This is a genomic window from Streptomyces toxytricini (genome assembly GCF_014649915.1).
Classification (GTDB): domain Bacteria; phylum Actinomycetota; class Actinomycetes; order Streptomycetales; family Streptomycetaceae; genus Streptomyces; species Streptomyces toxytricini.
Genome location: NZ_BMTY01000023.1, coordinates 1 through 57,671 on the forward strand (window position 1 = coordinate 1; position 57,671 = coordinate 57,671).

Sequence of the window (57,671 nt, forward strand, 5' to 3'; positions counted from 1 at the left end):
CTTTTCGGCGGTCGGGAGGCTGTGGCCGCACGAAAGGACGACCAGAGCATCATCCGGAGACGGAAGCGCCCCAGATCGCTACGTGGCCCGGGTTTGCTCGGCGTCTGGTGGCCGTCCGGGGCCGGGCGGCGCGTCAGATCGCTACAGGGGCGCCGCCGGTTCGGCGGCTGACCGCCGGGTTGCAGGTGTGGGCAGCGCTGACGCTGCCTGGCTGCTTGCCGTCTGTAGCCGAGATGGTAGGAGAGGGCAGCAAGGTGGGGCGCTTCGCGCCCCGACGGCCTTGAGCCGCCGAAAGCAACGATTCAAGCAGCGAGTGGGCGCTTCGCGGCCCACCACCGCGGCGGTCAGGCGCCGAGACGTGACGAGCACGGGGCAAACCGGGGCGCTTCGCCGCCTTTGCCGGCGGTCGGGCTCGGAGCAGACCGGCAGATGTTGCAGTCTGACGCGCCTGCTCGCCCCGGATGGCGACGGGTCGCCGAGAGGACCGACGCGCGCGGCAATCCCACGTGCGTCCTCGCTCGGGACGGCGGCCAGGCGCCGAGCAGGTCGGCTTGTGTAGCGGTCTGACGCGCCTTTCCGCCCGGACGGCGGTCAGGCGCCGGCCAGGCCCGCATATGTAGCGATCTGACGCGCCCCCGCCACTGGCGGCCGCCAGGCGCCGGCCGAGGTCAGGCACGAAGCGATCTGGGGCGGGGTGTCTTCGGATGATGGTCTGGGCGGCGGTTGGTGCTGCCACGGCTGGCCGGATACGGATTGCAGCCTCGCTGTGGCCTTGGGGGACAGGGCGGGCGGGATGGGTCGGCGCGGCTCTGGCGGGGGTCTGGGCATCGAGGTCCCCCCTGCCATTCCCCCTGGGGCTTCCCGGCAGTCTTTCGGCATTCCGGGGTGGGTCGTTCTGTCAAGGGTGGCCGTCAGGCCATCGCGAAGCGACGCGACCGCAGGGAGCGCCCTTGACAGGGCGGCCCGCACCGGAAGGACGATGGGACTGACGGGCAGCCCCAGGGCCACGTCCCGACCCCGGCTCCGGTCCTCCCGCTCGCCGTATTCCGATGTTGCAATCCGTCCCGGCTGCGGGCTCCCGCCGCCCCGCCGCCCCGCCGCCCCGCCGCCCCGACGCCGTGGCCGGTCCCGCCCCCGGGCCTCCCGCCCACCCCGCCGCCTCGCGCCTTACCCCGCCCCGTCGCCCTCCGCCGCCCCCGGCCGCGGTTCTGCCAGGCGGGTCACCGCGTCCACCACCGCCGCGCGGTGGGCCGGGGTGGGGGGTTCGGTTGCCGTGGTGAACCAGGCCTGGGCCAGGGCGATGACCAGAGTCAGGATGTCCGATGCATCGTGCGTGGGGTCCACGCGGCCCGACCGCTGGGCCTCCTTCAGGGCCGTGTTCTTGCGTGCGTACGCCTCGGCTTCCGGGGGCGTCGCCGTGGGGCGCTCCAGGCGCTTCCACATCACCAGGCGCATCAGGCGGGGGTCCGCCGTGAGGTGGTCGAAGACCGCCCCGGCGTAGGCGGGCAGGTTCTCCGGGTCGAAGGGGACGGATTCCGCGCCCTGCTCCATGGCCTCCTGCAGGACCTGGTCGAAGAGCTGCTCTTTGTTGCCGTAGTAGACGTAGATCATCCGCTTGTTCGCCCCGGCCGTGTCGGCGATGCGGTCGACCCGGGCGCCGGCGATACCGTACTCGGCGAACTCGTCGAAGGCGGCCGCGAGGATGCGGGCCTTCGTTGCGCTGGAATCACGTGCCATGACGTCCAGGCTAGCAAGTAACTATCCAGTTATTGACAACCACTGGAACGGCCGTGCATGGTGAGTAGGTAACTGGTTAGTTATGCATGGCCCCCCGCCCCACCCCCTCAGGAGCACCCCATGGAAATGCGCGCACTCGGAACCCAGGGCCTTCGTGTCGGAGCCGAAGGCCTCGGCTGTATGGGCATGAGCGCCTACTACGGCGCCACGGACGAGGCCGAGTCCCTCGCCACCATCCACCGAGCCCTCGAACTCGGCGTCACCATGCTCGACACCGCCGAGACGTACGGCCCCTTCATCAACGAGCAGCTCCTCGCCAAGGCCGTCGCCGGCCGCCGCGAGCAGGTCGTCATCGCCACCAAGACCGGCATCGAGATCGCCGATGACGGCACCCGCGGCGGCCACAACGGCGGACGCGAGTACATCCACCGCGCTGCCGAGCGGTCCCTGCGCCACCTCGGCACCGACTACATCGACCTGTACTACCTGCACCGCGTCGACCCCGCCGTCCCGATCGAGGAGAGCATCGGCGCCATGGCGGAGCTCGTCACCGCCGGCAAGGTCCGCTACCTCGGCATCAGCGAGGCCGCGGCGGCCACCATCCGCCGCGCGCACGCCGTCCACCCGCTGACCGCCGTGCAGACCGAGTACTCGCTCTTCGAGCGCGGCCTGGAGGAGAACGGCGTACGGGACGCCCTCGACGAGCTCGGCATCGGCCTCGTCGCCTACTCCCCGCTCGGCCGCGGCTTCCTCTCCGGCGCGATCACCAGCCCCGACGACTTCGCCGAGGACGACTTCCGCCGTACCGACCCGCGCTTCCAGGGCGAGAACTTCCGCCGCAACCTCGCCGTCGTCGAGGAGGTGAAGCGACTGGCCGACGCCAAGTCGGTCACCCCGTCCCAGCTGGCCCTGGCATGGGTCCTCAGGCAGGGCGCGGTGCCGATCCCCGGGACGAAGCGCCGCCGCTACCTGGAGGAGAACATCGCCGCGACCGGCGTGACCATCACGGACGAGGACATCGCGGCCATCGAGGCAGTCGCACCCCGGGGCATCGCCTCCGGCGACCGGTACGCGCCGGAGCTGATGGCCAACCTGGACGGCTGACCCGCCGGGAGCAGGAGCACCCGTGGACCATGGCGGAATTAAATCGGGTGCCCCGCCCCCTGCCGCTCCCTAGACTCGCACCGCGCGCCGCATTCGAACAACCCGGCGCATCCGCCGCCGTGTTGGCGGTTCGCACGTCGCCGAGCAGAGAAGGGGAACAGACCATGTGCCGTCGGCGCACCGTCGTTTTCGTTCTCCCGTCCCGGTACGACGTGATCCCGGTGTCCCGGGCCGCGCGGTGTCCGCTGCGCGGCCGACACCGCACGTCCTGACGCACTTCCGGTCCGGCGGGGCCGCCAGGCCCGCCGGGCCGGGGCCCAGCCCCGGCCCGGTCCGCCCTCCGCCCCACCCCACCCTGCCCCGCCCCGCTGCGGCGCGGCCGTTCGCGGCTCGGCGGGTGTGTCGCCTGAGTGGAGCCGGAATCGGAAGCGGAACCGGATGCCGATCGGCATCCGGAGCCGCATCCCGCCATGCGTCAGGGAATCGCGCAGCCCAAGCAGCCGCACCATCCGAAAGGCCGGGCCATGCGCACCAGCCGGCGTTCCCTCGCCACCACCACCGCCACCACCCGCACCGCCACCGCCCGTCCCGCCCTTGCCGCCGTCCGCAACATCGGCATCCTCGCCCACGTCGACGCGGGCAAGACGACGGTCACCGAGCGGATCCTGTTCGCCACCGGCGCCGTCCACAAGCGCGGCGAGGTGCACCAGGGCACCACCGTCACCGATTACGACGCGCAGGAGCGCGACCGCGGGATCACCATCTTCGCCGCGGCCGTCAGCTGCTCCTGGGCGGGCCACCGCATCAACCTCATCGACACGCCCGGCCACGTCGACTTCGCCGACGAGGTCGAGCGCTCCCTGCGCGTCCTCGACGGGGCGGTCGCCGTCTTCGACGCCGTCGCCGGCGTCGAGCCGCAGAGCGAGTCGGTGTGGCGCCAGGCGGACCGGCACGGCGTCCCGCGGATCGCGTTCGTCAACAAGATGGACCGGGCGGGCGCCGACCTCGACACGGCGGCACGGTCGCTGCGCGACCGGCTCGGCGCCGTCCCGCTCGTGGCGCAGCTGCCGATCGGGCGGGAGGACGGCTTCGCCGGCATCGTCGACCTGGTCCGCATGCGCGCCCTGCTCTGGCCCCCCGGCTCCGACACCTGCCGGACGCTCGCGGAGGCCGAGTGGGACGCCGAGGGCGGGCCCGGCCTGCGCGCCGAGGCCCTCCGCCGCCGGCGTCTGCTGGAGGAGGCCGTTGCGGAACTCGATCCGGAAGCCCTGGAGGAGTTCTGCGCCACCGGCACCCTGAGCGACGGGGCCCTCGCCCGGGCCCTGCGGACGGCGACCCTCGACGGCTCCGGCACGGTCGTCCTGTGCGGGTCCGCCTACCGCAACCGCGGGGTGGAGCCGCTCCTCGACGCCGTCGCCGCCTACCTGCCGTCGCCCGACGACATGCCGCCCGTGCGGGGCACCGCCGCGGACGGCGCCGACCAGGAGCGCCACCCCGACGCCGGCGGGCCGGTCGCCGCGCTCGCCTTCAAGGTCTCGGTGACCGCCACCGGCCGCCTCACCTTCGTACGCATCTACTCCGGCACCCTGAGGAAGGGGGACACCGTGCTGGACACGAGTACCGGCCGCACCGAGCGCGTCGCGCGCATCCTGCGCGTCCAGGCCGACCGGCACACGGAGTTGGACGAGGCGCGCGCCGGCGACATCGTCGCCGTCGTCGGGCCGAAGGCCGCCCGCGCCGGCACCACGCTGTGCGCGCCGCAGGCACCGCTGCTCCTCGAACCTCCCGTCGTCGCCGACCCGGTGGTGTCCGTCGCCGTCGAGGCGCGCCGCAGCACCGACACCGGCCGCCTGGCGGCCGCGCTGGCCCGGCTGGCGGAGGAGGACCCGTCGCTGCGCGTGCGCAGCGACGCCGAGACCGGCCAGACCGTGCTGTCCGGGATGGGCGAACTCCACCTGGAGGTCGCGGTGGAGAAGATCCGCCGCGACCACGGTCTCGACCCCGCCGTGGGCCGGCCGCAGGTGTCGTACCGGGAGACCGTCCTGAGCGGCGTGACGGGCCTCGTGCACCGGCACGTCAAACAGGACGGCGGGGCGGGCCAGTTCGCGCACCTCGTCATCGACGTCGAGCCGCTGGACGGTGCGGCCGCCGGACCCGAGACGGCCTTCGAGTTCCGCTCGACGGTCGTCGGCGGGCGGGTGCCGCAGGAGTACGTGCGCGCCGTCGAGGCCGGCTGCCGGGACGCGCTCGCCGACGGGCCGCTGGGCGGCCACCCGGTGACGGGCCTGCGGGTAACCCTCACCGACGGGGCGACGCACTCCAAGGACTCCTCGGAGATGGCGTTCCGCACCGCCGGGCGGGCCGCGCTGCGGGCGGCGCTGCGGCAGTGCGCGATGGGGCTGCTGGAACCGGTGGCCGAGGTCGTGGCCACCGTCCCGGACGAGGCCGTCGGCACGGTCCTCGGCGACCTCGCATCGCGCCGCGGCCGGGTGTCCGGATCCGAGAGCCGGTCCGGGACCACGGCGGTCACGGCCGTGGTGCCGCTGGCGGAGCTGTTCGGGTACGCGTCCCGGCTGCGCGGGCGGACCCAGGGCCGCGGCACCTTCACGACCCGGCCGGCCGGGCTCGCCCCGGTGCCGGAGACGGTCGCGGCTCAGGTCCTGGCCGGCTGACGGGCCGCTTCTCGGCCCCCGCCGCCGTGCACGGGCGCGGCGGCGGGGAGCCGCGGGCCGGGGGGCCGAGGGCGGGGAGCCGCGGGCCGGCGCCGAGGGTCCGGGCCGGGGCCAGGTGCCGAGGTCCGGGCCGGGGGCCGGGGGCCCAAGCCGGGGCCGGTGCTCGGGGTACCGCGCAGCCCCCGCGGCGGCGTCCCCGCAGCCGGGGCGCGGCGTGCCGTTCCGGTGGGGGTACGTGATCCTGGTGGCATGGGCTCCGCCGGTGTCCCCCGCAAGCGGATCGCCGCGCGCTACGCCGCGGCCGCCCGCAGGTCGGGCCGGGTCACCCTCGCCGCCGGGGCCGGCTTCTACCTGTTCCTGTACGGCTTCGAAGCGACGGTGGCGGCCACGTACGCCCTGTTCGCGGCGGTGTCGATGGCCGGGCTGTCCCGGATCCCGGGCACGGGGCGGCAGCGTGCCGCGGTGCTGGTGCGGCTGGTGCCGGCGTGCTGGCTGCTGGTGGCCGTCGGCACGTACCTGGCGGTGCGTACGTGGACCGCCGTGGCCGGCATGCTCGTCATCGGCTTCGCGCTCGCCTTCGTCGCGGCCGGCGGCCCCCGCGCCGCGGGCGCGGCGCCGGGCCTGCAGCTGCTGTACATCCTGCCGTCGTTCCCGCCCTACGATCCGGGCTCGCTCGACGAGCGGCTCGTCGGCACCACCGCCGGCCTGCTGCTCCTGATCCTCGCCGAGGCGTGCCTCTTCCCCGATCCGCCGACCGTCCCCTACCGGGAGCTCGCCGCCCGCGCCGCCGACACCGCGCAGGCGTGCCTCCGCGAGCTCGCCGCCCCGCCCTGGCGGCTCACGGAGCAGCGCGCGCGGGACGCGGAGGCGGCGATCGGCTCGCTGCGGCCCATGAACGTCGCGGAGGCCGACCGGCCCGCCGGGCCTGGCGTCCACGAGCGGGCCCTGTCGCAGACCGGGCTGTCGGCGCGGACCCTGCTCGCCCGGCTCGTCCGGCTGCCCGAGCCGCCGGGCGGGACGGGGCCGGCGCAGCCCGGCCGGGAGATGCTGGAGGCCGTGCGGCGGACCGCCGAGGAGACCGCGGCGTGCCTGCGGGGCGCCGCGCCGGCGACCGGCGCCCGGGAGGGGCTGGCGCGGGCCCGCGCCGCGCTGGTGGACACGCACCCCGAACCGGCCGCGGCCGGTCCGGCACCGGGGGCCCCGCACCCGCCGGAGCGGGTGGCGGTGCTGCGCTGGTACGCGGGCCTCATCGAGGCGGCCGACGCCGCGCTTGCCATGTCCACGGCCGCCGCGATCTCCGTACGCGGCCGGGCCGCCGCCCCCGACCCGCCGCCGATGCGCTTCTGGTACGCCCGCATGCGAGCTCCCCGGCTGTGGTGGATGCGGCTGGAGGGTCACGCGGGGCGCCGCTCGGTGTTCTTCCAGAACGCGGTCCGGATCAGCCTCGCCCTGGCCGCCGCCCGCACGGTCGCCGGACTGGACACCCTCCCGCACGGCTTCTGGGCCACCCTCGCGGCCCTGACGCTGACCCGGACGACGGTCCGCGAGACCCGGACGACGGTCCGGCTCGCCCTGACCGGCACGCTCGCGGGGGCGCTCCTGGCCGCCGTGCTGCTGGCCGCCGTCGGGACCGACACCACCGTGTACGCGATCGCCCTGGCGCCCGTCATGCTGCTGACCTTCACACTCGGGCCGGTCAAGGGCGTCGGGTGGGCGCAGGCGATGTTCACGGTGACCATCGCCCTGGTGTTCGCGCAGCTCGCCCCGGCTACCTGGCAGCTCGCGGAGCTGCGGCTGGTGGACGTGCTGATCGGCAGCGCGATCGGCGCGGTGTTCGGGCTGCTCGCGTGGCCGCGCGGCGCGCACGAGGAGCTCCAGCGCTCGGCGGCCGTGCTGATGCGCGGGGCGGCGGAGATCGTCGTGGCGACGACTGCCGCGGTCGCCGGGGGCGGCGTACGTGAGGTGCAGCCGGCGGTGCCGGGGCACCGCTCGCTGCGGCACTCGCTGATTCTCGCCGAATCGGCGTTCGCCCAGTACCAGAGCGAGCCGGAGGGGTCGTACGGGCACCGGGGCCACGCCGGGCAGCCGGGCGGGGCGGGCCGGTCCGGCCCCGTACCGGAGCCGGACTGGCAGGCCACCGTCATGGCCGGGCACCACACCCTGTGGGGGTCGGACCGGCTGATGGAGCCCCCGCAGCCGCAGCCCGGGCCGGTCACCGTGCCCCCGCTCGGCCCCGATGCGGCCGCGGCCGTGACCCGGCTGGGCGACCGGGTCGCCGGCCGCATGCTGCTGGTGTCGGCGGCGCTCGACCCGGGCGGCGACACCCCGGCCGCACCGGTCGCACTGCGGGATCCGGCGTTCGACGGCTTCGCCGCCCAGCCGGACGGAGCGCCGCGCCTCTACTACATGACGGTGTTCTGGCTGGACTCCCTGATCACCGACCTCGAACACATCACGGGAACCGCCCGGAACTGACCCGCCCGGGGCGCGGGCGTGCGGTGGGCCGGGCGATACTTCGCTCCTCGACCTCCCCCGAAAGGCGGCGCCCGCATGCCGGACCCGACCGACCCGACCGACCCGGCCGTGCCGACCGACCTGACCGACCCGACCGTGCCGACCGGCCCGAACACCCCGCCCCCCAGCCCGCCGGCCGCTCCCCGGGAGGCGGCCGCCGAGCGGCCGCTGCCGCCGGAGGCACTGCGGGGCGCGTTCCGGCCGATCACCGAGGTGGGCGCCGACATCCTGCACCGGCGGTGCGCCGACGTCACCGGGTTCGGAACGCCGGAGCTGTCCCGGCTCGTCGACGACATGTTCTTCACCATGCACGCCGCCCGCGGCGTCGGCCTCGCCGCCAACCAGATCGGCGTGAACCTGCGGGTGTTCGTGTACGACTGCCCCGACGACGACGGCGTCCGCCACATCGGCCACGTGTGCAACCCGGTCCTCGACCCGCTCCCGGACACGGCCGGCGGCGGTACGGATCCCGCCGCCCCGGCCGTCGTCCGGGCGGAAGGGTGCCTCTCGGTGCCCGGCGCCCGCCACGAGCTGGCCCGCGCCGGCCGCGCCGTCGTCCGGGGCAGCGACAAGGACGGCAACCCGGTCGTCGTGGAGGGCACCGGGTTCTTCGCCCGCTGCCTCCAGCACGAGACCGACCACCTCGACGGCACCCTGTACACCGACCGCCTGACCCCCGACCAGCGCGCCCGCTGCCTGGCGGACATGGCCGAGAACGCCGAAACGGTCCGCGCAGCCCGCCTGACCCGCGCCCAACTCCTGGGCCGCTGAAGGCCCGGCGGGGCGGGGTTTGGCGGGAGTCGGCCGGTCGGGTCGGGAGCGCGGCGGCTGGTGCGGGATGGCGGGAGCCGATGGGTCGGGGTCGGAGGCGTGGCGGCGCGGGGTGGGGTTTGGCGGGAGTCGGCCGGTCGGGTCGGGAGCGCGGCGGCGGGGGTGGGGGCGGCGGGAGCCGATCGGCCGGGGTCGGAAGGGCGACTGGGGGAGTCCCCGGCAGTTGATGGTGTCCGGGGCGGGCCGGTCCCTCAAGGGCGCTCCTCCTTCGTCGTCGCGTCGCTGCGCGATGGCCCTTGCGGGCCACCCTTGACCGACCGACCCGCCCCGGAGGCATTTTTTCTGCCGGGACGCCCCCAGGGGAATGACCTGGAGGGATCATGAGGCATACGGGCGCATCAGGGAGCCTTCTCTCCCGCCCCGGCAGGCACATTTCGTCCCACCGGCATCCGCAGTCGTGTCGGCAGGAGCCCGGAGAAGCTCTGACGCAGGGAAACGACGTCCAGAGCATCATCCGGAGACAGGAGCGCGACAGATCGCTACATGGGCGCCCTCGGCTCAGCGTCCGGCGGCCGTCCCGGGCTGGGAGGCGCATCAGCTCGATACACCCTGCCGTCTGCTCGGCGTCTGGCCCCCGCCTTGCGCCCGCCCGCCGCCTGGGGCGGAGAAGCACCCCAGCTCCCTGCACGCTTCCGCCGTTTCGGCGGCGGCGGCCGTCTTGGGCCGCGAAGCGCCCGACCTCGCTGCCTGCGACTGCCTCCGGCGGCCGGCCGCCGGCAAAGGGCGGCCCTGTAGCGTTCCGGTGGCGCTTCGCCGCCCAGGACGGGCGTCGGCCGCCGACGAACAGAGCATCCGCAGCGATCAGGGGCGCTTCGCGGCCCTGCTGGAGGCATGGATCGGGACGGGGTCGCTGCGCGCCCAGGGCAGCCCCAAGCCGCCGAAAAGGCAGAAGCGCGCAGTGATCCTGGGCGCTTCGCAGCCCACGCACGTAGCCACCCGCCAAACGAGCAAACGCCGCCGGCGAACGATTTGATCTGCCCCGCCCCTCACGGCCGCCGAACGCTACGCCGACGGCGCCCACGCACTGCTTTGTCGCGCTACCCGGCCGTTGACGGCCGTCGGACGTCGAAGAAGCCGGGCCGTGTGGCGTTCTGTCGGGCTGCCCGGCCGTTGACGGCCGTCGGACGTCGAACAAACGCCGTCCTCGAGCGATCTGGCGTGCCCCGCCCCTGACGGCCGCCGGACGCCGAAAGACCGGGCTGTGTAGCGATCTGACGCGCCGCCCATCCGTCGACGGCCGGCGGACGCCGAAGGAACCCGGCTCTGTAGCGATCTGACCGCGCCTCCTTGCCCATGACGGCCGCCGGACGCTGAGCAAAGGACGCCCGCGTAGCGATCTGGGGCGCTTCTGTCTCCGGATGATGCTCTGGTCATCGTTTCCCGACGTCAGAGCCCCCGGGCTCCCGTCGGCGCATCGGTTGATGCCGGTGGGTCGAAAGGGGGCTCTGGGGCGGGAGAGAAAGCGCTGTGATGCGCCCGTATGCCTCACCCTCCCCCCTGGCCGTTCCCCTGGGGGCGTCCCGGCAGAAAAAATGCCTCCGGGGCGGGTCGGTCGGTCAAGGGTGGCCCGCAAGGGCCATCGCGCAGCGACGCGACCGAAAGGGAGCGCCCTTGAGGGACCGGCACGCCCCGGACACCATCAACTGCCGGGGACACCCCCAGAACCACCCCTGATGCCGGCTGATCGGCTACCCCAACCCTCACCCCCGCCGCCGCACCCCCGACCCCGATCGATCGGCTCCGGATCACCCCGGGTTCCGCCGTCGCTTCCGCCCCCGACCGGCCGGCTCCCGCCATCCCGCGTCCCCTGTCTCTCCCGTTCCCGACCGGCCGGCTTCCGCCCCCGGGCCCCGCCGCCTGCCCGCCGGCCCCGAGTTGTCGGCTCTTGTCCCCACCACCCCGTTCCGCGAGGCCGCCCGCGCTACGCGCCGTCCGTGTGCCCGGCCGCCGCCGCGGTGAGGAGGGGGGCCGCCCAGGCGGGGAGTGCGGAGGCGGGCGGGAAGGGTGACGGCGGGTCGGTGGTGATGCCGATGCCGCCCGCGGGGTCGCCGTACGTGAAGCTCGCGGACCACCACAGCCAGGAGCCGACGAACCCGTTCGCGCTTCCGGCCAGGGCCAGTCCGCCCCGCAGGGCGGGGGTTTCGTACCAGTAGCCGGCCAGGACGCCCGCCCGGGCCGCGGCTTCGTCGGTGTCCGCAGGCCGTGAGTCCGAGGCGAGGCCCGCGGCGACGATCGGGGCCGAGAAGCGGTGGTGGGCGACGAGCCGGCCGGCGTCGCGGACGACTGCGTCCAGCAGGAGGGGCGGCAGCCCGAGGGCGGCCGCCTCCAGGCGTTCCACGAGGGCGGGCGCGTCGGGGTGGGCCGCGGTCTCCGGGCCGGGCACGACGCGCACGCCCTCCAGGAGCCGGGCGTCCGCGGCCCCGGCGGCGAGGGTGCGTACGTACGCCAGCACCCGCACCGTCTGCCAGTGGCACAGGGTGTCGAGCAGGGCGAGACGCGAGCTGCGGAACGCCGGGCGGGCCGGCCAGTCCACCGCACGGACGGGATCCCCGAGCACGCGCAGCGCGGCCGGCACGGGGGCGGGGAACACCAGGCGCTGCCCGGGGGCGACGCCCCGGTCGGGCGCCGAGCGGAAGCCCGGCCAGGCGGGCGGGGTCGTTCTTCCCGGTTCCTCGTTGTCGCTGGTCATGCCGTCATGCCCTTCCGCCTCGGCTCTCACGGGCCCCGGCGGTCCTGCCGTTCCCGCAGCAACCACGCGGCACGCACCGAAGCGGTTCCCACGCGTCACGGGCGCCACTCGGGCTCAGGAGCCGCTTGCCGGTGCGGGGGCCGCACCCAGGGGGCGAAGCGCTGATCCGGGCCGGCGTCCTCGCGCCAGTACCGCAGGACGGATTCCTCGACGATATCGAGCCGTTCAGCGGCGATCAGGCACGAGACGGGTTCCTGCCCGCCCGCGTCGGCCTCGAAGGCGACCACGACGGGCGGCGTCTCGCCGAACTGGCGCGTGGCCCTGTGGAGTTCGTCCGCCGTAGGTGCACGGAAGGTCGGGTCGTAGAACGCCGACGGGCAGCAGACGAAGAACGGAGAGCCGAATATCAGCTCCAGGCCGTGGTGGTAGGCCAGGTCGTGACCGGCGGCGAGCCTGAGCTGCGCACCGTCCCAGGCGATCACGTCCCAGTCCCACCAGTTCCCCTCGGGGAGCCGGATCGCTGCATGCGTTCCTTCGATGTCCATCCGCGTCCCCCGGGCTCGTTCGAACAGGTCGACAGGCTACACAGCGGCGTCGGGGCCTTGAGGTGTCTGCGCTGCCGGCTCGGGCTCCGATGCCGCCCCGAGCGCGGCGCTCAGGTAGCGGTGGACGACGTCGAGCTCGCCGGTGGTGAAGCCGGCGGCCGCGTCGACCAGGCGGCCGATGAGCGGGCCGAAGAAGGACCATCCCAGGTCCACCGCCTTGGGCTCCACCGACAGCAGTACGCGCCGGCGGTCCCGGTCGTCGCGGCTGCGGCGGACCAGCCCCTGCCGCTCCAGGCGGTCGACGAGCGAGGTCACGCCGGCCGAGTTCAGCCGCAGGGCCGCGCCGAGCCGGCCCGAGGTGGCGCGGGTACCGGCGCGATCGGCGTCCAGCAGGAAGATCAGCGCGCGCAGGTCGGTCGGGTGCAGGCCGTGGCCCGCGGCGAACTCGGCGCCGCGCAGGTCGAACTCCACGGTGACCGCGCGCAGCAGGTGGACCAGCTGCATCTCGCGGCCGTCGGGCAGAGGCGTCGGGGAATCGCTCACTTGGCTATTATCTCGCTCAGCGAGAGAATTGGTCAATCGTCGTCGCCCGTCGGGAGGCAGCCGTGTCCGACCCCCTGCCCTTGTCCGTGCCGTCACCCCCGGGCGCCTCCGCCGGTGCGCGGTTCTCCGCCGCGTACGACGCGCTGCTCGCCCGCTGGCCGGCGGGAACCGAGGAGCTGGACGTCCCCACGCCCTTCGGCGCCACCCGCGTGCACGCCCACGGACCGGCCGACGCCCCGCCCGTGCTGCTGCTGCCCGGGGGCGGCGCCACCGGCGCCGTCTGGTTCCACACCGCCGCCGCGCTCGGCGCGCGCCACCGCGTGCTGGCCGCGGACATCCTCGGCGACGCCGGGCGCAGCGTCCCGCAGGGGCGGCCCCTGCGCACCCCCGACGACCTGACGGCCTGGCTGGACGCGCTCCTGGACGGCCTCGGTGCCCGCCGTACTCACCTGGTGGGGCACTCGTACGGGGCGTGGATCGCCCTGACCCACGCCCTGCGGCGCCCCGAACGCGTGGACCGGCTGGTGCTGCTCGACCCGACGCAGTGCTTCGCCGGCTTCCGCCCGGGGTTCCTGCTGCGGTCGCTGCCCGTGCTGGTGCGGCCGACCGCCGCCCGGGCGCTCGCGTACGTGGACCGGGAAACGGCCGGTACGGCCGCCGACCCGGACTGCAAGCGCCTGTTCGCGTACGCGGCCGAGGCCTTCGCCGGTCGGCGGCCGGTGACGGGCCGCCGCCCGGACCCCTCCGCCCTGCGGGCGCCGCTGCTGGTCCTGATGGCGGAGCGCAGTGCAGCCCACCGGGCCGAGGCCGTCGCGGCCCGGGCCCGCGCGGCCGTCCCGCACGCCCGGGTCGAGACGCTCCCCGGGCTGACGCACTTCGCGCTGCCGACGGGGCTGCCGCCCGAGGCGTTGGCGCGGATCGGCGCCTTCCTCGACGGCCCTGCCTGAACGGGCGGCGGCGGCGGCCCGCCCGGCGGGTGCCGGGCGGGCCGACCCGTCAGCCCTTCCCGAGGAGCTTCTGCATGTGGGCGATCTCGGCGGTCTGCGAGGTGATGATCGCCTGGGCCATCGCCTTCGCCTCGGCGAAGGCGCCCTGGGACTGCTCGGTCCGGGCCATCGCCACGGCGCCCTCGTGGTGCTTCACCATCAGTTCCATGAAGGCGGTGTCGAAGGCCTTCCCGGACGCCGACTTCAGGCCTTCCATTTCCTGGGCGGTCATCATGCCGGCCGCGCCGCCGCCGTGGCCGCCGTGGCCGGAGTGGTCCGCGGTGCCCTCGGCGGGCGGCTGCTCGCCCCACGAGGTGAGCCAGCCGGACAGGGTCCGGATCTCCGGGTCCTGGGCCTTCTTGATCTCCTCGGCCAGCTTCTTCACCTCCGGTGACGCGGCGCGCGAGGGGGCCAGGTCGGCCATCTCGATCGCCTGCCGGTGGTGGGGGATCATCCCCTTGGCGAAGGCGACGTCGGCCGCGTTGTGCCCGGCCGCGGAGGCGGGCGCCGACGGGGCGGCGGACGGCGAGGAGGCGGGGCCGTGCCCGTTGTGCCCGGCCGCGGAAGCGTCGCCGTCGGCGGTGCCGCTGCCGCATGCGGTCAGGGCGAGGGCGGCCGCTCCGGCCGCGAGGACGGCCGCGGTGCGGCGGGCGAGGGAACGCTTGCTGCTCATGGTGCAACTCCTTGCTGCGCAGCCCGAGGCGGGGGAGCGGCCCGAGAGGGCGCCCGTACGCGGGGACTGCGCGGGAAACGGATGGCGAGGGGCCGGAGCGCGGTGCGGCCGCCGCCGACGGCTGTCGGGGCAGGGGCGCCGCGCGGGCCGCTCTAGATCCGCAGGAGTTGGAGTTCCGCCAGGTCGGGCGGGGCCCGGCCGGCCGTGCCGTCGTCCGGCGCGACCCCGGAGGGCGGCGGCGGGGGCGGGGCGCCGGCGAGCGCGGCGGTCAGGGCGGGGGGCGCGTAGGCGGAAGCCGTGCCGGCCGCCGCGCAGGTCGCGTCGGCGTGCGCCAGGTGGCCGGAGCCGTCGGCCGAGTGCGAGCAGTCGGCCGACGCCGGGCCCGGTTCCGCCGGGCCGGTCGCCGGCGTGTGCCCGCCGTGCCGGTCCGCCGTCTGCACGGCGGCGGTGTGCGGCGCGGCCGCGGCCGGGTTCGGCGGCAGGGCGTGCATCCCGAGCACGCCGGCCAGGACCAGCAGCACCAGCAGCACGAAGGCACGCCCCGCGGGGCGGGGGCCGAGCGGCTGTCCGGTCCTGGTCACGGGGTCATCGTACGGGCAGGGCCGCGGGCCGGGCGTGAGGCCCCCGCGCCGTACCTCCGCCGGCCCGCGCCCGCCCGGATCAGGCTCGTACCGGCGGGCGGGCGCCGGGGCCGTCAGCGGGCCGTGTCGGCCAGCGGGGAGGGGGACGTCTCGCGCTGGTGGGGGACCGCGGCGTGCAGCGGCGCCGCGTGGGGGTCGTCGCCGCGGACGGAGACCGTGCGGGTGGGGGCGGGGATGGAGATGCCCTCGGACCGGAAGCGCCGGTGCAGCCGCTTCACGAACTCGTGCTTGATCCGGTACTGGTCGCTGAACTCGCCGACGCCCAGGATCACGGTGAAGTTCACCCGCGAGTCGGCGAACGTGTGGAAGCGGACGGCGCCCTCGTGCTCGGGGAGGGCGCCGCCCACCTCGGCCATGACCTCGTCGACGACCTCCAGCGTGACCCGCTCCACCCGGTCCAGGTCGTTCTCGTAGCCGACGCCGGCCTGGACGAGGATCGTGAGCGGCTGCTCCGGCTGCGTGAAGTTGGTCATGTTCGTGCGGGCGAGTCGCTGGTTCGGGATGATGACCAGGTTGTTCGAGAGGTTGCGGACCACCGTGTTGCGCCAGTTGATGTCGACGACGTAGCCCTCCTCACCGCTGCTGAGGCGGATGTAGTCGCCCGGCTGCACCGTCTTCGACGCCAGGATGTGCACGCCCGCGAACAGGTTCGCGAGGGTGTCCTGCAGGGCCAGGGCGACCGCCAGGCCGCCGACGCCGAGCGCGGTCAGCAGCGGTGCGATGGACACGCCCATCGTCTGGAGGGCGACCAGGAAGCCCATCACCAGCACCACGACGCGCGTGATGTTCACGAAGATGCTCGCCGACCCGGCGACGCCGGTCCGCGACGACGCCACCGACTGCACCAGGCCCGCGATCACCCGGGCCGCGCTGAGCGTGGCGATGAGGACCAGCAGCGCCGTCAGCGAGTCGTTGACCAGGCCGGAGAACCGGGCGGTCAGCGGCAGCGTCGAACAGGCCACCGCGGCGCCCGCGATCAGCGCCGCACCCGGCGCGACGGGGCGCAGGGCATCGACGATGACGTCGTCGCCCGCCCATCTGGTCTTGGCGGCGTGCTTCGCCAGCCGCTTGAGGACGGCCCGCAGCAGGAGCGCGGCCACGGCGCCCGCCGCGAGCGCGATGCCGGCCGCGAGCCAGTCGCCCAGGACGAGACCCCGGGTCAACGGACACCCCCCGCTGCCGCCGGAAGCCGCGCCGGGAAATGAGTCGTCGTCACCTTGCCACCTGTCAGTTCGTCGTCCGTACAGCAGAGTTCGTCGCATGCGTGTGCGCATCCGGAACGAACGGCCATCCTGCCGTATCCCGGCAACGGCGACGCAGGTGGGCCGCCGGTGTGGTGGCGGGCCCCAACGCGAGGGGCCCGCCACCGCTCCCGGTCAGTCGCGGGCCGGGCTCCCGCCCGCCGGGACCAGGCCGTCCTCGACCAGGCCGGCCAGCACCGCCTCGCCCAGCGCGTGGACCGCGGACTGCGGCCTGACCATGACGGTGAACTCCTTGATCCGGCCGTCCTCGGCGAAGTGCAGCAGGTCGATGCCGTGGATCTCGCGACCGTTCACGGTGGTGCGGAACAACAGCACTTCCGACGCCGTCTCGGCCCCGTCGGTGCTGGTCCGGGAGCTGCCGTCGAAGCGCCCCACGTAACGGAAGTCCTCGAAGATGCGCAGCAGGACCCCGAACAGGCCCAGGACCATGGCGCGCCCCTCGAACGGGGTGAACTTCACCGGGCTGTAGAAGCGGACGTCCTCGGTGAACAGCTCCTTCAGTGCGGCGTGGTCGCGGCTTTCGACGGCGGCTCGGAAACGGTCTGCTGTGTTCAAGGCCCCTCCAGGTGCATCCACGGCCGTCGGCCCACGGTCATCGGGCGATCGGCCCTCGGTCGTACTCAAGGAAGTGAGTAGTCAGATTCTTGAGTACCATGGAGGCGGCGTCCCTGCCCAGAGCGCGGGCGGAGGAAGGGCGCCGCGACCCCCGGGAGGCACCCCATGGCGCTGCGCCACGCCGTGCTGGCGGCCCTGCTCGACGCCGAGCTGAGCGGCTACCAGCTGGCCAAGTCCTTCGGCATGGGCGTGGCCAACTTCTGGCACGCCCTGCCCCAGCAGCTCTACGCCGAACTCGCCCGCCTGGAGAAGGACGGCCTGGTCGCCGGCCGGGAGGTCGTCCAGGACTCCCGCCCGAACAAGCGCCTGTTCACCGTCACCGGTGCCGGGCTGGCGGAACTGGAGCGGTTCACCGCCGAGAGCGCCAAGCCGTCCTTCATGCGCGACGACCTCGTCGTCAAGGTCCACTCCGCCGACCACGTGGACACCGCTCCCCTGATCGCGCAGCTCACCGAGCGCGCCGGCTTCGCCCGCGCCAAGGCCGAGCTGTTCACCCGGCTCCTGGAGGCCATGCGCGGCAGCCGCACCGAGGAGGAGTTCCTCCGCCGCGGCGAACGGGTGGGCCCGTACCTCACCTGTCTCGCCGGCCTCGCCTACGAGCAGGTCAACCAGCAGTGGTGCGAACGCACCGCCGCCGTCCTCCGGGAAAGGCAGACCGCCCGTGCCGACCGCTGAACCGCGCCCCGCCGACCCGCCGCCGCCCGCCCCCTGGCCGCGCAAGCGGTACGTCGCCCTCGGCGACAGCCAGACCGAAGGCGTCGGCGACGGCGACGACACCGCCGGGCTGCGCGGCTGGGCCGACCGGCTCGCCGAGCTGCTCGCCCCGCACAACCCCGGCCTGGAATACGCCAACCTCGCCGTCCGCGGCCGCCTCGCCGGGCACGTCCGCTCGCTGCAACTCGCCCCTGCGCTCGCCCTGCGGCCCGACCTGGCCACCGTCGTCGCCGGCATGAACGACCTGCTGCGGCCCCGGTTCGACGCCGACGAGGTCGCCGGCGACCTGGAGGCGGTCTTCGCGGCGCTCACCGCGCAGGGCGCCCGCGTCGCGACCGTCACCTTCCCCGACATCTCGCGGATCACCCCGCTCGCCCGGCCGTTCGCGCCCCGCGTCACCGCCCTCAACGACCGCATCCGGGAGGCGGCCCGCCGACACGGGGTGGTCGTCGCCGAGACCGCCCGCCCCCCGGTGGTCACCGACCCGCGGCTGTGGAGCCCGGACCGGCTCCACGCGAGCCCCGTCGGGCACGCGCGGATCGCCGCCGCCGTCGCCCACGCCCTCGGCGTCCCCGGCTGCGACGACTCCTGGACGCATCCCCTGCCGCCCCAGCCGCCGCCCACCCGTGCGCAGGCCGCCGCCGCCGAACTCCGCTGGGCCGCCGGGTTCCTCGGCCCGTGGCTCGCCCGCCGCGTCCGCGGACGCTCCTCCGGCGCCGGCCGCCACCCCAAACGCCCCGACCTGCGCCCCCTGTAGGGCCCGGACCGGGCCGCCACGAAAAAAAGATGATGTGGCCGGCGGGTTTCCGCTGGTACGTTCCCCGGGTGCCGAAGCTGAACCAGATCATCGCAGTGGAGAAGGGCGTCAAGTCCAAGTCCCTCCAGGAACTGACCGACGCCCACCACGACGTCCAGAAGCCCGCCCTCCTCGCGGGCATATCCCGCACCTACCAGCCCAAGGACGAGGAGGGCGAGCAGCTCCCGCCCGAGTCCACCCGGGTCCAGGTCAAGGCGGAGGACGTCCTGCGCGCCACCGCGGCGACGCTGACGCGGCTGTTCGACGTCACCGCGACGAAGGACTGGGCCAACCGCACCGCCGCCGCCGACGTCGTCGTCGACGGAAGGGTCCTGCTGCCCCAGGTGCCCGTCCCCTACCTGCTCTTCCTCGAGAAGCAGCTCACCGACCTGCACACCTTCGTCCGCAAGCTGCCCGTGCTGGACGCCTCGGAGGCCTGGACCCTCGACCCGTCGACGGACTCCTGGAAGACGGAGCCGGTGCGCACCATCCGCACCAAGAAGGTGCCGCGCAACCACGTCAAGGCGGAGGCCACGGACAAGCACCCCGCCCAGGTGGAGGTGTACTACGAGGACGTCCCCGTCGGCTACTGGACGACCGTGAAGTTCTCCGGAGCGCTGCCGGCCCGCCGCGTGAACGAGCTCCTCGACCGCGTCGAGAAGCTCCAGCAGGCCGTCAAGTTCGCCCGGGAAGAGGCCAACGGCGTCGAGGTCGCCGACCAGCGCGTCGGCGACGCCGTGTTCGGCTACCTGTTCGGGTAGTCTTCCGATCTCCCTCCTTCGAGCGGGAGGGTGCGCGAAAGCGCAGGCTGAAACTGAAGTCGAAACTGACTTCGGGGTGTCAACGTGGAGGTTCGAATCCTCCCCCCGGCATTTGCGTGCCGGGGTGGCCCAAACCTGGCAGAGGCGGCCCCGTCAATCTCAGATTCTTGCTCCAGTCTCAGTATTCGCCGCCGAACACCGGATCGACCGGGTGCGGACGATCGCTGACGGATGGTGGTTCAAGTCCATCCTGTGCCTCTTGCATGGCACGGTAGTTCAAAGGCAGAACACGTCGGCTTCAAGATGATCCGCACCCTTAAACGCCGCCGGTGTGCGCAATTGGGTGGCACACAGGAGCCCGGGAGCTGGGTCCGCTCCCGGGCTCCGCCACGTTTGCGCGGTGCCCCTGCGGGCATCCGAGGGGCACGGTCAGCCGGTGTGGTGGCGGGCGTTCCGCTGGCCGGGGACGGTCTTCAACCGGGGGGTGTCCTTGCGGGCCTCCTCGCGGCCCGTGTCGTCCCCGGAGGGTGCCGCCGGGGCCAGGGCAAGGAGGGCGATGCTGCCGAGGACCGCGACGAGGATGAGCGCGGTGACAAGGGTCATGTTCCTGCCTTCCGTCGGGAGCTGATTGTCCGTCACCTGCTGATGTAACCGGAATGGCGCAAGATAAACACGAAGAGTAGTGACACTTCGTGATGAGCGCGTGGCGCGGACCTCACGACGTCAGGTCCCGTACGTAGTCCCGGCCGCCGAGCGGGCCCCGCACCACCGCGGCCGGCACGTCCAGCAGCCCCGTCACGAACTCCGCGTGCGGCAGCAGCCGCCCGCACACCGCGGTGAGCTCCTCGTCCAGCGCCTCCGCGGCCGCACCGGACAGCAGGCCGCGGGCCGCGTACCAGTCGGCGTGCGGCAGCACCGCCTCCACCGCCAGCAGGCGGAACAGGTCCTCCAGTACCGCCTGCTCACCGGCCCCGTCCCCGCCGGAGGCGCCGGGGCGCCGCCAGCGGGCGGCCACCGCCTCCACCGCCACGCGGGCCTGGTGCGCGTGCGCGAACTCCTCCGCGAGGCCGAGCCGTTCGTGCCACGCCGCGGACGCGTCCCGCCCGGCGGCGGCCGCCGCGGCCAGCGCGGACACCAGGCGGTCGTACAGGGCGCGCTCCCTGGCCGCCAGCAGCAGCGGCCAGTCCGGCTCCGCGCCGCCCGCGGCCGCGGGCCGGCCGGCCGGGGGAGGCGTGTAGTCGTCGCCGGTCGCCATCCGCCACGCGGCGTCGAGCAGCATCAACTGGTTGTCCCCGCCCGCCGCGTGGAAAGCCGCGGTCAGCGCCTGGTAGTCGACCAGCCGGTTCTCCGAGAAGAAGCCCGCAGCCCCGCACGCGGCACGGCAGCGGGCCACGGCCCCGTCGGCCAGCCCGTCCACCGCCACTTTCGCCAAGGCGAGTTCCCCCATCGTCCGCGGCGGGAGACCGGTTCCGCGGCCGCCGCCCGGAGCCGTCCGCCACGCCGTGTCCGTGATCCCGCGCGCGAACTCCGTCGCGGCGAGGGCCCGGGCGGCCGCCCCGAACAGCAGCCGCTGCTGGTTGGGGCGCGTCAGCGCCGGCGCCCGCACACCCCACCGGTCCACGGTGTTCCGGCGGCCCGCGTGCGGCAGGGCGATCGCTACGGCCGCGCGGGCCGCCGCGGCCAGTCCGGCCGTCACCGCACCCCAGGCGAAGCGCGCCCAGCCGACGCTGCGCGCCGTCCGCAGCCGCGGGTCGCCGAGCGGGTCGTGGAAGGCGCCCGACCCGGAGATCGAGGCCCCGTCGGCGAGCCACCTGCGGTAGGGGACCCGTACGCCGTCGAACCGGACGGCCGCGTAGTCCAGCGGCAGCAGCGACGTCCGGGGCCGCGGCACCACGGTGACACCCGGGGTGCCGTCCCCGTCGTGCAGCGGCACCAGGAACAGGCACGTGCCGCGGTCGACGCCTGCCACGAGCAGCCGGGCGCCGACCACCGCCAGGCGGGGCAGGCCGGGCATCCCGACGTTCGGCGGGTATTTGGCCGCGGCCGCGTCCGGCGTCGTCAGGACGAACTCGCGGGCCCCCGGGTCGTACACGGCCTCGGTCCGCACGGCGGCGTTGCTGTTGCCGAGGCCGACCTCCGTCATCAGCGCCGCCCCGACGGCCCGCCCGGAGGCGAGCGCCGCAACGTCCTCGGGGTCGGCGCCGAAGTCGAGCGCCGCCCCGGTCGCCATGCACTGGTGCAGGAACAGCACGTGGAAGGCGGCCGGGTCGGCCATCGCCGTCAACTCGAGCAGATCGCGCAGGCGCTGCCGCCCCGCCGGGCCGCCGGCGAGGAGCGGCCCCGCGGAGCCGGTCCGGGCGTTCAGGCGGGCCACCCGCCGGTACGTCGTCGTCCACGGCTGCACCGGATCGGCGGCCCGGTCGTCGAAGACCGGGTCCTCGAACAGCTTGGGCAGGTCGGGGTCGGTCACGGGGCCGTCTCCTCGGCTCGGCTGTGCTGCGGGACGTCCCGCCCGCGGGCGGCGGAGGCGGTGCCTCCGGCCGGCACGGGGCGGGCGGGCGAGGCCGGTCCGGCGGCGCCGCGGGGGCCGGCGAGCCAGGACTCGACGGCTGCGGCGATCTCCCCGGCGTGGGCCTCCATCATGGTGAAGTGGTCCCCGGGCACCTCGGCCGCGGTGTGCGGGTGCCGCCACGGCGCGGGCGGTCCGATCGGCTCGCGCGCCCGTACGACCAGCACCGGAGCGCCGAGCGGTCCGGGCCGCCAGCCGCGCAGGAGGCGCAGGTAGCCGCCGGTCGCGGTGAGCCGGTGGGTGCCGATCGCGCCGGTGTCGCCGGCCTCCCGGCGCCGCCGCTCGGCGACGGCCAGCACGAGGGAGAGGTCCTCGGCCGGCACCGCGCCCTCGTACCAGGGCGTGTCGAGCAGGACGATCCCGGCCGCCGGGCGGCCCTCCCGGGCAAGGCGCGCGGCGACGGCCCAGGCGGTCCACCCGCCCGACGAGTGCCCGCACAGCAGCACCGGGCCCCCGCCGGTACGCCGCCCCAGCGCCGCGACGTGCGCCTCGACCAGGGCCGGCAGGTCTGCGGGCAGCGCCTCGCCCGGCCCGAAACCGGGCTGCGGCAGGGCCAGTACGGTCCGGCGTCCCGCGAACGCGGCGGCGAGCCGGGCGTATTCGTGCGGCCCTCCCGTCGGGACCAGCGACGGCAGGCACACCAGGGCGGGCCCGGCAGGGCCGCCGGCCAGCCGTACGGGGTCCTGCGCCCGGCCGGCGGCCTCCGCCGCCGTGAACGACGGCCGCAGCAGCGACGCCTCGGACAGGACGTCCGCGGCGACCGCCCCGCGGCCCTCCGCGCTGGCACGCCGGAACAGTGCGGACAGCCCGTCGGGCAGGGCCGCCGATGCCGTAGGTGCCGTCGGCTCCGCGGGCCCGGCCGGGTCCCGGTCGCCGGCCCGCTCCGGGGCGGGCCGTGCCTCCGGCGCCAGGGGGGCTCCGTCCCGGAGCCGGGAGTGCTCCAGGCGCTCGCCCAGGTGGGCGGCGAGGGCGCGGGCCGTCGGATGGTCGAAGGCCACGGTCGACGGCAGGGACAGCTCCAAGGCCCGTGACAGCCGCCCGCGCAGCTCCACAGCGGCCAGCGAACCGGCTCCGAGCTCCAGGAACGGGCGGTCTGGGTCCACGGCGTCCGCCCCGGCGTGCCCCAGCACGGCCGCCGCCGACTCCCTCACGAGCGCCAGCAGTTCGGCGGAGCTCCGGGGCCCTTCCGCGGCGCCCGCGGCGTGCGGGGCGTCCGCGGTGCCGTGCGGTGGCCCGGCGGCTCCTGTGGTGGTCCGGGGTTCTCCCGCCGCGTTCGCGGCGTCGTCCGCCAGAGCGGCGTCCGGCGCTGCCGCCGGGGCGGTCGGGACGCGGGCCGCCAGCCAGTACCGGCGGCGCTGGAACGGGTATGTCGGCAGTGCCTCGACCGGACCCGGCCGGCGGCCCCCGCATACCGCGGCCCAGTCGACCGCCGCGCCGTGGGCGAACACCTCGGCCGCCGACAGCAGGAACCGGCCGAGCCCGCCGTCGCCGCGCCGCAGGCTGCCCGCGGCGAGCACCTCGGCGCCCGCCCGCTCGGCCGTCGCCTGCACCGCGTACGTGAGCACGGGGTGCGGGCTGACCTCCACGAACGTACGGAACCCCGACTCCAGCAGGGACGCGACGGCCGGGGCGAACGCAACCGGGTTGCGGAGGTTTCCGTACCAGTAGTCCGCGGTGAGCTCCGGCCCGGCGATCCGGCCGCCGCCCGCCGTCGACCGGAACGGCGTCGACACCGGCCGCGGCGCCAGGCCGGCCAAGCCCTCGGCCAGCTCCGCCCGGAGCGGCTCCACGGCCGCGCAGTGGGAGGCGTAGTCCACCGCCACGCGCCGCCCCCGCACCCCCTCCGCCGCGAGCTCCGCCAGCAGCGCGTCCACGGCGGCCGGCTCCCCGGCGACGACCGAGGCGTCCGGCGCGTTCTCCGCGGCGACCGCCAGCGGCGGCCCGGCCCGGCCCGCCAGGCGGGCCGCGAGCTCCGGGGCCGGCAGCGACACGGCGGCCATCGCCCCCGGGGGCAACCGGCGCACCGCCCGCGCCCGCAGGGCGACGATCCGGGCCGCGTCCTCCAGGGTCAGCGCCCCGGCTGCGTAAGCGGCGGCGATCTCGCCCTGCGAGTGCCCGACCACCGCGTCCGGCTCGACGCCGTACGACCGCCACAGCGCCGCCAGCGACACCATCATCGTGAACAGCGCGGTCTGCGCCACGTCGACGCGGTCCGCGGGCGGTGTGCCGGGCTCGCCGCGCAGCACGGCCGCCACCGACCAGTCCAGGTGGGGCGCGAACGCGGCGTCGCAGGCCCGCACGGCCTCCGCGAAGACCGGGGCCTCGCGCAGCAGCGCGGCACCCATCGCCTCCCACTGGGCGCCCTGCCCGGGAAAGACGAACACGGTCCGGCCGGCTCCGGCCGCGGGCGGCGTCCCGGTGACGACGCACGGGTTCTCCCGGCCGGCGGCCAAGTCCGCGAGCCCGGCCCGCAGGGCCTCGGAGCCGTCTCCGACGACGACGGCGCGCCGCGGGAAGGCGCGGTCGCCGGGGGCCCGGTGCACGACCAGCGCCCGGGCCACGTCCGCGGGTGCGGTGCCGGCCGCCGACCGGGCGAGGCGCGCCGCGAGTTCCCGCAGGCCCGTCCGGTCCTTCGCCGCCAGCACCCACGGCACGGCCGCGGCCGGCTCCGGCCCGGCAGGCGCGCCGGCGGTGTCTCGCGGGCCCGGTTCCGGCCCGTCCGCGGCGGCCGCGGGCGGGTCCTGGACGAGGACGTGGGCGTTGGTCCCGCTGATGCCGAAGGCGGAGACTCCCGCAGCCCGGCGGCGCCCGTCCGCGGGGCGCGGCCACGGCCTGGGCGCGTCCAGCAGCCGCACCCCGCCCGCCGCCCAGCCGACGTGCGGCGTCGGCTCCCCGGCGTGCAGCGAGCGCGGCATCTCGCCGTGCCGCAGCGCCAGCACCGCCTTGATCACCCCGGCCACCCCGGCCGCGGCCTGCGTGTGCCCGATGTTCGACTTGAGCGAGCCCAGCCACACCGGCCGGTCGGCGTCCCGGCCCCGCCCGTACGAGGCCAGCAGCGCCTCCGCTTCGATCCGGTCGCCCAGCGGCGTCCCGGTGCCGTGCGCCTCGACCAGGTCGACGTCGGCCGGTGCCAGGCCGGCGTCGGCGAGCGCCAGGCGGACGACCTCCCGCTGGGCCGGGCCGCTCGGCGCGGTCAGCCCGTTGCTGGCACCGTCCTGGTTGACCGCCGAGCCGGACAGCACGGCCAGGACCGGACGCCCGGCCCGGCGCGCCGCCGACAGCCGCTCCAGGACGAGGACGCCCGCGCCCTCCGACCAGCCGGCCCCGTCCGCCGCGGCGGAGAACGCCCGGCAGCGGCCGTCCGGGGAGAGGGCGCCCTGCCGGCTGAAGTCCACGAACGACGCCGGCGTCGACATCACGGTCGCCCCGCCGGCCAGGGCCACCGTGCACTCGCCGCGCAGCAGCGCCTGCCGGGCCAGGTGCAGGGCCACCAGGGACGAGGAGCAGGCGGTGTCCACGGTGAGCGCGGGACCGGTCAGCCCGAGGGTGTAGGCGATCCGGCCCGCGGCCACGCTGGAGGCGTTGCCGGTGAGCAGCAGCCCGTCGTGCAGTTCGGGCGCCTCGTTCAGGCGCGGCGCGTAGTCGGAGGACATGAGGCCGACGAAGACGCCGGCCGCGGTGCCGCGCAGCGCGGCCGGGGGGATCCCGGCGCGCTCCAGCGCCTCCCAGGCCGTCTCCAGGAGCAGCCGCTGCTGCGGGTCCATGGCCCGGGCCTCGCGGGGGGAGAGCCCGAAGAAGGCGGCGTCGAAGTCGGCCGCGCCGTCGAGGAAGCCGCCGTGGCGGACGTACGAGGTGCCGGCGCGGCCGCGGTCGGGGTGGTGCACGCGGTCGAGGTCCCAGCCGCGGTCCGCGGGGAACGGGCCCACGGTCTCGCCGCCTTCGGCGAGCAGCCGCCACAGGTCCCCGGGGGAGGAGATGCCGCCGGGGAAGCGGCAGCCGATGCCGACCACGGCGACCGGGTCGTCACCGTCCCCGCCCCGGCCGGCGGCAGGCGCGGCGGTGAGGGCGGGGGAGGCGCGGCGCGCCGGGTCCGCGGCCGCGTCGGCCGGGCCGTCTGCGGCGCCCGCGGCGAGGTCGACCAGGTGCCGGGCGAGCTGCTCCGGCGTCGGGTGGTCGAAGACGGCCGTCGTCGACAGGGCCAGCCCGGTGCGCGCCCCCAGCCCGGAGGCCAGCCGCACCGCGCCGAGCGAGTCCAGTCCGGCCGAGCGGAAGCTCCTGCCGCCGTCGGCGGCGCCGAGAGCGGCTCCGCCGACCTCGGCCGCCAGTTCCCGTACGAGCGCCAGCGCCGCGTCCAGGGCCTCGCGCTCCGGCAGGGCGGCGGCCTGCTGAGCCCAGGCGGCCACCGTCTTGCGCGCGGGCAGCGCCAGCAGGGCCGCGAGCCGCCCGCGGGCGACCTTCCGGGTCGGTGTGACCGGCACCTCCGCCACCGTCACCAGCTCCAGCGGCCACTTGTAGGCGGCGACCCCCTTGGCCGCCAGGTGCGCCCGTACGTCCTCCAGCGTGAGCCGGGCCCCGGTCCGCAACTGGGCCAGCAGCACCGGGTACTCGCCGAGCCGGTCGTCGGGCCGGGCGGCGACCGCCGCGTTGGCGAGCTGGGGCAGGTCGGCGAGGAGCGCCTCCACCTCGGAGGCGGTGAACTTCAGCCCGCCCACGTTGATCCGCTCCGCCTGCCGGCCGCGGTAGCCGATCGTGCCGTCCTCGTACCGGCACGCCAGGTCGCCGGTGCGCAGCCAGCCGTCAGCGGTCATCGCCTCCGCGGTCGCCTCCGGGTCGGCGAGGTAGCCGCGGAACAGGGACGGGCCGTGGAACTCCAGCTCGCCCGTCTCCCCGACGGGGCAGGGGCGGCCGTCCTCGCCGACCACCCGGACCCGGCCCTCGCCCACGGGCCGGCCGATGCTGCGGGCGGCGACCCCGACCGGGTCGTCGGACGCGGTGCTCAGGCCGGCGCCGACCTCGGACATGCCCCACTGCACGACGGTCGCCGCGCCCAGGGCGCTGCGCACGCCCGCCACCAGGGACGCCGGCACGGCCGCGCCGCCCGTGCGGACCTCCCGGAGCCGCGCGACCGGGTCGGGCGACTCGACGAGGTCGCGGAGCTGGGCGGGCACGGCGACCAGGACGCTCGCCCCGCTCGCCGCCGCCAGGTCGCGGAACGCCCCGGTGTCCCAGTGGGGCAGCACCGCCTGCCGGGCCGCCGTGACGAGGGAGAGGTGCACGGAGAACAGCCCGAAGAGGTGGGTGAAGGGACTGGCGCTGAGGAAGGTGTCCCCGGCGGTCGTGCCGCCCTCGCGGGCGGCGGTCACCGCGTTGCCGAGGAGCCCGCCGTGCGTGTGGATGCAGATCTTGGGGCGGGCGGAGGTGGTGCCCGACGAGGGCATCAGGACCAGCGGCATGTCGGCGGTCACCGGCACCGGCTGCGGGGCGAGCCCGCGCCGCGTCCGTACGAGCGCCTCGTACGCATCCGCGGCACCGGAGGCGTCGGGGCCGACCGGGATGACGAACTCCAGAGCGGGCAGCGCCGACCGCGCCGGCGGCTCCGCGGCCGCCGGCAGCAGCAGGGCCCGCGCTTCGGTCCGCTCCAGCAGGGAGCCGGCCTCGCGGGTGCCGAGCGTGTTGTGCAGCGGCAGCAGCACCGCCCCGACGGAGGCGACCGCGACGTGCGCCACGAGGAACTCCCAGGAGTTCGGCAGCTGCGCCGCGACCACGTCGCCGGGGCGCACCCCGAGGTCCTGCAGGGCCCGCCCGAAGGCGTCGGCGTCGGCCCGCCACGCCTCCCAGGACCGGGCGCCGCCCGCGTCCACGACGGCGGCCTGGTCACCGCCGGCCGCGACGGCGGCGGCGAACACCTCGGGCAGGGTGGGCCGGGGCGTCGTCCAGGCGCCGCCGCCCGCGGGCTCGGGGGTGGTCAGGTAGTCGTGCACGTGGACGGCCATCTACACGGGCTCCGTACGCGAGGGGACGGGGAAGACGGGGGCGGCGGCGCGCTTGCGGCGGGCCCGCAGCAGGGAGCCGTCGAGCGGCAGCGGCGCGGTCTCCACGAGGTCGAACCCGGCATCGGCGAGCAGGCGCCGGTAGTGCTCCAGGGTCCGTTCGCGGCCGCCGACGTTGCACAGCATGTGCAGGTTCCAGGCGACGGCGAGGGAGTTCCCGCCGTCCGGCGGCAGGAGCCTCTCCACGACGAGCAGTTCGGCCTCCTCGGGCATCGCCTCGGCGCACCGCCGCAGGATGTCGGCGCAGCCGCGGTCGTCCCAGTCGTGCAGCACCCGCGACAGCACGTACACGTCGCCGCCGGCGGGCACGGCCTCGGTGAAGTCGCCGACGCGGAACGTGCAGCGGTCCGCAACGCCGGCCTCACGGAGCCGGCCGCGGGCCGCGGCCACCACGTGCTCCCGCTCCAGCAGGACGCCCCGCAGCCGCGGGGCGGCGGAGAGGATCTGCTTCATCAGCTCGCCGTTGCCGCCGGCCACGTCGACGACGACGTCCACGCCGGGCCGGTCCACGACCGCCGGGATCGGGCCGAACATGAGCGAACTGGCCTGCATGGACTCGTCGAAGGCCCTGTCCCATGGCGGGTGTTCGGCGAAATAGGGGAAGTGGTGGGCGCCGAAGTGGTGCGCGAAGGCGTCGCCGCCGGTGCGCACCGCGTACAGCAACTGCCCGAACGACTCGTAGAACGGGCCGCCGTACATCAGCGCCAGCGGCCGCATCGAGTGCGGCACGTCGGCGCGGAGCAGCTCGCCGAGGCCGGTCGGCGCGTAGGTGTCGGCGCCCGGCCCGTACGGGCCCGCGAGGAGCCCGAGCGTGGCGAGGTAGCGCAGGAGCCGGTCGAGCCCGTCCGGGTCGGCCCCGACGCGGGCCGCGAGGTCGGCGACCGGGGCGGGCCCGCCCGCATCGGCGGACAGCGCGTCGAAGACGCCCAACTCGGCGGCCACGGCCACGGCCTGGGTCCGCCAGGCGCCCGTCATCAGCTCCAGCAGCGTCCTGCCCGGCTCGTCCCGCTCGACCAGCCGGTGCGCGGCCAGCGCGGACGTCCGGCGGCCGGGCATCAGCAGCTCCAGCCGCGCGTACGGGGTGCCGGCGGGGGCGGCCGAGCGGAAGTACAGCACGGTGACGTCCTCGTGCGGGTTGTAGCCGCCGCCGTCGGGCCGCATCCCGGCCCGCTCCACCAGCAGGAACCGCAGGCCCGCGAAGACGACCTCGTCGGCGGCGGTGACGCGGAAGGCGACGTGAGCCTCGTTGCGCTCGGCGCGCTCGCGCCGCACCAGGTGGTGCAGGCAGGCGCCGGTCCCGGTGCCCGGCCCGCCCGGCGGGCCGGGGTCCGGGTCGGGGCCGGCGGCCGGCGGCACGGGCAGGGAGAACACCTCGATCTCGCCGAGCTCCCCGTCCTCCGTGGGGACGCCGGCCCGCACGATGGACACCTCCAGCGCGTCCGGCCGGATCCCGTAGCGGGCGCGCAGCCGGTCCCGTACGACGGTGCTGGGGGTCGGCGGGCCGGAGACCGCCAGTCCCAGCCCGGCCAGAGCCTGCTCCAACTGGCCCGGAGCGGTGGGGAAGACGAGGACGGCGGCGTGCGCGGGCACCAACCAGGCGCCGAGGGACTCCCGTTCGGCGTCGCCGAGGGCGGGCGCCAGCGTGCGGAGCATCCGGGAGACCGTGCCCGAGGTGCGGACGAGCTCCGCGGCGCTGCCGAGCGCCGCCAGGTCCGCCTCGGCCAAGGCCGTTGGACCGGCATGCTGTCGGATCATCCGTCGCCCCCTCGTCCGGGCGCGCCACGGTGGAGCGCCGCGGGCCAGAACCTACGGTCGGGCGGCGCGTGCGCCGCAGGATCGGCGGCGGAGTTGTCAGGTCGGCAGAAGGAGGACCGGCCGCCGGAGGCAACCGGCGGCCCCGGGGCGGCGTCCTCCCCGGAGGGGTGGTCGGGATGGCGGAGGAAGGGCGCGGCGGCGCCGCGCGGCGGTGGGCGGGTGTCGCCACCTGCGCGGCCGGGCCCGCCGCCCTGTACGGGTGGGCCCACTGGTGCTTCTCGGCGGAGGCGGCCCCCTCCGGTGCGCTCGCCCTCTCGGGCGGAGCCGTCCTCGCGGCCTGCGGGGCCGTCACCCACCTGCTCCTCGTGGGCGGGGCCCGCGGCGTCTTCGGCAGCCTGCTCCTCGCCCTGGCCATGCTGGCCGCGGTGGCCGCCGCGGACCGGGCCGCGGCCCGTCCCGCAACCGCCGCCTGCACCGTCCGGTCCGTCGACTCGAGAAGCCAGGACTCCTTCGGGGAGGGCGCCCCGCCGCCCAGGACCCTCCACCGGCTCACCCTCGACTGCCCCGGCGGCTACCCCGACGTCCTCGAGGACGACAGGATCGCCGCGCCCGCGGGAGAGGAGGTCCGCGTCGCCTACGACCCGCGGCGCCGCGTCGCCCCCGAAGTGGAGGGCACCGCAACGCCGTTGGTGCCGGCCCTGTGGTCGGCGCTCTTCCTCGCGCTCGCCGTGCTGATCGCCGCGAGCCGCCGCGCCGGCAGCGCCGTCGGCGGCCCGGCCGACGACTGACCCGGCACCCGCCCCCGAAGGCGCGGCAGCACCGGGCGGGTGGCACAGTGTGCCCGACCACCGTGTGAGGGGAGCCCGATGACCGAGCAGCTCGACCGTACGCCGACACAGCCCGACTACCCCGTCCGCACCGGGAGGCTCGCGCTGCGGCCGGTCCGCGCCGACGACCTGGACGCCGTCCACGCCTACCGCTCGCTGCCGGCGATCGCCCGGCACCTGCCGCACGAGCCGCACACCCGCGAGGAGACGCGGAAGACCCTGGAGCGGCTGGCAGCGGGCCAGGCGCTCGCGGCCCCCGGGGACTGGCTCGGACTGGCGGTCGAGACCGCAGCGGGCCGCGTCGTCGGCGAGGTGCTCCTGCGGCGCGACGACCGGGCGCCGCTGACCGGCGAGATCGGCTTCGTCTTCCATCCCGACGTCCACGGCACGGGCGTCGCGGCGGAAGCCGTCACAGCCGCCCTCGGCCTCGCCTTCGACACCTTCGGCTGGCACCGCGTCACCGGCGTGTGCACGGTCCGCAACACCGCCTCCGCCGCCCTGATGCGGCGCGTCGGCATGCGGCTGGAGGCCGTCGCCCGGCAGGACGTCCACCGCAAGGGCGCCTGGCTAGACCGCCTCCACTTCGCGGTGCTCGCCGCCGAACACCGCCGCCCGCGCCCGCGATCGGCCGATGAACGGGCCGTCGACGCCGCCGTCACCGCCTTCTACGCCGCCTTCACCCGCCGCGGCGGCGAACCCGTCACGCTCGACGGCGTACGGGCCGTCCTCGCGCCGGACGCGGTGATCGAGCGGGTCAACCCGGACGGCACCGTCGACCGGATGGACACGGAATCCTTCATCGCGCCCCGGGAAGCCCTGCTGGGCGGACCGGACCTGACCGACTTCACCGAGGCCGAGGTCGCCGCGACGACCCTCGTCGCGGGCGCCACCGCCACCCGCACCGGCGAGTACGCCAAGTGGGGCGTCCGCGCCGGCAAGGCCTTCTCCGGCTGGGGCCGAAAGACGTTCCGGCTGGGCCGGGCGGAGGACGGCGGCTGGCTCGTCGAGTCGTTCTGCTGGACCGACGAACCGGAGGCCCCGGCAGCGCACTGACCGCACCGCCGTCCACGCGGCCTCAGGTCCGCGACCGGCCGAAGAACTCGACCTCCGCGACCGCGACCTGGCGGTCGGCGCCGGCGCCGTACGCCGACCGCAGCACGATGCGCACCGACACGGCGTTCCGGCGGCGCACCTCGACCCGCTGCACCCCGCCGTCGTCGAGGGTCTTGTGCACCGTCTTCGTCCGGCCCGCGGAGTCGGTGACGACCAGGTCGATCTCCTGCGGCCGCGCCTGGTCGGCGGCCTGGCCCGGCCGCTTGGACGTGCCCGGCGTGACCAGCACGGCCAGGAGGTCCACCGGCTGGGCGAAGTCGGCCTGGAGGTACTGGCCGTTGGAGTCGCCCGCGTACCCGGTGCCCCACCAGGTGTTGGAGTAGCCGTCGAAGACCAGCTCCGGCCCGCGGCCCGGACCGGAGTGCGAGGCGCTCCAGCCGGTCGGGCGGACGGCGACCCGCTTGGCGAAGTGGTCCTGCACGGCGCGGACCGCGGGCGGGCCGCCGATCACGCCGCCGACGAGCAGCAGGGCGAGACCCGTCACCACCAGGACCCGGGCGATCCAGCGGCGCCTCCCCCGGTCGAGCCGAGGCCGCTGTCCCGCGAACGGTCCGTCGGCCCCGGTCTGCCGCGAGTCCTTCAGCCGACTCGCGCAGGCACGGCAGAACGTCCGCAGCGGCGGGTTGGGCGTGCCGCAGGCGGGGCACGGCGGGCCCTGCGGGACCGGGTCGGCCGACTGCGGGCCGCGCACCCTCGGCCGGGCCGCCTCCGGCACCCCCGGAAGCACCGTGCCGGGGGCGTCGCGGGGCTCCGGCACGGCCTCGGCCGCCGGGACGGGGACCAGCAGGGCCCGCGCGGCGTCCGCGGAGGCCGCCGCCCCGGGGCGGGGCCGTGCGCCGGGCCGCAGCGGGGCCGGTGAGGGGGGCGGCCCGGGGGCGGCTGTGCCCCCGGAGGGTCCGTCGCCCTCCGGGCGCGCACCGCCGCCGTCCGCGGCGGTGTCCGCGTCCCGGCGCGGCCCGGGCACGCCCTCCGGCACGCGGGCCGGCTCCGGGGAGCGGTCGGACTGCCCGTGGACGCCTCGGGCGGGGCCGGGAGTGCCCTCCGGCTCGCCGCCGCCCGTCCGCGCCTTCGGCGGCCGATCCCCGGCCGGCCCGCCGGCGCAGCCCGGCGCACCGTCGCCCGCCGGGCCGGAGCCCGCCCCTTCGCCCGGCTCACGTTCCGATCCCGGGCTGCCCGTACGGCCCGGCATGCCGCCGCCGGACGTGCCGGGGGCGGCTCCGGCGCCCGGTGCGGATTCCGATGCGGGGCTGCCCGTACGGGCCCGCGCGCCGCCGCCGGGCGTGCCGGGGGCGGCTCCGGCGCCCGGTGCGGATTCCGATGCGGGGCTGCCCGTACGGGCCCGCGCGCCGCCGCCGGGCGTGCCGGAGGCGGTCCAGGCCTCCGGCCTGCGCCCCGACGCCGGGTCGCCCGTACGGCCCGGCGCACCGCCGGAGGTGCCGGTAGCGGCCCCGGCGTCCGGCCGGCGCTCCGGTATCGGGCTGCTGGTGCCGCTGGGCGCGCCGCCGCCGGAGGTGTCGGCGGCGGCCCCGGCGCTCGGTTCGCGCTCCGGTGCCGGGCTGCTCGTGCGGCTCGGTGCGCCGCCGGCCGGCGTGTCGGAGGCGGCCGTGGCATCCGGCTCCCGGTCCGCGGACCCGTCCGCCGGTTTCGGCCGGGCCGGGGCGTCGGCCGTCGGCGGTACCGCGGGCAGCGGCATCGTTTCCGCCTCGGCCGGATCCGCGGCGGCGCCCCGGGGGGCGGTCCCGGATGCCCGGCCGCCGCGAGGGGTGCCGGCGGCGTCCCAGCGCAGGAACGCGCCGCAGGAGTCGCAGAACGACTGGCCGCTCGTACGCGTCGGTGCCGCGCACTCGGGGCAGGGGGAGGTTCCGGTCTCGGGCATGGTCTCGGCGGTTCCTTTCCGCAGCGTACGGGTCAGACAGCAGGGGGCGGAGTAGGCGGTGGTCCGGCCGCGGCGCCCGGCGCGTCCGCCCCGGCCGCCACCTCCACGGTGAACGGCAGGTGCGCGGGCCGGGCCGCGGCCACCACCGCGTGCAGCCGGTGCACGTCGGCCGGCCCCGGCTCCGGCAGGACCAGTCGGACGTGCAGGGCCGCCCGGGGGGAGCCCGGGAACGGGCCGAGCGGCGTCGCGGACCAGGCGGCCCCTCCGCTCTCGGTGATCCGCGGCCACACTCCGAAGCACTGCCGCACCGCCTCCGCCAAGCCGCGGCGCGTCCCGCGCAGCCGGTGCAGGGAGGCGGCCGCGGCGACCGCCGCGCGGCGCGCCTGAAGCGGCTCGGTCCCGGAGAGTTCGGCCCCGACCCAGTCGGCGAGCCAGTCGACGAAGTCCGCGGGGGCGAGCGCCGGGTCGAAGTACGCCTCCAGGCAGTCCAGGACGTTGAACACCGGCGCGAGCATGGCGTCCAGGCCGGTCACGAACCGTTGGGCGAGGTCGTCGTCGGCGTACACGGCCGGCAGGGCCTCGCCCAGCGGGCGCGGCGACGCGAGGCCGTCCACCGCGCCCCGGGCCGACGGCGCCCGCCCGGCACCGCCCGCGGCCGCGGCGCCGTTCACCGGGCCTCGATGACGCGGACCCGGTGGTCGAACGGGAAGAGCAGCGCCGACGGCCCCAGGTCGACCCGGTCCGTGGCGTCACCGCGCCGCCCCGTCAGCGGGTCCGCGGGATGCAGCAGCACCTCGTCCACCAGCTCCACGCCCGGTACGCGCTGCAGCGCCGCGAACACCTCGCCCGAGCGCAGCGACCGGCCGAACGGCCAGCCCCGGCCGAGGGCGCCGCCGGTCAGCGGGTCCAGGTAGGCGTACAGCGCGTCCAGCGCCTCCTCGCGGACCCGGTCGGCGTCCGCCGCCCGGTAGGAGTGCACCGTCGCCACCACCGTCACGCCCTGGTAGAACGGCGGCCCGACGGCCAGCCGGGTGCCCAGCGGCCGCCGCTCGTCGAGGAACGCGGAGATCCGCGCCAGCAGCTCCTCCCCGGGCACCAGCTGCTCGAAGCGCAGCCGCCCGCCGCGGTCGGTCACCGCCTGCGGAACGACGAGGACCCGGACCGCGTTCTCCCCGTCCGCCGGGTCCGACCCGGCGGCCAGACACTGGATGCGGGCCGCCTCCGGCGCGGCCCGCCGGGTCAGCTCCTCGTAGTCCCGCGCCGTCACCGCCCGCTCCTGCGCGCGCAGCGCGATCGGCGCCCGCACCCGCGCCTGCGCCACCGTTTCCCCGTCCACGCCGCCGCGGGCCGCCTCCCGGTTCTCCACGCGGGCGATGTACGGGACGGAGCTGCGCAGCACCTGGATCGCCCCGCGGGCCACGTTCCCCGAGCTGCCCCCGCCCACCGCGTACCGGGCCGCGCGCAGCGCCGCCCCCTTCGCGGGCACCGCCCCGTACTGCCGCAGCGAGCCGTCCGGTTCGCGCACGGCCGGGCCGAAGGCGATCTCGCCGGTCGTCGCGTCGAGGGTGACGTGCCGGTCCGCGGGCCCGGACGCCGCGAAGTCGGGCACGCAGCGCCACGGCTGCCAGCCCTCCCCGTCGGACGCCTCCAGCAGGATGTCGCCGACGACCGGCACCTGCGCGAGCCGCACCCGCTGCCCCGGTACGCCCTCGGCCTCCCCGAGCGGCTCGTTCCGCACCACTTCGGCATGCGTGGCGCCGACGGTCCCGCCGATGGTGAACGCCGCCGCGTCGCGGACCGTCGGCGACGACGTGTAGAACGGCTGCCCCGGCAGGGCCTCCGTCACCCGGCACCGCAACCAGCCCGCCTCCAGGCCGCCCAGCCGCGACACCCGGTGCCCGGCCGGGACGTGCAGCACCACCTCGCCCGGCCGGTTGAGGCCGCCCGTCGAGTCCGACGACACCTCGCAGCGCGCCCAGCCGTCCGGGGTCCACGCCTCCCACACGAGCGGAGGCTGCCGCGGGTCCACGCCGACGCCGTCGACCCTGCTGTCCACGCGCAGCACCGCCGCGCAGGCCGGCACGGCCGCCGACAGGCCGAACAGCAGCAGGTCGCCCGGCTGCGGGGCGGCCGCGAACACCGGCACGTCGGCGCCCGCCGCCACCTCGTCGGTGCGGTCGGCGGGCGCCTCGCCCGCGCCCTGGGTGAGCAGGTGCGCCAGTTCGCACGGCACCAGCACCAGGTCCTGGTCCGTGGCGAACACCACCGCCTCGTCGGTTTCCGTACGGCCCGTCGCCACCTCCGTCCCGGCCGGCAGCACCACCGGCCCGGACTGCGGCGCGGCCAGCCAGAACGTCACCGGGGCGCGGGCCGCGGACGGCGGGAACAGCGTCATGCCGAGCAGGTCGAGGAAGGCCAGGTGGTTCTTCTCCGGGACCCGGTTCAGCCGGTACACGAGCTGGTCGGCCATGTGGGCGACCGCCTCGATGAGGGTGACCCCCGGGTCGGAGACGTTGTGGTCGCTCCACTCGGGGCACCGCTGCTGGATGAACCGCTTGGCGTCGTCGACGAACTGCTGGAAGTGCCGGTCGTCGAGCCGGGGGGCGGGCAGGGCCATCAGTGTCGTTCGCTTTCGTCGGTCTCGGGGCCCTCGGGCGGGATCACGTAGAAGGGGAAGACGAGGCTGCGCGGATTGCTGGAGCCGCGCAGGGCGTACCTGACGTCGATGTGCAGCACCGCCGGGTCGTCGGGGGCGGGGGTCACCGTCACGTCGTGGACCTCGATGCGCGGCTCCCAGCGGTCCAGGGCGGCGCGCACCTCGTGCCGGATCCGGCCGGCCGTCGCGTCGTTGGACGGGGCGAAGACCAGGTCGTGCACCGCGCACCCGAACTCCGGGCGCATCGGCCGCTCTCCGGGCGCGGTCGCCAGGACGAGCCGCATGGCCTCCTCGACCTCGCGGTCGCGGCGGGCCAGGGCGATCGCGCCGCCCGGGTCGATCCGCAGCGGGAACGCCCATCCGGCGCCGACGAAGTGCTCGCTCACGTTGTCCGTCCTCACGGTCCGAAAGGGGGGAGGGGTGGTTGAGGGGGCCCGTCAGAAGGGCACGCCGTTGCGGGTCGTCACGCCCGTGAGGGTGACCGCCGCCGCCGTGATCCCGACGTTGCCGAGGGCCTGGATCCCGACCCGGCCGGGGGTCTGCACGTCCATCCCGACCCGGGCCCGCACGTCGACCCCGCGCCCCGACTCCAGCACGAGGCCCGTCCCGCCGCTCAGCTTCAGCTCACCCGTCGCGGACAGCGCCAGGTCGCCACCCGACTCCACCGCCACCCCGCGGGCGCCCCGGATCACGACCGTGCCGTCGCTGGTGATCGTCAGCTCCGTACGGGCCTCGTCCAGGCGGACCGTCAGCGCCCCGTCGCCCGTGCCCAGCCGGATGCCGCTCTGCGCGCGGGCAGCGCCCGAGCGTTCCAGCAGCTCCACGGTGTGCCCGCTGCGGGCCGTCAGGGAACGCCAGTTGACCTTCCCGCCGGTCGGGTCGACCACGGCGATGCCGTCGGGCTCGGGCGTCGCCCGGTCCACCCCGTTGTACAGGCCGGCCAGGACGTACGGGTGCTCCAGGGAGCCGCGGTCGAAGGCGCACAGCACCTCGTCGTTGACGTCGGGCAGCAGCAGCCCGCCCCCGCCCGTCCCGCCGAACTGGGCGACCCGGCACCAGCCGCTCTCGTACGTGTCCGACAGCCAGGGGAAGCGCAGCCGCACCCGGCCCAGACCCAGCGGGTCCTTCACGTTCGTCACCAGGGCCACCGCCACCCCGGGCAGCGCGGCCGCCGCCCCGCCGCCGGAGCCGCCGTCGCCGCCGTCCGCGCCGCCCGAGGCGAGCCCGTACAGGGACCGGAACTGCCGCCCCGACACGGTCAGCCACGTGACGTAGGGGCGGCCCGACGCGAAGACGTGCCGGACACCGGTCGCCGTGTACTTCCCCTCGAACGGGAACCCGGCGCCCTTCACCGCGACCGGCCGCCCCGGCAGCAGCCCCGGATTGCCGGTCACCGCGACCTCCAGCTCCGCGAAGGAGCCCGCCACGTCGTCCGCGAGGGCCCGCGCCGCGTGCGCCACCTCCGACGGGGCCGTGTACGGGGTGCGCGTCGCGTCCAGCTCCGCCCGCCCGAACGGCGCGGCGAGCTGCTCCGCCGACAGGTCCGCCAGCACGTCCGGGCTGCTCCCGGCGGGCGCCGGCGCGGCCAGCGGCCGCTTGGCCAGCATGTCCCAGCCGCGGACCGTCACCCGGTCCACCTGCCCGGCCGAGGTCAGGGCGATACGGCTCTGCAGCACGTTGTGCCCGAACTCCAGCACGTAGGGGCTCTGCAGCGCCGGCGTGGTGTCCGCGGGCGCCCCCGACGCAGGGCGCAGCGCCGCGAACTCCAGCCGGCCGTCCGGGTCGAAGGACAGGCGGACGTCGTTCTCCGCGGCGAGGCGCGACAGGTAGTCCCAGTCCGTGATGTTGGGCTGCGTCGCCAGCTCGTACACGGTCGGCGTGGCGTCGACCCGGCCGAGGGCGAGCCCGCACTGCGCGGCGATCTTGCGCACGATGTCCGACGCCGTCATCTGCGGGTAGCCGGCGACCCGGCGGTTGCGCAGCAGCCGGTGCCCGGGGTCGTAGCCGCGCAGCACCAGCCGACGGCCCGCACCCGGCTCGGTGTCGACCTCCACGGCCGTGACCTCGCCGGTGATCAGCGGGGTGCCGCGGACGCCGTCCGCGAACGGGCTGATCACCGCCTTCGCGCCGACGGCCAGCTGCGGGTAGAGCTGCGTGAGGGAGCTGTCGCCGTCGGTGAAGACGAGCTGGAAGGCGGAGGGGACGTTCACGCTCGCGTCGACCCAGCCCTCCGTGAGGAGCGCGGCGAGCGGGTCGGGCAGCACCGCCCCGCCCAACCGGACGTGCAGGAGGGTGGTGTACGTGTCCTCGCTCATGCGGCGCGCTCCGATCCGGCGGGCAGCAGCAGTTCGGTGCCGGGCCGCAGCCGCATCGGGTCGTCGATGCCGTTGGCCTCGGCGATCACCCGCCAGGCGGTCGGGTCGCCGTACTCGCGCCACGCCACGGACGCCAGGGTGTCCCCGGCGACGGTACGGTGGACGCGGCGCGCGGACAGCGCGCCCGAGGTGGGGTTCTGGCGCTTCACGGCCTGCGGGATCTCGGTGAGCGACAGCGAGCACGTCGCCCGCAGCGGCGTGCCGTTCGGGCTGAACAGCGTGTAGGTGGCGCTGGCCTGCGTCACGCACGCCGTGAACTGGACGGTGCTGAAGGAGCCCCACGAGAACGTCACCCACGGCGGGGACGGCGCCTGCGATGCGGCGCTCTGCTCCGTCACCTCGCAGCACGACAGCAGCAGCTCGACCTGCTTGCGGACGGTGTCCGCGCCGGGCGTGCCGGAGGCGTCCAGGAAGAGGTCGACGCGCAGCTGCGCCGGCTCGACCCCGGTGAACTTGGGCGGGGCGCCTCGGGTGTAGGCGACCGCGGGCTCCGTACGCCAGTGCGCGGCACGGGACAGCTGGAGCTGGCGCGGGTTGAAGTGGAAGTCCGCCTGGCCGATCAGGCCGCCCGGACTGCCGCCGAGGCGGGCGGGCGGCTGGCGGACGGCCAGCGAGGCCCGCGCCAGCCCGGCGGCGGCCCGGCCGCCGGTGGGGGCCGCCACCTCAGACACCCCCCGCGTCGGTGAAGCCGTGGTGGGCGATCTCCAGCGTCTCCGTCGCGACGGCCGGGCGTGACGCGTCGAGCGTCGGCCCCGTCCAGCTAACCGGGAGCACCTCGACCAGGCCCCACTGTGCGACGACCGAGCCGTCGGCGCGCAGCGCGGCGATCTGCGCGGTGGGGCGGGTGATGCCGGTGGAGATCGACGAGATCCAGGCGGCGACCCGGGCCGTCTCGGCGGTGAGGGGGCGGGTGAGGCGGATGGTCGGGAAGACGACGCGGGTGGGCAGCTGCCAGACGAAGCCGTTGTTCCCGCCCTCCTGGTGCTGCTCGATCTCGACCTGGGAGGACAGCCCGTCGCAGCCGTTGAACAAGCCGAGGTTCAGGCCGTCGATGGTGAGTTTGAAGAAGACCGTGGATCCGGCGTCGGGGGGCGTGGGCGGCATGGGGGCTCTCTGTCTGATGTCGGGTGGGCGGGCGTTGGTCGGCGGTCAGCGGTCGCGGAGGCGGCCCAACCGCTCGCGGTCGCCGCGGAGTTCGGCGCGCAGCAGCCGCGAGATCGGGGCGACCAGGTGGCGCGCGAGCGCATCGAGCTCCGCCTGCGGGGCGGCGGCCGGACCGGCCGGCAGGGCTGCCGCGGGCGGGGCGGGCGGAGGCCCGGGGCGCGGCGCAGGGGGCGCGGGCGGGGCCGGGACCACGGGAACCGGGGTAGGGGCCGGGGCGGGAGCCGGACCGGGCGGTGGTCCGGCCGGCACGGCCCGCTGCACCGGCACCGGCACCGGCCGGGCCGCCGCGGCGGCCGCGGGTGGGGCGGCGGATGCCGCGGAGCCGTTGCGCACACCGCGCGGGCCGAGCGACGCCACCGGCACCGCTGACGCCCCGTCGGGCGCCGGGGCCGGGCGCCGCAGCACCACGGGCCCGGCCCCGCCGGGCACCACGGCAGGCCCGTCGATGCCCGGCCCGGCAGGAACGAGCGGCCGTCCGGACGCCAAAGGCAGCGGCGCGGCGGCGGCCGCCCGCGGCCCGGCCACCCGCACGGAGGGCAGCCGCGCGGCGGGCGCGGCCGCAGCGCCCGCCGCCGCGGCGGAGGTTGCGGCGGCGGTGGCGGAGCCGGGCGCGCCGAGCGGGGCCGGTGCGGGCGCCGCGGGGGACTTCGCCGGCGGCGTCGCAGAGGAGCCGATCGGCGCGCCGATCAGCGGCCGCCGCACACCGTCCGCGGCGGCCCGCTGCACACGCCGGACGACCGGACGGCGGCCCCCCGTACCCGCCACGGGGGAAATGGCGGGTACGGGGGAGACTGTGTCTCCCTGCACGGGAGGAACGGCCGCCCCGGCAGCGTGGCTTGGGGAGGCGGAGGCCGCGGGGACGGCAGCGCGGCCCCCGACGGGCCATACCGTCCGCGACGGCACCGCAGGCCGCGGCGCGGACAGCAGCCCCCCGCGCCCCGCGCCGGCCCCACTCCGCGCGACGGGCAGGGAGACCCCGCCCACCAGCGGCACCACGGCCTGCACGACGGGCAGGCCGCCCGCGGGCACGTCGTGCGTGCGCCGCCCGACGCGCGCACCGTCCGCAGCGGCCGCCGCTGCCGGCACACCGGGCGCTGCCCGGCCGGGGGCGGGGGGTGTGTCCGGGCCGTGGAGTGGGGTGGTCGGCTGCGGACCCGCGGCAGTCCGGGGCACGGGGGCGCCGCCGGGAGGCACGGCGTCCGCCGGTGATGCGTCCGAACGCCGCTGTATGGGCGCTCCGGCTGCCGTGGCCGCCGCTGCCGGCACGCCGTGCACTGCCCGGCCGGAGGCGGGGGGCGTGTCCGGGCCGTGGAGTGGGGCGGTCGGCAGGGATGCGGGATCAGGCCCGCTGCCTCGGGGCGCTGGGGTGTTGCCGGGGGGAACGGCCTCCGGCGCCGCGTCCGCGCGCCGCCGGGCGGGCGCACCGGCGGCGGCCCCGGGCACCGCCTCCCCGGAGGCACGAGCCGCCGCAGGGCCCCCGAGCGCGGCGATCGGCCGGAACGCCGCCGCAGATCCGCCGCCTTGGGACGCTGCGGCGCTGCCCGGAGGCATCGCGTTCGCCGACGGGTCGTCCGCGCGCCGCCGGACGGACGCAGTCACCGAGGTGTTGACCGGACGGGTCCCGGGCGCGTTCGGTGCCGGGACGCCCGGCCCGGCCGAGGGCAGGCCGACGGCTGGCACTCCGGCGGGTCGGGTGCCGCCCGTCGGCGCAGGGATGCCCGCCGGGCCCGCGTCCGCCCGGGACTCGACCCGCTGTACGGACCCGCCCCGGGAGGCGCGGGCCGGTCCTGCTGCCTCGCCGGCGGACGAACCGTGCAGGGTTCCGGCCGAGGGCAGGCCCGGCGCATCGGATCCGGGCGAGACGGCCCGGTGCACGGGCGCGTCCGACGGCCCGGCAGGGGCCACGGAACCGTGGCCGTGCCGGGCGGCGGCCGGTGCCGCGGGGGCCGGTCCCTCCTGCGCGGCCGCGGACGGCTGGACCCGCGGAATCGTCGAACGCGGCCCCGCGGAGGACGCGGTGGCCGGTCGGGATGCGGGGGAACCCGTACGCGGAGCGGCCGACCCCCCCTCGGTGGCGGACCGTTGCGGTGCTGCATCCGGCGCGGTCCCCGGCCGGCCGGCTGCACGCGGGACCGGCGACGGCGTTCCGCGCCCCGACGTCGTGTGCGGCGCGGCGGGAGGGGCCGTGCCCGGGGAAGGCGGCGCCGCCCGGCCGTCCGTGGACCGCTGGAGCGGTACGGCCGACACGGGCGCCGGGCGGCCGGCAAGGGGCCCGCTCGGCGCCTCGGCGCCGCGCCCCGGGGTGTTCCCGGGGACTGCGGAGGCGGCCGTGCGCGGGGTGCGGACCGGCGGCGCGGGCTCGTCCGCGGCCCGCTGAAGCGGTGTCGGCGTCGTGTGGCCGGGCGCGGGCAGGACCGGTGCTGCCGGGCTGTGGGCGGGGTCCATGCGCGGAGGGGCGTGCTCCGCCGCGCCGGTCGTCGCCCGCTGCGCCGTCACGTCCGGTGCAGGCGCCCGGTGGCCGGCATCGGGTGCGGTTGCCGCCGCAGCTCCGGGGCCCGTCGGGGCCGCCGCGGGCGTGGGGCTGCCGGACGCGGGCCGGGCCGGGGGTGCGGCCTCTCGGGCCGGGGTGGTGGGCTCTGTGGCGGAGGGGGTCGTGGGCGCGGAGGCCGAAGCGCCCGGGGCCGTCGTGGTCCGCTGGACGGGTGCGTCCGGTACGGGCACCGGACGGTAGGCCGCGGGCAGCGCCGGAGCCGCGGATCCGCGCCCCGACGTGGCGGTCGGTGCAGCCGGGCGGGTGCCCGGGACAGCCGGTGCCGCCGAGCCGGTCGCGGACTGCTGGAGCGGTACGGCCGGCGTCGGCGTCGGCGTCCGCCGGCCGGTCCCGGGCGGGGCCGGTGCGGGCTCCGCGTGGGCGTCCGCCGGCGCTGCGGATGCGCCCCTCGAAGCGGTATGGCCATCCGGCGCGGCTGTGGAGCGCTGTGCGGGTGTGGCGGCTGACGCGGCCGTGTGGCGGCCGGTCGCGGCAGCCGGGGCGGGGGAGGGGGCGGGGCGTGCGCCGGTCGTCGGCGCGGCTGCCGGCGCGGCGTCCGCAGCGGACGTGCCGGGCGCGGGCACCGGAGCCGACCGCTGGACCGGCGTGCGGGTATGCGCAGCGTCCGCGGTCGCCGGGGGCCGGCCGGGGGCTTCGGGGCCGGGGAGACCTGCCGGGCGGAGGACGGGCGCCGCAGGGCGCGCCGGGTTCGGGGCGGATGCGGGGGCCGGGGTGAGGGCGTCGCGGACGAGGCCCGACGGGGCCGAAGCGGACACCTCGTGGCCCAGCCCGCCCGTGAACAGCAGCGGCTGCCGGGTCGTCAGGGACGCGGCGAACTCCCGCTCGGCGGTCAGCCGCGGAGCGCCCAGCACCCGCTGGACCGGCTGCACCGTGGCCCAGCCGCCCTCGGGCGGAGCCGGCGGCACCGCCGCGTCGGCCGCGTCGGCCGCGTCGGCCGCTTCGGCCGCCGCCGGCACCGCGTCCGCCCGGCGGCCGCGCCGGAGCCGCGTGAACAGGCCCATCGTCCTCGTCTCCTTCCCTTTCCGTCCGTTCAGCCCGGTGCAGCCCGTCCGGTCACGGCGCCGACTCCTGCACCAGATCCGCCACCCGCCGCACGTACGCCTGCCGGTCCGCGTGCTCCAGGTCGAGGATCGCGTCCAGGTCCCAGTGCAGGTGGTAGGCGAGGTACGCGGCCTCCTCGTGGAGCACGTCGGCCGCGTGCGTCACGATTCCCCCAGGCGGCTCCCCGCCAGTTCGACCTCGAACGCCCCCTCGCAGTGCGGGCAGGAGACCGCGGCCCGCGTGTGGCCCTCGGCGTTGATCCGCCGGTAGAAGTCCTGGAGGAAGGCCAGGTCGGAGGCGAACATGTTCTCCACCGTCCCGTCGTGGACCACCGCCAGCGTTCCCAGCCGGGTGATCACCCTGCCCAGCAGGACCACCGACAGGTACGCCGGGTTCTCACGGACCCGCACGTCCCGCAGCGGCAGCAGCTCGTCGCGGGCCGTCGCCAGCCGCATGGCACCGGTGCGGTGCACCGCCCCGGACTCGTCGACGTAGCCGCGCGGCAGCTCGAACTCGAACTCCGTTCGCAGGGGTTCGCGTACGCCGGCGGGGGCACCGCCGCCGTCGGCCGGTGCCGCCGGCGGCGGGGCGCTCTGCGCCGCGAGACCCGGTCCCTGGCGCCGCATTATTCGATGACCAGCTCTTCGAAGGTGATGGTGACCTGCTCGGTGAGCGCCGACGCGGCGCCCGCCTTCACCGAGCTCACCTCCACCTTGGAGCACCATGCGTTGCGCAGGTTGTACCGGCGGACCGGGTTCTCCTGGTAGTCCATCATGATGATCGTCGCGTTCTTCCGGGCCGAGCCCATGTCGCCGGAGATCGACGACTTGATCCACTCGGTGAACGCCATGGACTGCGTCGCACCGCGGGTCACCTGGCACTGGCCGGCCTTCTGCACGCCGGGGAGCTTCTTGGTGATGGGCTTGCCGTCCGCCGAGACCTGCTGGTACTCGATGACGTCCTGCTCCATCGACAGGCTGCTGACCTCCTGCAGGAACTCGACCATCACGCCGTCGATCTGGAGGCCGAAATTGTGCGAGGTGAGCGCGTCACCGGGCTGAAGGGACATGGGGAGCTGCTCCTTGTACGGGTCGGGTCGGGGGTGGGGCTGCGGGGGCGGCGGCGGTTACTCCTCCAGCTCCCCGCCCCCGCCGGAGAACTGCGCCAGCCGGAACACCACGAACTCGGCCGGCTTGACCGGCGCGATGCCGATCTCGCAGACGACCCGGCCCAGGTCGACGGACTCCGGCGGGTTGGTCTCCTCGTCGCACTTCACGTAGAACGCGTCCTCGGGCCGCTGCCCGAAGAGCGCTCCCGTGCGCCATTCGTTGACGAGGAACGCGGAGATGTTGCGCCGGATCCGCGCCCACAGCGCCTGGTCGTTCGGCTCGAACACCACCCACTGGGTGCCGACGAGGATCGACTCCTCCAGGTAGTTGAAGTAGCGCCGCACGTTCAGGTAGCGCCACGCCGGGTCCGAGGCCAGCGTGCGCGCCCCCCACACGCGGATGCCGCGGCCCGGGAAGGCGCGGATGCAGTTCACGCCGACCGGGTTGAGGAGGTCCTGCTCGCCGCGGGTGATCTGGAGTTCCAGGTCGACCGCGCCGCGCACGATCTCGTTGGCGGGAGCCTTGTGGACGCCGCGCTCGGCGTCGTTGCGGGCCCACACGCCGGCCATGTGCCCGGACGGCGGCACCACTTCGGCCTGGCCGGTGGACGGGTCGAACACCTTGATCCACGGGTAGTAGAGGGCCGCGTACCGGGAGTCGTAGCCCGCCACCTCCATGCGCCACTTGCGGACGTCCCGGGCGTTCAGGCCGGGCGGCGGGTCGAGCAGGGCCATCCGGTCGCCCATCAGCTCGCAGTGCGCGACCATGCCGAGCTGTACCGCCTTGACCTGTTCGAGGTCCAGCAGGCCCCGCCGGTACGCGGCCATCAGGTCGGGCGCGGCGACCATGGTGATCTCGTCGAGGGCCTCCAGGCCGCCGAAGCCGGTGCGGTCGGCCGAGTCGCCGAGGAACCGCCCCGAGTCCAGGCCCGTCCCGGCGGCAGCCGGCACGGGTGCGGCGGCCGGCACGGCCGCGGGCGCGGCGGCGGGCGGCGGCGCCAGCACCAGCGACTGCACCTCAGGGCGCGCGGGAGAGGTCCCCGGGACGGCCTCCTCCACCGTGATGGTCTTGGACCGCTGGCGGACCTGCGTGACCACGTAGTTCCGCGCGGACTTGCGGGCGCTGACGTCGAACTCCTCGACGACCGCGTCCCCGTCCTTGACCAGCAGCCTGAACCGGTCCGCGCCGCCGGAGCCGCCCGCGGAGCCCTCGCCGCCGCCGTCGGCGTCCTGCACCTCGACGGTGAGCGGGCCGGTGCCGGACGGCGCCGCCGCCAGGGCAGCCACCTTGAACGACCCGAGGACGGCGGACTCGCCGGCCGCGCCCTCCTCCGGCACCGCCGCCGCACGCCCGACCGCCGCGGCCGGGACGGTGGACGGTGCCGCGGCCGCGGCCGCCAGGTCGGCGCCGCCGCCGACCCGCACCACGTACGCGGCCGTGCCGCCGTTGTTGAAGAACCCGTACACGGCGTGCGCCAGGTGGCAGCCGTCGGTGAAGTCGCCGAACTCCGCGACGTACTGGGACCAGTTGGTCACCAGGGTCGGGTCGTTCAGCGGTCCGCACGGAGCGAGCCCGACGAACGCCGCGACGGACGTGCCCACGCCCTCTATGGGCCGGGAACCGCTGGCGACTTCCTCGACGTACACGCCGGGGGAGAGGTAGTTCGGCACGGGAAGCTGCTCCTTGCTGCTGATCGGGCGGCGTGCCGGGACGGCGTACCGCCCGCGGCGCGGCCGTATCCGCTGGTCGGACCGACCATCGCCGAACCGGGCACCCGCACGGGAGGACCAGCCGGACCGCTTCGGGGGCAGCCCCGCCTTCCCGCCCGGACACCGGCCGCGCCCGAACCCGCAGTAACGTTCCCCTTCGGGGGGAACGCGCAGATCCAGGGGAAGAGGGGCGATTCGTGGGGGCGTACGGCGGCGCGGACGGCAGCGGCATCGGCGGGGCCGGGGGCCTGCCCGGGCTCCGCTTCAGGATGCTCGGCCCCATGACCGCGCACGCCGCCGACGGGACCCCGCTCGGCCTCGGCCCCAACCAGCAGCGGGCCCTGCTGGCCGTGCTCCTGCTCCGCCGAGGCCGCCCCGCCCCCATGGCCGACCTCCTCGGCGCGCTGTGGGGGGAGCGGCCGCCGCCGCGCGCCGTCGGCACCCTCCGCACGTACGTGTCCCGGCTGCGCACCCTCTTCGAGCCCGAACGGCCCTCCCGCGCCCCCGCCCGCCTCCTCGTCTCCGCCTCCGACGGCTACGCGCTCCGCCTCCGCGACCCCTTCCTCGACATCGCCGAGTTCGAGCGCGGCATCGCGGAAGCCGCCCGGCTGCGCACGGCCGGCGCGACCGGGGACGCGTACCGCACGCTCGGCGAGGCGCTCGCGCTGTGGGCGGGCACCCCGCTCGCCGGACTGCCCGGCCCGCACGCCGAGACCCAGCGCGACCGGCTCACCGAGATGTGGCTGACCGCCCGCGAGGACCACTTCCACGGCGCTCTGGAACTCGGTCTGGACCGGGACACCGCGGCCGTCGCCGACCTGCGCGCCTTCGCCGCCGAACACCCCCTGCGCGAACGCGCCCAGGCGCTCCTCATGCTCGCCCTGCACCGGGCGGGCCGCTCCGGCGAGGCGCTCGCCGTGTACGGGGCCACCTGCGACACCCTCGCGCGCGAACTCGGCACCGGGCCCGGCGCCGAGCTCGCCGCCCTCCACCGCCGCCTCACCACCCCCGCCGCACCCGTGCCCCTGCCCCGGCCGCCGGGCCCGCCGCCGCGGGCAGCGGTGCGTCCCGCGTCCGCCGGAGCCGGGGCGCGGAGCGACGCACAGGCCTGCGGCTGCGACCCCGGCCGGCCCGCGCCGGACGCGCCCGCGGCGCCGTACGACACGGACCGGCCGTCCCCCGGGCCCGGCCCGGCGGACGGGTGCTTCGCCGGTCGGGCGGCGGAGACCGCCCTGCTCGACGAGGTGCTGGCGGGCACCGGTTCCGGCGTCCCCGTCGCCGTACTCACCGGCATGCCCGGCATCGGCAAGACGGCCCTCGCCGCCCGGGCGGCCGCCCGGTCCGGGCCCCGCTTCCCGGACGGGGTGCTCCGCGCCGGCCTCGGCGGCGGCAGTGCCCGTGCGCTGGCCGACCTGCTGGGCGCGCTCGGCGTGCCCGCGGCGTCCCTGCCCGACGGCGTCGATGCGCGCGCGGGGCTCTACCGCTCCCTCCTCGACGGCCGGCGCGTCCTCGTCCTCCTCGACGACGCCCCCGACACCGCAGGCCTGCTGCCCCTGCTGCCCGCCGCCCCGGGATGCGCGGCCCTCGTCACCGCGCCCGGACGGGGGCTCGTCGTCCCCGGCGCCCGGCTCGTCGACGTTCCCGAACTCGACGACGACGCGGCCCTCCTGGTCCTCGGCGAGGCCGCGGGCGAGCGGCGGCTGCGGGAGGAGCCGGACGCCGTCCGGGACCTCGTCCGCCAGTGCGCCGGGCTGCCGCTCGCCCTCCACCTCGCCGGGACACGGCTGCGGCAGGAACCCGACCTGACGGCGGCCGCCCTCGCCTCCCCCGACGGCGGCGGCCTCACCGCCCGGCTCCGGGCCGGCGGCCGGTCCGTCGAGGACGCCTTCCGACGCCGCTGCGCGACCCTCGCCCCCGCGGCGCTTCGCATGCTCTGCGCGACGGTCACCGCCCCCGACGGCTTCGGTCCCGCCGCCGCGGCCGCGCTCCTGAACGGCGGCGGCCCGCACGGCGCCGCGCGGTCGGCAGCAGACGGAGCCGCCGTCCCCGAGGGCGAGGCCGCCGACCTGATCGAGGCGATCGTCGACGCGGGACTGCTGCGGCCCGCGGCCTCCGGCCGCTACCGCTACCACCCCCTGGTCCGCGCCTACGCCCGCCACCGCCTCACCCCCGCCTGATTCCGGGGCCGCCCGCCCCCCGGGACCAGGCCGTGCGGGGGTGCCGGGCGGACGGGCAGGAGTGCCCGCAGGGCGGGACTTTCGGGCAGGGGACGGCGCCCCCGCGGCCCTAGCCTTCCCGCATGACGATGTGGACCGCTCTCGATCCGGCTGCCGTGGCCGTCGACCCCGGCAGCCGGCCGACCACCCGGCTCCGGGTGCGCAACACCGGCGACACGGTGGAGGAATACCGGCTCTCGATCGTGGGCGACCCGGCCGGCTGGAGCCGCATCGAGCCCGACACGCTCCGCCTCTACCCGGGCAGCGAAGGGTCGGCGGAGATCTCCTTCGCGCCGCCGCGCACCCCCGACGCCCCGGCCGGGCCCACGGCGTACGGGGTGCGGGTCGAGCCGCGGGAGAACCCCGCCGTGCGGGACGTCCTGGAAGGCCGGGTGACGGTCGCCCCGTTCACAGAGGTCCGCGCCGAGCTCGTGCCGCCGAGCATCGCCGCCCGCTTCCGCGGCCGGGCCGCCGTCGCCGTCGACAACCTCGGCAACACCCCGCTGACCGCGTCCGTCGGCGCCCGCGACGAGTCCGGCCGGCTGTCCTTCGACGTCCGCCCGGGCAACGTCCAAGTGGCCCCGGGACGTGCGGCGTTCGTCGCACTGGAGATCGCCCCCCAGGAGACCCGCTGGACGGGCGGGCCAGAGACCCACCGCATGACCGTTTCGGTACGGCGCTCCGGCGACGCAGCGGCCCTGGAGCTGAACGGGGAGTTCGAGCAGCGGCCGGTGCTGCCCGCCTGGCTCGTCGCCGTCGGCGGGGTTCTGGCCGCGGCCGCCGTTGCGTCCGTCGTGCTGTGGCTCGGGTTCTCGCCGAAGGTCGCCTCCGCAGCCGGGGAGAAGAAGACCGAGGCGGGGGCCCCGCTGCCCAGCCCGCTCGGCAGCCACGGCGCCCTGCCGTCGGCCCCGCCGCCGCCCGCCGACCCGGGGGCCGTTCCCGGCGGCGGCGCCCCGGTCGGCGGGGACCCGGCAGCCGGCGTCCCCGGCGGCGGCTCCGGCGCCGGTGCGGGCTCCGGCGGCGGTGGCGGGGGCGGCGGGGGAGCGGCCCCGCCGCCCGCCGCCGGCAACCAGGGCGGTGCCGCCGCCCCCCAGGGTCCGCCCTGGCGGGCCGGATACCAGCCCGACGTCGTCGTGCACTACGCGCAGCGCCGGCTCGCCGCCCTCGGCGGCGGCAACCCGTGCACCCTGAAGGGCCAGTGGCGCGAAGGCGTCATCGACGCGGCCACCGAGACCTCGCTGATCTGCTACCAGCGGGCCGTGATGGCCGACGAAAAGACCACCCGCGCCCTCACGGCCACGGACAAGCCGCTCGGCACGCTGGGCCGCGCCACCCTCGCCTCCCTGTGGATGCAGGGCGTCACGGCCGGGCAACTCACGTCGGGCTCACGCAACTTCGACGTCACCCGGCTGGACGCCGCCCTCCGCTGGGCGAGCCAGGCCACCATCTCCGACGCCGACCTCCAGGCGGACCGGGCGTTCGCGCAGCTCGGCGTCGACTACTTCACCTCCGGCGGACGCAACGCCGCCGCGACCCCGTACGACGCGAAGATGCGGGCCAAAGTGGAGCAGTACCAGCGGCAGGTCCAGCTCCCGGTCACCGGCGTCGCGGACAGCCGCACCATCAACGCCCTGCTCGGCGGCAGCGTCAACGGCACGGGCCGGCCCGGCCGCTGAACGGACGAACGGCGGGTCCGCCCGCACGGGCCGGCGGCCGCCACCTCCCGCCCGGCGTCCGGCAGCGGCCGGGCGGGAGGTGGCGCGGCAAGCCGGTCAGGGCCGCCAGGGGGCCGAGGTGCCGGGGAGCAGGCGGCCCGCCTTCACGTACTCGCGGCGGGCGCCTTCGCGGACGTCCCCGGCCGTCACCGGACCCCCGCCCCGTCCGCGCGCCGCGTAGCAGGCGGTGAGCGCCGCCGCCCGGATCGAACCGCCGGCCAGCTCGAACTCGGCCGCCACACGCGGCAGTTCCTCTGCCACGTCCTGCCCGGTCGGTGCCCCGGCCAGCGCGCTGCGCCACAGGTCGGCGCGCAGCGCCGCGTCCGGGAAGGGGAAGTCCACCACCAGGTCCAGCCGCCGCGTGAACGCCTCGTCCACGTTGGACCGGAGGTTCGTCGTCAGCACGGCGATCCCGTCGAAGCTCTCCAACCGCTGCAGCAGGTACGCGCTTTCGAGGTTCGCGTACCGGTCGTGCGACCCGCGCACCTCCGACCGCTTCCCGAACACGGCGTCCGCCTCGTCGAACAGCAGCACCGCGTCCGTGCGGTCCGCCTCGGTGAAGATCCGCTCCAGGTTCTTCTCCGTCTCCCCGACGTACTTGTCGACCACCGACGACAGGTCCACCACGTACAGGTCGAGGCCGAGTTCGCCCGCCACCACCTCCGCCGCGAGGGTCTTCCCCGTGCCCGACGCCCCCGCGAACAGGGCCACCACCCCGCGGCCGCGGCCACCGCCGGTGCGCAGGCGCCAACCGGACAGCACCTCGTCGCGGTGCCGGGCGCGGGCCGCCAACTCGGCGACACGGGCCCGCTCCGCGGGCGGCAGCACCAGGTCGGCGAAGCCGACCGCCGGCCGCACCCGCCGGGCCAGCCGCCCCAGCAGCGGGGCGGACAGGCGGCGCGCGGTGAGCCGTACGTGGCGTTCGGCGAGCTCCGCGCCCTCCAGCGCGGCGAGGTCCCTGGCCGTGCGGGCCACCTCGGCGAGCTGCTCGCCGCTCAGCCGGTACGCGGCCAGGGCCCCGGCCGGCCCCGCCCCGAGCAGCGCCGCGGCCTCGCCGTGCGTCCCGCGGGGCGCCCCGGCGGTGTGCGGGCGGGCGCCTTCGAGGGGGATCAGGGGCACCCCGGGAGCCCAGTCCGGGTCGTAGGGGTCCGGGCCCGCGAACACCGTCGTGGTGTCGGGCGCGGCGACCGACCGCATCAGCGGCCCCGGCTCCGCCGGGACGGGCGCGACGACCACGGCCGTCCCCGGGCCGCGCAGCCGGGCCTCGCGCCGCAGCAGGGGCCCGAGCCGCGGGGCGTCGCCCCCCGGACCGCCGTCCCCGGCACCCGCGGCCGCCGGCGGCCGGTGCACCAGCACGGTGCGCCCCGCGGCCCGCAGCGCCGCGATGACCCGCTCGGCACCGCCCTCGCCGCGCCTGTCGAGCAGGTGGACGGTGACGGGCCGGCCGGCGCGGGCCACCAGGGCCGCCGGATCGGCCCGGTCCGCCCGGCCCGCAACGGCGCCGCCGATCGCATCGCCCGCACCGCCCTGCCCGGCCCCGCCGTCCGCCGCCTCCGCCGCACCGGCCGCATCGGCCGCATCGGTCGCGTCCGCCTCATCGGCCGCGCCCGCTCCGTCCGCCGGGGCCGTCGTTCCGGACGGCTCCAGCAGGACCACCCCCGCCGCACAGAGGTGCGCGTCGAGTCCGTCGTCGCCGAGCAGGTGGGCCACGACCCGTTCCGGGACGCGCAGTGCCCGCCCCGGGAGCGGCCGCTCCTCGTCCTCCAAGAGGAGGAGTCCGCCGGCGAGGAGCGGCGCCGCCGCGTGGAAGCGGGCCCGCGCCCGGGGTGCGTGCGGCCCCGTCCCCGCCAGCTCCAGGGCGAGCGCCACCGAGGCCCGGCGCCGGCCGACGTCGTCGTTGAGGTAGCCGTACAGCGGCTCGAACCGGCGGTCGACGTCGGGCGCCGCCGCCGCGAGCAGGATCCGCAGGTCCAGCGCCGACAGCCCGAAGGCGCGGACGAGACCGCCCAGCCGGTCCGGCCCGCCCGGGTCGGCCGGGCCGCCGGTGCCCGCACCGTCGTCGGCGTCCGATTCCGGAGCCGCGTCCGCACGTACGTCTCCCGGGCCGCCGGGCGCAGCACTCGGAGCGTACGGGCCGGCCGCGGCGGCCCGCAGGGCCGTCTCCGACGACACGTACAGCCCGCGCAGCGGGTCGTGCGCCGTGGGGTCGTCCGCCGCCCGGGCCGCGACCAGCCCGGCCGCCTCCCGCCGCAGCCGCGCCAGCCGTTCCAGCAGGATCCCGGCCGCCGCGCTCACCGGGCCCGCCCCCGCGCCTGCGTACGCAGCATCCTCGGCCGGGAGTCGCCCGGCCGGCCGTCCTTGCCGCGTACCGTGACGACCGCGCCCTCCGTGACCGGCGGCCCCACCGGATAGACGGGCGTCACCGGGAACGGTACGGCGATGACCACGTCCAGGGACGGCTTGAGCTCCCCGCCCAGCGCCGACCACACGTCCGCGGTGGACCGCCCGTCGGAGGGTGGCACCCCCACCGACAGCGGGATGGACGACCGGTACGCCCCTATCGCCTCCGGCACGTCCTCGGGCGGCAGCGCCTCGTACGGCAGCAGCGCGGCCAACACCCCTGCCAGCATGCGGTGTTCGTCCTCCGGCCGCGCCGTCCACGCGGTCAGCAGGTAGGACAGCCGGAACCAGCGGGCCGGCTGACGCCGCTGCACGACGACGCCCCGGGCGTCGCGCTCGGCGTACGCCCCGCGCTCCCGCCGGGAGACGTCCTCGCGGATGTCGTACAGGTAGGCGCTGACGGTCGGGGCGGTGCGGCGGGCCGCCCACTCCCGGGTGGGGGCCTCCAGGGCGATGTCGCCGGCCCCTTCGGGCAGTGCGCCGCGGCGCAGCAGGCGCCGCAGCGCCTCGTCGATCTCATGGATCATGGGTGGTGGTGTCCTCGGTACGGGCGGGTCCCCGGCCGTCGGGCAGCCGACCGGTTCCGGCCATCGGGTGCGGGGCGGTGGGGTGGGTGCGGTGCGCCGGGGGGCGAGGAGGCCGCCTAGATGTAGCCCTCGCGGAGCGCGTAGGCGACGGCGTGGGCGCGGTTGGTGAGCTGGAGGCGGGTCATCAGCCCGTGCAGGATGTTCTTGACGGTGCGTTCGGAGTAGGCGAGCTTGTCCGAAATCTGCCGGGTGTCGAGGCCTTCGGCGATCAGCCGCAGCACGTCCGTCTCGCGCGGTGCCATGCCGAACAGCGGCGCCGAGGCAGTGCCCGAGCAGACCGCCGCCGTCTCGGAGCGGCGCAGCCGCCCCACCTGTCCGAGCACCCGGCTGATCAGGTCCGGCGGCAGGACGCCCTCGCCGTGCGCGGCCTGCCGGACCGCCTTGGCCAGGCTGCCCTCCGTGGCCTGGTGCCGCCACAGGATGGCCCGTACGCCGTACTCGACGACCGTCAGCAGCTCCGGTTCGCGCAGCTCGCGGGCGATCAGGACGACCCGCTGGTCGCCTCCGCGCAGCACGCGCCGAAGTTCCGCCGCGGCCCGGTCGTCCACCCGGTCCATCAGCATCACGGCCACGTCGGCGGCCGCCGGCCGGCCCTCGCGGTCGCGGACCGGCGGGACGATCTCCACCGCCGGCTGGCGCTGAAGATGGCTGACGACGCCTGCCCGTCCGAGGGGGTCCTCGGCGTGGATCGCCACGGTGATGCGGTCGGTGATGCGGTCGCTCGTCGAAACCGGCATGGGTGTCCTTTCCTTCCCACGGGGGTGCTGCCGGAGACAGGCTGGGGGAGCCGGATCAACAGCGCGTCGACGTTCGATGGGTGACCGCGCGGTCCGTTCCGGCACGACCGCCGTGTACGGGCGGACCGGCCCGGCAGGACGGGCGCCCGGCACGCGCGTGCCCGTACGGACACCGGAGGGCGCCGGACGTGCGCGACGACCCCGCCCGGCGGGCGGCCGGGGCCGGGAGTCCCGCGCGACCACCGGGAGTTGCGGGGGCTACAGGTCGGCCAGGATTCGGCGGACCTGCGCCGCTTCGGCCGGGCGCAGCCGGTCGAAGAGGCCGGCGGCCCGCTCCAGCCGCTCCCGCGCCCGCTCCCGGTCACCCAGCTCGGCCAGGGCCGTCCCGACGACCTGCAGGGCGCGGGCCTCCGCCAGGGCCCAGCCCTTTTCGCGGCTCACGTCCGCCACCCGCGCCCCGGATTCCACCGCCTCGCGGTGCCGGCCGGCGGCCAGGTGGCAGTGGCTCACCTCCCACTGGGAGAACAGCTCGATCGTGGCGTACCCGGCCGCCCCGGACAGGGCGGCACCCTCCCGCAGGTACGCGATCGCCTCCTCGGGGCGGCCCGACTGCCGCAGGACGCCCCCGAGGACGTACAGCGTGTACGACAGGCGGTAGGCGTCGCCGTCCGCCCGGGCCGAGGCCAGGCTCTTGCGCGCGGCCGCGTCCGCTTCGGCGAGGCGGCCCAGGCTGCTGAGCGTGTGCGCCGAACAGGCGCGGGCGTTCTCCGCGCCCCACCTGCTGCCGCACCGCTCGCCGACCGCGACGGCCTGCCCGTACAGCTCCAGCGCGCGCTCCAGGTCGCCCCGCGCGTACCACACCAGGGCCTGGCAGGTCCGTATCTCCGTCAGCACCGCCTCGTCGCCGGAGGACTGCGCATCGGCGGCGGCCGCGGCGAGGACCGACTCCGCCTCGTCGGTGTGGCCGAGCTGGTACAGCCCCCCGCCGAGCATGTACCCGAGCCGGCCGGCCGCCCGCCTGCGGCCCTGGCCGCGCGCGGCCCGCAGGATGGCGCGGGCCGGCTCGACCATCGCCGCCCACAGGAACGTGCCGTCCAGGACGGGGTCGAGGGCCAGGATCAGGTCGGCGGCCAGGTCGACGGCGGACGGATCGGCCCGGACCGTCTGCACCGCCACCGCCAGCACGGACTGGTGCCGGCCCGCGAAGACGCGGTGCGCCTCGCCCGGCGCCGACATCCCGGTGCCCGGCGAGCGGGTCGGGTGGAGCATGTCGGGCACCGGGTGGCCGGGGCGTTCGACGGCGTACGCGTTGCGTGCCGACGCCAGGTGGTGGTCGACCAGCCGGACCAGCGCCTCCGCGCCGCCCTCCGGGCCGTCCTCCTCCGCCGAGCGGGCCCGCGCGAACGCGCGCAGCAGGTCGTGGAACCGGTAGCGCTGCGGGGCCGGCGACTCCAGCAGCCCGAGCTCCGTCATCCGCTCCAGCAGCTCCTCGGCGTGCGCCGGGTCGATGCCGGCCAGGGCGGACGCGTCCGCGACGTCCGCGTCCTCCTGCTCGGGCAGCGCCAGCAGCCGGAACAGCCGGGCCTCGGCCGCGTCCAGCAGCTCGTAGCTGAGGCGGAAGCACGCCTCCACCCCGTCCTCCCCGCCCGCCTCGGCGGAGAACGGCGCCCGCCGCCCCTCCAGCAGCCCGCGGAACGCCGCCAGGGACCAGCCGGGCCGGGTCGCCAGCCGGGACCCGGCGATGCGCAGCGCGAGCGGCAGCCCGCCGCACAGTGCGGCCAGCGCCGCCGCCTCCGCGGGCTCCGCCTCGATCCGCTCCCGGCCGACGATCCGGCCGAGCAGACGTACGGCGTCCCCCGCAGGCAGGACGTCCAGCCGCAGGCGGAGCGCCGCGGGCAGGCCGGCCAGGGTGTTCCGGCTGGTCACGACGACCGCGCAGGCGGACGAGCCCGGCAGCAGCGGCTCGATCTGCCCGACGTCCCGCGCATCGTCGAGGACGAGCAGCATCCGCTTGTCGGCCATCCGGGACCGGTACAGGCCGGCGCGTTCCTCCACCCCCTCCGGGATCGCCGAGTCCGCGACGCCGAGGGCGCGGAGGAACGCCGCAAGGACCGCATCCGGCTGCGCAGGGTCCTCGCGGACGCCGCGGAGGTTGGCGTAGAGCTGCCCGTCGCGGAAGTGCGCCCTGAGGCGGTGCGCGGCATGCAGCGCGAGCGTGGTCTTGCCGACGCCCCCGATGCCGCCGACCGCCGAGACGACCACGGCCGGCGGGCCGCCGGAGTCCGCGGCGGGATCCTCGGCCGCCGGGATGAGAGCCTCGACGAGACGCCGGGTGGCTGTTTCCCGTCCCGTGAAATCGACTGTGGCGTAGGGGAGCTGGGCAGGTGCCGGGAGCGGGGGAGCGGCTTCCCGGAGGCGTCGGCCGCTGCTCGCCGCCGGGCGGTGGAGGCCGGAGGGTGTTGCGGCGGGCCGTGCCTCCGGAGTCTGCGCGGATGTGTACCGGGCGCCCCTCGTGGGGCGCTCCGCGCCGGGTCCGGGGACGGCCATCGCCGCGGGGTCCTCCGTGTCGGTCCGCGTCGCCTCCGCCGCCGCAGACGGGGCCCCCGGAAGGGCCGCCGACGGCCCCCCAGGGGTGCCCGCGGGGCCGGAGTCCGCCACGGGCCGCTCCCGCGCCGCCGCCGCGGCGGGTCCCACCGCCGGTACCCGTGTCGGCCGGGCGGGTGCTTCCACCGCGCCCGCCTCCGCCGATGCCGCCCGCTCGCCCGCCCCGGGCGCCGCCGCCCCGGCCTCATCGCCCCGGCCCGCCCGCGCCAACGCCTCGGCCCGCAGCGCCCGCAGCCGCCCGTTCAACGGGTACTCCGCGCACAGCGCCCCCAGCTCCGGGACCAGCCGCCCGTGCCGCCCCCGCGCCAGGTCCGCCTCCACCCGCTCCAGCAGCACCGACAGCCGCAGCTCCGTCAGCCGCTCCCGCTGGATCCGGGCGAACGGCCCCGGCAGCCCGGCCAGCGGCACCCCGCGCCACCGGGCGAGCGCCGCCTCCAGCAGCCGCGCCCCGCCGTCCGCGTCGCCCGCGGCGACCAACTCCCGGCCCCGGGAGGCCTCCGCCTCGAAGTCGGCCAGGTCGACCGCACCGTCCGGGGCGTCCAGCGCGTAACCGCCGCCCTCCGTCACCAGGCAGGGCCCGAGCGCCCGCCGCAGCCGGTACACGTACGAGCGGACCGTGCCCGCGGCCGTGCGCGGGCTGGCTTCCCCCCAGATGCCGTCGATCAGCTCGTCCAGGCCCACCACCTCCGGCCGGCGCACCAGCAGCATCGCCAGCACCAGCCGCTGCTGTGGCGGGCCCAACGGTACGTCCACCCCGCCACGGCCGGCCTGCACCGGCCCGAGCAGGGAGAAGCGCAGCACGGACGGATCACTCACAACGGCCCCCTCTTGCGGTCCTCGGGTCAGCCGGCCCCCGGCCCCACCGGCCCGCGCCCCACCCCGGTACGGAAGATCCTCGCAGGTCGCGAGCCCCGCCCCGGACCGGCCGGGCGCGATCCGGCCGGCGCGCGGCCGATTCGGGCGCCGTACGGGCCGCTGTAGGCTTGCCATACCGGATGGCCGGTACATCCTGTTGGGCGCAAGGGGCGGACGCGCGGGGAGTTGGGTGAGCATCCGGTGAACGAAGCGCTGCCCGCAGCCACCGCCGCCCAGGATCCCGAGGCGTCCTTCTCGCTGCTCGGACCGGTCCAGGTGCACCAAGGCGCCCTCACCCTCCCGCTGGGCCCGCCGCAGCAGCGCGCGGTGCTCGCCATGCTCCTGTGCCGGCACAACACGGTCGTCGGCACGGGGGAATTGGTCGACGGGCTGTGGGGCGAGGCGCCGCCGCACACCGCCGTCGGCACCGTCCGCTCGTACGTGTACCGGCTGCGCCGGATCCTCGGCGCCCGGATCACCACCCACGGGCAGGGCTACCGCCTGCGCCTCGGCCACGGCGAGTTGGACCTGTGCCGCTTCGAGGACCTCGTCGCCGAGGCCCGCGGCGCGGCGGCCGACGGGAACCCGGCCGCCGGCCGCGACGGGCTCGCGGAGGGCCTGGCCCTGTGGCGCGGGACCCCGCTGGCCGGGCTGCCGGGGCCGCAGGCCCGCATCCAGC

Annotated in this window: 41 protein-coding genes (1 of these 41 running past the window's edge); 13 read left to right on the top strand and 28 right to left on the bottom strand. The window is 76.8% G+C overall.

Features of this window, described 5'->3' with window-relative positions; genetic code table 11:
- Positions 1 to 1,167: 1,167 nt before the first annotated feature.
- Entirely contained in the window at positions 1,168 to 1,737 is a 570-nt protein-coding gene (locus IE170_RS25945; protein WP_189811861.1) for a TetR/AcrR family transcriptional regulator, read from the bottom strand.
- A gap of 120 nt (positions 1,738 to 1,857) precedes the next feature.
- Here IE170_RS25945 and IE170_RS25950 point away from each other — a divergent pair, with 120 nt between their 5' ends.
- The 4 genes from IE170_RS25950 (at position 1,858) to def (ending at position 8,798) form a co-directional block, all read left to right on the top strand.
- Positions 1,858 to 2,841 carry an aldo/keto reductase gene (locus IE170_RS25950; protein ID WP_189811862.1) on the top strand — a complete coding sequence of 328 codons (984 nt, stop codon included), beginning with the start codon at positions 1,858 to 1,860 and terminating at the stop codon, positions 2,839 to 2,841.
- 524 nt (positions 2,842 to 3,365) lie between these two features.
- Positions 3,366 to 5,513 (top strand): elongation factor G, encoded by a 2,148-nt coding sequence (gene fusA / locus IE170_RS25955; protein WP_189811863.1) that lies wholly within the window; start codon positions 3,366 to 3,368, stop codon positions 5,511 to 5,513.
- A gap of 249 nt (positions 5,514 to 5,762) precedes the next feature.
- Complete coding sequence (locus IE170_RS25960) at positions 5,763 to 7,988, top strand: FUSC family protein (RefSeq protein ID WP_189811864.1); 2,226 nt, start codon at positions 5,763 to 5,765, stop codon at positions 7,986 to 7,988.
- 75 nt (positions 7,989 to 8,063) lie between these two features.
- Complete coding sequence (gene def, locus IE170_RS25965) at positions 8,064 to 8,798, top strand: peptide deformylase (protein WP_189811865.1); 735 nt, start codon at positions 8,064 to 8,066, stop codon at positions 8,796 to 8,798.
- A 1,981-nt stretch (positions 8,799 to 10,779) separates the two neighbouring features.
- Here def and IE170_RS25970 read toward each other — a convergent pair.
- The 3 genes from IE170_RS25970 to IE170_RS25980 form a co-directional block, all read right to left on the bottom strand.
- A complete protein-coding gene (locus IE170_RS25970; protein ID WP_189811866.1) occupies positions 10,780 to 11,547 on the bottom strand; it encodes a hypothetical protein in 768 nt (255 codons plus the stop codon).
- A gap of 95 nt (positions 11,548 to 11,642) precedes the next feature.
- Positions 11,643 to 12,092 carry a hypothetical protein gene (locus tag IE170_RS25975; protein WP_189811867.1) on the bottom strand — a complete coding sequence of 150 codons (450 nt, stop codon included), beginning with the start codon at positions 12,090 to 12,092 and terminating at the stop codon, positions 11,643 to 11,645.
- 36 nt (positions 12,093 to 12,128) lie between these two features.
- Positions 12,129 to 12,596 carry a MarR family winged helix-turn-helix transcriptional regulator gene (locus IE170_RS25980; protein WP_189811959.1) on the bottom strand — a complete coding sequence of 156 codons (468 nt, stop codon included), beginning with the start codon at positions 12,594 to 12,596 and terminating at the stop codon, positions 12,129 to 12,131.
- Positions 12,597 to 12,697: 101 nt separating this feature from the next.
- On the opposite strand from IE170_RS25980, the gene IE170_RS25985 reads away from it, so the two are divergent.
- A complete protein-coding gene (locus IE170_RS25985; RefSeq protein WP_229885164.1) occupies positions 12,698 to 13,582 on the top strand; it encodes an alpha/beta hydrolase in 885 nt (294 codons plus the stop codon).
- Positions 13,583 to 13,631: 49 nt separating this feature from the next.
- Here the strand turns inward: IE170_RS25985 and IE170_RS25990 are convergent, their stop codons facing one another.
- The 4 genes from IE170_RS25990 to IE170_RS26005 form a co-directional block, all read right to left on the bottom strand.
- Complete coding sequence (locus IE170_RS25990) at positions 13,632 to 14,294, bottom strand: DUF305 domain-containing protein (RefSeq protein WP_189811868.1); 663 nt, start codon at positions 14,292 to 14,294, stop codon at positions 13,632 to 13,634.
- A gap of 152 nt (positions 14,295 to 14,446) precedes the next feature.
- Entirely contained in the window at positions 14,447 to 14,875 is a 429-nt protein-coding gene (locus IE170_RS25995; protein ID WP_189811869.1) for a DUF6153 family protein, read from the bottom strand.
- Between the two features lie 113 nt (positions 14,876 to 14,988).
- On the bottom strand, positions 14,989 to 16,098 hold the full coding sequence (locus tag IE170_RS26000) for a mechanosensitive ion channel family protein (RefSeq protein WP_189811870.1): 1,110 nt from the start codon (positions 16,096 to 16,098) through the stop codon (positions 14,989 to 14,991).
- 213 nt (positions 16,099 to 16,311) lie between these two features.
- Positions 16,312 to 16,752 carry a nuclear transport factor 2 family protein gene (locus IE170_RS26005; RefSeq protein WP_189811871.1) on the bottom strand — a complete coding sequence of 147 codons (441 nt, stop codon included), beginning with the start codon at positions 16,750 to 16,752 and terminating at the stop codon, positions 16,312 to 16,314.
- A gap of 165 nt (positions 16,753 to 16,917) precedes the next feature.
- Here IE170_RS26005 and IE170_RS26010 point away from each other — a divergent pair, with 165 nt between their 5' ends.
- The 3 genes from IE170_RS26010 (at position 16,918) to IE170_RS26020 (ending at position 19,083) form a co-directional block, all read left to right on the top strand.
- Positions 16,918 to 17,487, top strand: coding sequence for a PadR family transcriptional regulator (locus IE170_RS26010; RefSeq protein WP_189811872.1), 570 nt, complete (start codon positions 16,918 to 16,920; stop codon positions 17,485 to 17,487).
- Positions 17,474 to 18,283 carry an SGNH/GDSL hydrolase family protein gene (locus IE170_RS26015; protein WP_189811873.1) on the top strand — a complete coding sequence of 270 codons (810 nt, stop codon included), beginning with the start codon at positions 17,474 to 17,476 and terminating at the stop codon, positions 18,281 to 18,283. The genes IE170_RS26010 and IE170_RS26015 overlap by 14 nt, the downstream gene beginning before the upstream one ends.
- A gap of 68 nt (positions 18,284 to 18,351) precedes the next feature.
- Positions 18,352 to 19,083 carry a DUF7873 family protein gene (locus IE170_RS26020; RefSeq protein WP_189811874.1) on the top strand — a complete coding sequence of 244 codons (732 nt, stop codon included), beginning with the start codon at positions 18,352 to 18,354 and terminating at the stop codon, positions 19,081 to 19,083.
- Positions 19,084 to 19,512: 429 nt separating this feature from the next.
- Here IE170_RS26020 and IE170_RS26025 read toward each other — a convergent pair whose 3' ends face one another.
- The 4 genes from IE170_RS26025 to IE170_RS26040 form a co-directional block, all read right to left on the bottom strand.
- The gene (locus IE170_RS26025) at positions 19,513 to 19,686 is read right to left on the bottom strand and encodes a hypothetical protein (protein WP_189811875.1); all 174 of its coding nucleotides are present in this window, start codon (positions 19,684 to 19,686) and stop codon (positions 19,513 to 19,515) included.
- Between the two features lie 112 nt (positions 19,687 to 19,798).
- A complete protein-coding gene (locus IE170_RS26030) occupies positions 19,799 to 21,553 on the bottom strand; it encodes an acyl-CoA dehydrogenase (protein WP_189811876.1) in 1,755 nt (584 codons plus the stop codon).
- Positions 21,550 to 27,645 (bottom strand): type I polyketide synthase, encoded by a 6,096-nt coding sequence (locus IE170_RS26035; RefSeq protein WP_189811877.1) that lies wholly within the window; start codon positions 27,643 to 27,645, stop codon positions 21,550 to 21,552. The genes IE170_RS26030 and IE170_RS26035 overlap by 4 nt, the downstream gene beginning before the upstream one ends.
- On the bottom strand, positions 27,646 to 29,427 hold the full coding sequence (locus IE170_RS26040) for a methyltransferase (protein ID WP_223857001.1): 1,782 nt from the start codon (positions 29,425 to 29,427) through the stop codon (positions 27,646 to 27,648). It abuts the gene before it with no gap.
- Between the two features lie 206 nt (positions 29,428 to 29,633).
- On the opposite strand from IE170_RS26040, the gene IE170_RS26045 reads away from it, so the two are divergent.
- A complete protein-coding gene (locus IE170_RS26045; RefSeq protein WP_189811879.1) occupies positions 29,634 to 30,245 on the top strand; it encodes a hypothetical protein in 612 nt (203 codons plus the stop codon).
- Positions 30,246 to 30,323: 78 nt separating this feature from the next.
- Positions 30,324 to 31,337 (top strand): GNAT family N-acetyltransferase, encoded by a 1,014-nt coding sequence (locus tag IE170_RS26050; protein WP_189811880.1) that lies wholly within the window; start codon positions 30,324 to 30,326, stop codon positions 31,335 to 31,337.
- 22 nt (positions 31,338 to 31,359) lie between these two features.
- On the opposite strand, the gene IE170_RS26055 is transcribed toward IE170_RS26050, so the two are convergent.
- The 12 genes from IE170_RS26055 to IE170_RS26110 all read right to left on the bottom strand — a co-directional run bounded on the left by IE170_RS26055 (position 31,360) and on the right by IE170_RS26110 (position 45,839).
- Positions 31,360 to 33,273 (bottom strand): NADase-type glycan-binding domain-containing protein, encoded by a 1,914-nt coding sequence (locus tag IE170_RS26055; protein ID WP_189811881.1) that lies wholly within the window; start codon positions 33,271 to 33,273, stop codon positions 31,360 to 31,362.
- 32 nt (positions 33,274 to 33,305) lie between these two features.
- Positions 33,306 to 33,944: a phage tail protein gene (locus IE170_RS26060; RefSeq protein ID WP_229885166.1), complete on the bottom strand. Its 639-nt coding sequence runs from the start codon at positions 33,942 to 33,944 to the stop codon at positions 33,306 to 33,308.
- Positions 33,941 to 35,890, bottom strand: a complete 1,950-nt coding sequence (locus IE170_RS26065) for a putative baseplate assembly protein (RefSeq protein ID WP_189811882.1) — start codon at positions 35,888 to 35,890, stop codon at positions 33,941 to 33,943. The genes IE170_RS26060 and IE170_RS26065 overlap by 4 nt, the downstream gene beginning before the upstream one ends.
- Positions 35,890 to 36,315, bottom strand: coding sequence for a GPW/gp25 family protein (locus IE170_RS26070; RefSeq protein ID WP_189811883.1), 426 nt, complete (start codon positions 36,313 to 36,315; stop codon positions 35,890 to 35,892). The genes IE170_RS26065 and IE170_RS26070 overlap by 1 nt, the downstream gene beginning before the upstream one ends.
- Positions 36,316 to 36,366: 51 nt before the next feature.
- Positions 36,367 to 38,244, bottom strand: coding sequence for a VgrG-related protein (locus IE170_RS26075; protein WP_189811884.1), 1,878 nt, complete (start codon positions 38,242 to 38,244; stop codon positions 36,367 to 36,369).
- Positions 38,241 to 38,966: a CIS tube protein gene (locus tag IE170_RS26080; RefSeq protein WP_189811885.1), complete on the bottom strand. Its 726-nt coding sequence runs from the start codon at positions 38,964 to 38,966 to the stop codon at positions 38,241 to 38,243. Before IE170_RS26080 ends, IE170_RS26075 begins: the two co-directional genes overlap by 4 nt.
- A gap of 1 nt (position 38,967) precedes the next feature.
- Positions 38,968 to 39,408 carry a phage tail protein gene (locus IE170_RS26085; RefSeq protein ID WP_189811886.1) on the bottom strand — a complete coding sequence of 147 codons (441 nt, stop codon included), beginning with the start codon at positions 39,406 to 39,408 and terminating at the stop codon, positions 38,968 to 38,970.
- A gap of 45 nt (positions 39,409 to 39,453) precedes the next feature.
- A complete protein-coding gene (locus IE170_RS26090; protein ID WP_189811887.1) occupies positions 39,454 to 40,233 on the bottom strand; it encodes a hypothetical protein in 780 nt (259 codons plus the stop codon).
- A gap of 2,839 nt (positions 40,234 to 43,072) precedes the next feature.
- Positions 43,073 to 43,225, bottom strand: coding sequence for a hypothetical protein (locus tag IE170_RS26095; protein WP_194523962.1), 153 nt, complete (start codon positions 43,223 to 43,225; stop codon positions 43,073 to 43,075).
- A complete protein-coding gene (locus IE170_RS26100) occupies positions 43,222 to 43,686 on the bottom strand; it encodes a hypothetical protein (protein ID WP_189811888.1) in 465 nt (154 codons plus the stop codon). Before IE170_RS26100 ends, IE170_RS26095 begins: the two co-directional genes overlap by 4 nt.
- The gene (locus IE170_RS26105) at positions 43,686 to 44,129 is read right to left on the bottom strand and encodes a phage tail protein (RefSeq protein WP_189811889.1); all 444 of its coding nucleotides are present in this window, start codon (positions 44,127 to 44,129) and stop codon (positions 43,686 to 43,688) included. Before IE170_RS26105 ends, IE170_RS26100 begins: the two co-directional genes overlap by 1 nt.
- Positions 44,130 to 44,186: 57 nt before the next feature.
- Positions 44,187 to 45,839: a phage tail sheath family protein gene (locus tag IE170_RS26110; RefSeq protein WP_189811890.1), complete on the bottom strand. Its 1,653-nt coding sequence runs from the start codon at positions 45,837 to 45,839 to the stop codon at positions 44,187 to 44,189.
- Positions 45,840 to 46,075: 236 nt separating this feature from the next.
- On the opposite strand from IE170_RS26110, the gene IE170_RS26115 reads away from it, so the two are divergent.
- Positions 46,076 to 48,055: an AfsR/SARP family transcriptional regulator gene (locus IE170_RS26115; protein WP_189811891.1), complete on the top strand. Its 1,980-nt coding sequence runs from the start codon at positions 46,076 to 46,078 to the stop codon at positions 48,053 to 48,055.
- 122 nt (positions 48,056 to 48,177) lie between these two features.
- Positions 48,178 to 49,770, top strand: coding sequence for a peptidoglycan-binding domain-containing protein (locus IE170_RS33250; RefSeq protein ID WP_189811892.1), 1,593 nt, complete (start codon positions 48,178 to 48,180; stop codon positions 49,768 to 49,770).
- A gap of 96 nt (positions 49,771 to 49,866) precedes the next feature.
- On the opposite strand, the gene IE170_RS26125 is transcribed toward IE170_RS33250, so the two are convergent.
- The 4 genes from IE170_RS26125 to IE170_RS26140 all read right to left on the bottom strand — a co-directional run bounded on the left by IE170_RS26125 (position 49,867) and on the right by IE170_RS26140 (position 56,953).
- The gene (locus tag IE170_RS26125) at positions 49,867 to 52,104 is read right to left on the bottom strand and encodes an ATP-binding protein (RefSeq protein WP_189811893.1); all 2,238 of its coding nucleotides are present in this window, start codon (positions 52,102 to 52,104) and stop codon (positions 49,867 to 49,869) included.
- On the bottom strand, positions 52,101 to 52,736 hold the full coding sequence (locus IE170_RS26130; protein WP_189811894.1) for a Pvc16 family protein: 636 nt from the start codon (positions 52,734 to 52,736) through the stop codon (positions 52,101 to 52,103). Before IE170_RS26130 ends, IE170_RS26125 begins: the two co-directional genes overlap by 4 nt.
- A 116-nt stretch (positions 52,737 to 52,852) precedes the next feature.
- Positions 52,853 to 53,533: a helix-turn-helix transcriptional regulator gene (locus IE170_RS26135; protein WP_189811895.1), complete on the bottom strand. Its 681-nt coding sequence runs from the start codon at positions 53,531 to 53,533 to the stop codon at positions 52,853 to 52,855.
- Between the two features lie 258 nt (positions 53,534 to 53,791).
- Positions 53,792 to 56,953, bottom strand: coding sequence for an AfsR/SARP family transcriptional regulator (locus IE170_RS26140; RefSeq protein WP_189811896.1), 3,162 nt, complete (start codon positions 56,951 to 56,953; stop codon positions 53,792 to 53,794).
- A gap of 240 nt (positions 56,954 to 57,193) precedes the next feature.
- Between IE170_RS26140 and IE170_RS33255 the strand changes: the two genes are divergently transcribed.
- On the top strand, positions 57,194 to 57,671 hold the start of the coding sequence (locus IE170_RS33255) for an AfsR/SARP family transcriptional regulator (RefSeq protein ID WP_189811897.1). It continues 2,726 nt past the right edge of the window; only the first 478 of its 3,204 coding nucleotides appear in the window; its start codon is at positions 57,194 to 57,196; its stop codon lies off the right edge, out of view.

Coding starts and splice junctions, on each gene's coding strand:
- IE170_RS26055 (WP_189811881.1), bottom strand. CDS start 33,273: ATGCCCGAGACCGGAACCTCCCCCTGCCCCGAGTGCGCGGCACCGACG.
- IE170_RS26105 (WP_189811889.1), bottom strand. CDS start 44,129: ATGTCCCTTCAGCCCGGTGACGCGCTCACCTCGCACAATTTCGGCCTC.
- IE170_RS25990 (WP_189811868.1), bottom strand. CDS start 14,294: ATGAGCAGCAAGCGTTCCCTCGCCCGCCGCACCGCGGCCGTCCTCGCG.
- IE170_RS25975 (WP_189811867.1), bottom strand. CDS start 12,092: ATGGACATCGAAGGAACGCATGCAGCGATCCGGCTCCCCGAGGGGAAC.
- IE170_RS25950 (WP_189811862.1), top strand. CDS start 1,858: ATGGAAATGCGCGCACTCGGAACCCAGGGCCTTCGTGTCGGAGCCGAA.
- IE170_RS26010 (WP_189811872.1), top strand. CDS start 16,918: ATGGCGCTGCGCCACGCCGTGCTGGCGGCCCTGCTCGACGCCGAGCTG.
- IE170_RS25960 (WP_189811864.1), top strand. CDS start 5,763: ATGGGCTCCGCCGGTGTCCCCCGCAAGCGGATCGCCGCGCGCTACGCC.
- IE170_RS26085 (WP_189811886.1), bottom strand. CDS start 39,408: ATGCCGCCCACGCCCCCCGACGCCGGATCCACGGTCTTCTTCAAACTC.
- IE170_RS25970 (WP_189811866.1), bottom strand. CDS start 11,547: ATGACCAGCGACAACGAGGAACCGGGAAGAACGACCCCGCCCGCCTGG.
- IE170_RS26075 (WP_189811884.1), bottom strand. CDS start 38,244: ATGAGCGAGGACACGTACACCACCCTCCTGCACGTCCGGTTGGGCGGG.
- IE170_RS26100 (WP_189811888.1), bottom strand. CDS start 43,686: ATGCGGCGCCAGGGACCGGGTCTCGCGGCGCAGAGCGCCCCGCCGCCG.
- IE170_RS25980 (WP_189811959.1), bottom strand. CDS start 12,596: ATGCAGCTGGTCCACCTGCTGCGCGCGGTCACCGTGGAGTTCGACCTG.
- IE170_RS26065 (WP_189811882.1), bottom strand. CDS start 35,890: ATGGCCCTGCCCGCCCCCCGGCTCGACGACCGGCACTTCCAGCAGTTC.
- IE170_RS33250 (WP_189811892.1), top strand. CDS start 48,178: ATGACGATGTGGACCGCTCTCGATCCGGCTGCCGTGGCCGTCGACCCC.
- IE170_RS26130 (WP_189811894.1), bottom strand. CDS start 52,736: ATGATCCATGAGATCGACGAGGCGCTGCGGCGCCTGCTGCGCCGCGGC.
- IE170_RS26050 (WP_189811880.1), top strand. CDS start 30,324: ATGACCGAGCAGCTCGACCGTACGCCGACACAGCCCGACTACCCCGTC.
- fusA (WP_189811863.1), top strand. CDS start 3,366: ATGCGCACCAGCCGGCGTTCCCTCGCCACCACCACCGCCACCACCCGC.
- IE170_RS26135 (WP_189811895.1), bottom strand. CDS start 53,533: ATGCCGGTTTCGACGAGCGACCGCATCACCGACCGCATCACCGTGGCG.
- IE170_RS26045 (WP_189811879.1), top strand. CDS start 29,634: ATGGCGGAGGAAGGGCGCGGCGGCGCCGCGCGGCGGTGGGCGGGTGTC.
- IE170_RS26025 (WP_189811875.1), bottom strand. CDS start 19,686: ATGACCCTTGTCACCGCGCTCATCCTCGTCGCGGTCCTCGGCAGCATC.
- IE170_RS25945 (WP_189811861.1), bottom strand. CDS start 1,737: ATGGCACGTGATTCCAGCGCAACGAAGGCCCGCATCCTCGCGGCCGCC.
- IE170_RS26035 (WP_189811877.1), bottom strand. CDS start 27,645: ATGGCCGTCCACGTGCACGACTACCTGACCACCCCCGAGCCCGCGGGC.
- def (WP_189811865.1), top strand. CDS start 8,064: ATGCCGGACCCGACCGACCCGACCGACCCGGCCGTGCCGACCGACCTG.